Here is a 42,553-nt window from a genome sequence, read left to right on the forward strand (position 1 = left end):
GACAGCTGGAACAGCGCGATCGCCGCCCAGCAGCAGACCAACCTGGCGCTCACCACCGACCTGCGTGCAGCGCTGGAGCACCTCACCGCGCAGCACGACCAACGCGCGCTCGGCCTGGTGGATGCGCTGTCGTCGCGCTTGGCGGCCAACGTGGACCACTGGGCCACCGCGCAGGAGGCGCAGCAGCAGACCCATCAGGCGCTCACCGCCGACCTGCGCCAGACCCTGCAGCAGTTCAGCGCCAGCCACGACCAGCACGCCCTGCGCCTGCTGGATGGGGTCGCACAGCGCCTGGATACCAGCGCCGGCAACTGGACCACCGCGCAGGCTGCACAGCAGCGCAGCAACGAAACACTGGTGGTGGAACTGCGCGACGCACTGGCGCGCTTCACCGACCAGCATCAGCAGCAGGCCGGCAGCCTGGCCGACGCCCTGGCCAGCCGCCTGGACGCCACCGCCGAGCGGTGGAACAGCAGCCAGCAGAGCCAGCAGCAGGCCCATGCCGCGCTGATCGGCGGGCTGGACAGCACGCTGCAGGGCTTCACCCAGACCCACGACGCGCGGGCCGGCGCCCTGCTTGAGGCACTGTCCGATCGTCTAGATGCCAGCACCCGCAACCACGCCGACGCATGGCGCGATGCCTTGGCGCAGCAGGCTGCCACCCACGCCAGCAGCGCCGCGCGCAACGAGCAGGCACTGACCGCCGTGGCCGGTAGTTTCGATACGCACGCCCGCACGCTCGCCGACACGATGCAGCAGGCGCACGCCACCTTGCAGGACGCCTTGGAAGCGCGCGATGGGCAGCGCCTGGCCGCGTGGAGCGATGCGTTCGGCACACTGTCCACCTCGCTGGCCCAGCAATGGGCGCAGACCGGCGAACAGGTCGCGCGCCGCCAGCAGGACATCTGCGAGACGCTGTCGCGGACCGCGCAGGAGATCACCACCCAGACCCAGGCCCACGCCAGCGACACCATCGCCGAGATCTCGCGGCTGGTGCAGGTCGCCTCGGAAGCGCCGAAGGCCGCCGCTGACGTGGTGGCCGAGCTGCGCCAGAAGCTGTCTGACAGCATGGTCCGCGACACCGCCATGCTGGAAGAACGCAGCCGCCTGCTGGCCACGCTGGAAACGCTGCTGGATGCGGTCAACCATGCCTCCACCGAACAGCGCACCGCCGTTGACGCACTGGTGACCACCTCGGCCGACCTGCTTGACCGGGTGGGCACGCGCTTCACCGACCACCTCGCCACCGAAACCGGCAAGCTGGGCGACGTTGCCGCGCAGGTCACCGGCAGCGCGGTGGAAGTGGCGGCACTGGCCGACGCGTTCGGCGGCGCCATGCAGGTGTTCGGCAGCGCCAGCAGCGGGCTGGGCGAGCGCCTCGAGCAGATCAGTGGCGCGCTGGACGCGTCGCTGGCGCGCAGCGATGAACAGCTGGCCTATTACGTGGCCCAGGCGCGCGAGGTCATCGACCTGAGCGTGCTGTCGCAGAAGCAGATCATCGAAGAACTGCAGCAGCTGGGCGCGCGCCGCAGCGCCGACCCGGCTGGGGCCGCCACCGCATGAGCGACGAGATCGAGGTCGACGGCGAATCCGGCGCACCGATCTGGGCTGCCTTCGGTGACCTGATGTCGGTGCTGCTGGGCGCCTTCGTGCTGATCCTGGTGGGCGTGGTGGCGCTGCAGCTGGAGCTGTCCAACCGGCTGGACCACGAGGTCAAGCAGCGCCAGGCCGAAGCCCAGCGTCGCAAGACGCTGGAGCAGGCGCTGGCCGTGCCGCTGGCGGCCGGTCGGGTGACGATCGTGGATGGCCGCATCGGCATCCGCGGCAGCGTGCTGTTCGCCTTGAATTCTGACCAGCTGCAGCCTGAAGGCCGCGAGCTGCTCAAGAGCCTGGCCGGCCCGTTGGCCGAATACCTGTCCTCGCGCGAAGAGATCCTGATGGTCAGCGGCTTCACCGATGATCGTCAGGTGCGCGAAGGCAACCGCCAGTTCGCCGACAATTGGGCACTCTCGGCCGAGCGCGCGCTCACCGTCACCCGCGCCCTGATTGCCGAAGGCGTGCCCGCCTCGGCGGTGTTTGCCGCCGCTTTTGGTGCCGAGCAACCGGTGGACTCCAACGCCGAAGAAGCCGGGCGCGCACGCAATCGCCGCGTTGAAATGGCGCCGATTCCGCGACCGAAAGCCACGGCCGCCGATGCCCCCTAAGGCCAAATCGACGTCGATGCCGGTGAGTGCGCAGCTCGATGCGTGGCGCCAGCAGCAGCTGGACCGCCACGACCCGCTGGGCTTTGCGGTGATCGAGGCGTTGCAGGCGCGTGCGCAGGCACAGCAGGGCGCGGTGCGACAGCTGCTGGATGCGCGGCTGGCCACGCGGGTGGCAGCGTACGCGGCGCGCATTGCCGAACAGACCGTGCACGCACCGCGTCGCGCGCGCGACACGCCGGCCCCGGGGGCCGAACGCGCCAGTCCGCTGTCGGGCCTGCTGGCAACGCTGGCCGCGCATGCCCATACGCAGGCAGCGCCGGTGCCGCGTGATGCCCCCCGCGACACCGCCCCGGCTCCCGCGTTCCCCGCGCTGCCGGCCATCAGCGAATTCCGTGATCTGTGGGCCACGGTGCGCAATGAAAGCCAGAAGCGCATCTCGCTGGCGCAGGGCCCCGGCGATGGCGGCCCGTTGAACTCGGCGGTGCTGGTGCACCGCTCGCTCACCTTGATGAGCGAGCGGTCGCCGGGCTACCTGCAGCACTTCCTGATGTACCTGGACAACCTGGCCTGGCTGGAACAGCTGCAACCGCGCACGGCCACGCCTGCGCGTGACGTGGGACGTATCCCGAAGCCGCGCCGCGCCCGCACCCCGAAGGCCTGATCGCGCCACCGGCACGGCGCGCACTGCGTCGGCCTGGATATACCAAGGTATATCGCCGCTAACCCACGGGCATCTAGGCGGGCGCGCAACCGGCGCGGACAATACGCGCACCGGCCAGGCGCACTGCGTCACGCCGGCATCGCCCTTCCACTACCGGACATTCCCATGGATCCCGACCCCGATCCTGCCGGGTGCCGCGCGCCCCTGCTTTCGCCCCTGCCCTGTTCCACCCCGGCGTCCGGCCGGCGGCGTCCGCACCTCTGAGTGCCGGGTGGCCGGCGGGCGCTGCCTGCCCGGAGGCCTTCCGATGCACTACAAGATTCTCTACATCACCCTGCGTCGCCTGATCCTTGATCGCGACGTGGCCGGCCTGCGCAGCCAACTGCTGCAGCACGGCGCCCCGTTGTTCGCACGCGCCCTGGCCCTGGGCTCCGAGCGCGTCATCGCCGACGCCCTCAGCCTGCTGCCGATCTCCGAACGTCTGCACGTGCTGCGCCACCTGCCCGCCACCCTGCGCAGCGCGCTGCTGCCGCTGTGTTCGCGCGGCAGCCCGCACCCGGCGCGCCCGCGCGGGTCGTTTCCCATCGCCAGCGTCCAGCACGCCTGATCCCCGCGCGGCCACGTCCTGACGGGCCGCGCGCAGCCCTGCATCCCGACCCGTGCCGCCCTGCGCGGTGTCGCCTGTCTTTCAAGGAGTTCCCCATGACCCTGCTCAATGCATGGTTCGATGCCTTCCTGCGCAGCCGCCGCGCCGCCAGCCTGTTCCGTCGCCGCGCCCTGCCCGACGCCGGCATGGGGCGCGGTGCGGCGGGCGCGGTGCCGACCGATTTCAGCGATGCGTTGCGGCGTCTGGCACAGGTGCCGGTGGCGGCCGCGTTGGCGGCGGTAGCGTCGCACCCCGAGGGCCTGGCCAGCGATGAGGCCGATGCCCGGTTGGCCCGCGTGGGCCCCAATGAGATCGACCACGAAAAGCCGCTGCCGTGGTGGCGTCACCTGTGGCAGTGCTACCGCAATCCGTTCAACCTGCTGCTCACCCTGTTGGCGGTGGTGTCCTGGCTGACCGAAGACGTCAAGGCCACGGTGGTGATCGGCACCATGGTGGTGTTGTCCACGCTGATCCGGTTCGTCCAGGAGGGCCGTTCCAACCGCGCGGCCGAGCGGCTCAAGGCGCTGGTGGGCAACAACGCCCGCGTGCTGCGCCGTCCCGACGGCGATGCTGCATCCTTGCAGGACACCGGCGCTGAACCCCGCACGCCGCGGTACGCGCAGCAGCGCTCGCTGCCGATCCGGGCGCTGGTGCCAGGCGACCACATCGTGCTGTCGGCCGGCGACATGATCCCCGCCGACTGCCGCGTATTGAATGCCAAGGACCTGTTCGTGGCGCAGGCGGCGATGACCGGCGAATCGCTGCCGGTGGAGAAGTTCGCCGCCCCCGACACGGCCCAGCCCAACCTGCTCGAGCAGCCCAACCTGCTGTTCATGGGCACCAACGTGGTCTCCGGCTCGGCCACCGCCGTGGTGCTGGCCACCGGCAACCGCACCTGCTTCGGCACCATGGCCCAGCGCAGCACCGCCACCGAACGCGCGCCCACTGCCTTCCAGGCCGGGGTCAACAGTGTCAGCTGGCTGTTGATCCGCTTCGCCCTGGTGATGGTGCCGTTCGTGCTGCTGGTCAACGGCGTGACCAAGGGTGACTGGACCGAAGCCTTCCTGTTCGCGCTGTCGGTGGCGGTCGGCCTCACCCCGGAAATGCTGCCGATGATCGTCACCTCCACCCTGGCCAAGGGTGCGGTGCTGCTGTCGCGTCGCAAGGTGATCGTCAAACGCCTGGATGCGATCCAGAACTTCGGCGCGATGGACGTGTTGTGCACCGACAAGACCGGCACGCTCACCCAGGACCGCATCGCGCTGGAGCGGCACACCGACGTGTACGGCAACGACTCGCAGGATGTGCTGGCATTTGCCTACCTCAACAGCCATTTCCAGACCGGGCTGACCAACCTGCTCGACCGCGCCGTGCTGGAGCACGTGGAACTGCAGACCGAGCTTCGCCTGGCCCAGGACTACCGCAAAGTGGACGAGATTCCGTTCGACTTTGAACGCCGCCGCATGTCGGTGGTGGTGTCCGAGCGCGACGACCACCATGAGCTGGTGTGCAAGGGCGCGGTGGAAGAGATGCTGGCCGTGTGCAGCCGCGTGCGCGAAAACGGCCAGGACCTGCCGCTGGATGCACAGCGGCTGGCGCGGGTGCGCCAGACCACCGAGGAGCTCAACGAACAGGGCCTGCGCGTGGTCGCGGTGGCCATGAAGGAAGTCCCCGCCACGCGCGAGGTGTACTCGCAGGCCGATGAGCAGGATCTCACCCTGCTCGGCTACGTGGCGTTCCTGGATCCGCCGAAGGAATCGACCGCGCAGGCGCTGCAGGCGCTGGCCGGGCTGGGCGTGGAGGTGAAGGTGTTCACCGGCGACAACGAACTGGTCACCGCGCGGGTGTGTGCCCAGGTGGGGCTGCACGCCGACGGCATCGTGACCGGGCCGCAGATCGACCGCATGGACGAGGCCGCGGTGGCCGACGCGCTGGGCCGGCATCGCGTATTTGCCCGGCTCACGCCCCTGCACAAGGAACGCCTGGTACGTGCCCTGCGTGCACAGGGCAAGGTGGTGGGGTTCCTGGGTGACGGCATCAACGATGCCCCGGCACTGCGTGCGGCCGACATCGGCATCAGCGTGGACAGCGCGGTGGACATCGCCAAGGAAGCGGCCGACATCATCCTGCTCGAGAAGAACCTGATGGTGCTCGAGGAAGGCGTGGTGCAGGGCCGGCGCACCTTCAGCAACATGCTCAAGTACATCCGCATGACCGCCAGCTCCAACTTCGGCAACGTGTTCTCGGTGCTGGTGGCCTCGGCGTTCCTGCCGTTCCTGCCGATGCTGCCGCTGCAGCTGCTGGTGCAGAACCTGCTGTACGACATCTCGCAGATCGCCATTCCCTTCGACAACGTCGACGAGGAGCTGGTGCGCAAGCCGTTGAAGTGGAACCCGGCCGACATCGGGCGCTTCATGGTGTTCTTCGGCCCGATCAGTTCGATCTTCGACCTGAGCTGCTTTGCGCTGATGTGGTACGTGTTCGATGCGCGCACGGCGGCCGACCAGAGCCTGTTCCAGTCCGGCTGGTTCGTGGTGGGCCTGCTCACCCAGACCCTGATCGTGCACATGATCCGCACGCCCAAGGTGCCGTTCCTGCAGAGTATCGCCGCCCCGCCGCTGCTGCTGATGACCGGGTTGATCATGGCCATCGGCGTGCTGCTGCCGATGAGCCCGTTGGCCGGCTACTTCAAGCTGCAGGCGTTGCCGCCCGGCTACTGGCCGTTTCTGGTGGCGATCCTGTTCGGCTATGCGGTGCTGACCACGCTGCTCAAGAAGGTCTACATCCGCCGTTACGGGTGGCAGTGATGGACTTCAACCCGCACCTGCCGGCGTTCAACGCCGGGGCCACGATCAGCACCCTGATCAGCCTGGGCACGGCCTTCGTGCTCGGCGCGGCGATCGGCCTGGAGCGTCAGCTGCGCCAGCGCACCGCCGGCCTGCGGACCAACACGCTGGTGGCGGTGGGCGCGGCGGTGTTCGTGGACCTGGCCGTGCGCTTCCACGACCTGTACGGCGGTCCGCCCTCGCCGCTGCATGTGGTGGCGTATGTCATCTCCGGGGTGGGCTTCCTGGGCGCTGGCGCGATCATGAAGGACGGCGCGCAGGTGTCCGGGCTGAACACCGCCGCCACGCTGTGGGGCTCGGCGGCGGTGGGCGCCTGCGCCGGCGTCAAACTGCTGCCCGAAGCGCTGCTGGCCGCGCTGTTCGTGCTGGCCGCCAATACGCTGCTGCGGCCGGTGGTCAACCGTATCCAGCGCCAGCCGGTCGAGGCGTCCTTCAGCGAGGCCACGTACGCGGTCACGGTGGTCTGCCAACGCGAGCACCAGGCCGACGTCCTGGACCGGCTGCTGGTGCTGTTGGAACAGGCGCACTACCCGGTGCGCGCGGTCGATCCGCGCCCGTTCGGCGACCGCGACGTGGAGATCGAAGCGGTGCTGTACGCGACAGCCGTGGATGCCGCCGAACTGGATGCGGTGCTGGCCACGCTGACGGCCCTGCCGGGCGTGCTGCAGGCGTTCTGGAATGCCACATTGGAGGACTGACACCGGCCGGTACGGTGCCGATGCTATGCTCGGCCGCGTCGAATCACGCGGCGTTTGTCCACGTTTTCCACGGAGCCGTCCCGATGCTGTCTTCCTCGTCGCGCCGTACCGTTGCCCTGCTCGTGCTGGGCGTGGTGATGGCCGCGATCTTCGCCGCCGACACGCTCACCGACTATGCGGTGGCGGCCGCCTGCTTCTACGCGGCGGTGATCCTGGCCGCCTCGCGGGTTCTGTCGGCTCGGGGGCTGGTGCGGTTGGCCGCCCTGTGCATCGGCCTGACCGGCCTCAGTTTCTTCCTGACCCGCTTCGGCACCTACCGCATCGGCCTGGTGAACTCGGCGATTGGGATGCTGGTGATCGGCATCACCACCTGGCTGGCCCTGAAAATGGAAGCCGCCAAGGCCGCCGTTCAGGACGCGCAGGCCCGCCTGCTGCGGGTGGCGCGCGCCTCCACCGTGGGCGAGCTGACCACCTCCATCGCGCATGAAGTGAACCAGCCGCTGGCGGCGATCGCCAGCAGCGCCGAAGCCAGCCAGCGCTGGCTGGCCCAGGACCCGCCCAACGTGGACAAGGCGCGGCAGACACTGGCGCGGATCCTGGCCGATGCGCACCGCGCCAGCGACGTGATTGCCCGCGTGCGCGGGTTGACCCGTGGCGCGGTGCCGGAACGCCAGGGCTTCGACCTCAACCAGGCGCTGCTGGAAATGCTGGCGCTGTCGCACAGCGAACTGGAACAGCATGCGGTCACGCTCAGCACCCAACTGGACGACGCACTGCCGCCGGTGTTCGGCGACCGCGTGCAGGTGCAGCAGGTGATCGGCAACCTGATTCTCAATGCGGTCGATGCGATGGCCGAGGTGCCCGCAGGCAGCCGGCGGCTGGTGCTGCGCAGCTGGCGCGCAAGCCCGACGCGGGTGGCCATGAGCGTGCGCGACTACGGTAGCGGGCTGCCGCTGGACGCACCGGAGCGGGTGTTCGATGCCTTCTGGACCACCAAGTCCGGCGGCCTCGGCCTGGGCTTGAGCCTGAGCCGCAGCATCCTGGAGGCCCACGATGGCCAGATCCGCGCCGAGCCGGTGGCCGACGGCGGCGCCTGCTTCGTGTTCGAACTGCCCATCGATGGCGGCGGTCCGCATGGTTAGGTCGACGCCGCCCGAGAGTGCGCCCGCGCCCATCGTGTACGTGGTGGACGACGATCATTCGGTACGGGCCGCACTCGAAGACCTGTTGGCCTCGATGGGCATGCAGGTGCGTGCCTTCGACTCGGTGGCGGCGTTCCTGCAGCACCCGCGCGCGGACGCACCGGCCTGCCTGGTGCTGGACGTGCGCATGCCGGGCCAGAGCGGGCTGGAGTTCCACCGGCAGATGGCCAGCCACGGCCTGCACCTGCCGGTGGTGTTCATCACCGGCCACGGTGACATCGCCATGGGCGTGGCGGCCATGAAGGAAGGCGCCATCGAGTTCCTGACCAAGCCGTTCCGTGACCAGGAGCTGCTGGACGCGATTCACCTGGGTATCGAGCGCGACCGCGAGCGGCGCCGCGATGACGCCGCGGTGGACGTGCTGCGGCAACGCTGGGCCTCGCTCAACGACGGCGAGCGCGACGTGGTGGGCGGCGTGGTACGCGGCCGGCTCAACAAGCAGATCGCCGCCGAGCTGGGGGTCAGCGAAATCACGGTGAAGGTGCGCCGCGCCAACGTGATGCGCAAGATGCAGGCGCGCACGCTGGTGGACCTGGTGCGGTTGTACGACCGCCTGGGCATCGGCTGAGGCCCGGCCGGCCCGCTGCCGCGGGCCTCATCACCCGCGCGACTGGACAGATGAGCAATCGGCATCAGGGCCCATGCGATGCGGGCACCGTCGCTTCCTAGAATGCGCCATGGCCGCTGCTGCGGCACCTCTCCCTGCCGTGGATGCTGACCATGCGTGCTGCCCTGCCCTTCACCCTGCTTGCCCTGTGCGCCGCGCTTGCCGCCTGCCAGCAGGCCCCGTCCGCCAGCCCGGTGGCCAGCGCGCAGGCCGCGCCGGTTGCCGAGGAGATCGCGTGGCGTCACGGCGATGTCGAAGACGCCTTCGCCGATGCGCAGCAGAGCGGCAAGCCGGTGCTGCTGTACTGGGGCGCGGTGTGGTGCCCGCCGTGCAACAAGCTCAAGGCCACCCTGTTCCGTGACCCGGCGTTCATCGCGCTCACCCGGCAGTACGTACCGGTGTACCTGGATGGCGACTCGGAAGGCGCGCAGGCACTGGGCGAGCAGTTCGGCGTGCGCGGCTATCCCACGCTGATCGTGCTGGACCCGCAGCGCCACGAAATCACCCGGCTGGCCGGCGGCAACGACAGCGCCGAGCTGACCCGGGCGCTGCGCCTGGCGGTGAACCGGCGCACGGCCGTGGCCGACGTGCTGCGGGTGGCGGTGGTGTCGCCGCAGCGCGTGTCCGAGGACGACTGGCGGGTGCTGGGCGATTACGGCTGGGAGGTGGACGCCAGCCGCCTGGCGGGCCAGCGCGATCCGGTGGCGCTGTTGCGGCAACTGGCCGCGTCCGCGCCGGACCCGGCCCTGCAGCGTCGTTTCGGGCTGCTTGCGCTGGGTGCCGGCAGTACCGGCAAGGACGCACCTGCGCCCGACGCTGCGGAACGTGAGGCCACCCGCACCCTGCTGACCACCGTCCTGGCCGCGCCGGCCGAAGTGCGTGCCAACCGCGACCTGCTGGGCTACCAGGGCCCCGCGCTGGTGGCGCGGGCCGCCGCCACGCCGGCGGAAGCGCAGCAACTGGGCAGCCAGTTGCTGGCGGCGCTGGAGCGTGCCGATGCCAGCCAGGACAACGCCGCCGATGCGCGCCTGTCCAGCGTGATCACCGAGTTGACGTTGTTCAAACAGCAGCATCCGGACACCGCGGTGCCGCCGGCGCTGCAGGAGAAGGCGCATGAGCGCGTGGCTGCGGCCGATGCCGCGGCAAAGACCCCGCACGAACGCCAGGCCACCATCAGCAGCGCGGTGTATGTGCTGCGCGAGGCCGGCGATGATGCCGCGGCCGAGACGCTGTTGCGTGCGGAACTGGACCGCAGCCAGACGCCGTACTACTACATGCCCGAGCTGGCCGAACTGGCCGAGGCGCGCGGCGACAAGACGGCTGCGGTGGACTGGCTGCGCAAGGCCTACGAAGGTGCGCAGGGACCGGCCACGCGCGTGCAATGGGGCGTGTTGTACGTGGAAGGCCTGGTGCGGCTGACGCCGGACGATGGCCAGGCGATCGAGCAGGCCACGGCCCAGGTGATTGCCGAACTGGACGCGCAACCGGCCGGCTACCACCAGCGCACCCGGCAGCGCTTCGAGCGCCTGGCGACCACGCTGCAGGCGTGGGGGCGTGCGCACCATGGCGCGCAAACGCTGGTCCGCTTGCAGGCCCGCATGGGCGAATCCTGCGCCAAGGCCGCACCGGGCGCCGACGCCGGCGCGGCGTGCAGCCGATGGCTGAAGAGCTGACAGGTAGAGCCGACCGTTGGTCGGCTGCGGAGCTCCGGTAGAGCCGACCGTTGGTCGGCTGCACACATCTGGTAGAGCCGACCGTTGGTCGGCTGCAGATCATCCGGTAGAGCCGACCGTTGGTCGGCTGCACATCATCCGAAGCCGTCCGCGAAGAGCAGCCGGGCAGAGCCCGGCTCTACGCGGTGTCGCGCCACCGCGGTGTCGTGCGACCGTCGAGACGTCGCACGACACCTCCGGCCACCCCGGGCATGGCATGTCGGGCATGTCGGGCGGCCCCGGCCCTATCGTGGCACCCGGACATGTCGGGCGTGCCCGGCCCGGTAGAGCCGACCGTTGGTCGGCTGCAGAGCATCCGAAGCCGTGCGCGAAGAGCAGCCGGGCAGAGCCCGGCTCTACGCGGCGCGGCATTACCCGGCGCCCTCAACCGCGCAACGTGGCGCCCCCGTCCACATACAGATCGCTCATCGCGATATGGCCGGCCTGGTCGGACAGCAGGAACATCACCGCCTGGGCGACGTCGTCGGGGCTGGCCAGCTTGCGCAGCGGAATGCCGGCCTTGTAGGTCGCCGGGCTGCCCTCGATCACCCGCTGCGCGCCATCGGCGTCCTCCCACATGCCGGTCTGCATCGGGGTCAGGGTCGAGCCCGGTGCGACGATGTTGCAGCGAATGCCATGGGGAGCCAGTTCCAGCCCGAGGCACCGCGTGAACATCGTGGCGGCCGCTTTCGATGCCGCATAGGCGGCCATGCCATGCCGCGGAACACCGGCAGCATTGGAACTGACGGTAACGATGGCCCCCTTGCCACGCGGAGTCATCACCCGCGCCAACGCGCGCGACAGGTGGAACACGCCGTCGGCGTTGACCGCGAACACCCGGCGCCATTGCGCGTCGTCGATCTGGTCGACCGTACCTACCTGCAGCACACCGGCCACGCTGATGCCGAAGCCCACTGGCCCCAGCGTGGTCTCGGCCCAGCCGACCAGCGCATCCACTGCACCGGCATCGCTGACGTCCAGCGCCCTGGCATGCAGGTTCGGGTGCGCCGGCAGCGCGGGCGCAGCCAGGTCGGTGGCGACCACCACGCACCCGCTGTCCAGCAGGTGCTGCACCAGCGCCGCGCCGATGCCGCCGGCAGCGCCAGTGACCACGGCCAGCGTGCCGTCGAATCCAGTGAGTTTCATGAAGATTGTTCCTGTGGGGGCGTACGGATATCGAGGGCGTCGCTGCGCTGCAGCCGCGCCGACAGCCAGGGCGCGATCTGTGCGACAGCATCACGGCCGGTCAGCTCGGCATGCACGAACGGGAGTTCGATTGCCTCGATCGTTGCCGCGTGCGGGGCCCAGAGGGATGCCTGCAGATACGGGCGCGCAGCGTGGTCGCGGCCGGCACGCACGTGGCTGAGCACGCCGCGATACGGTGCGTGATGGTGTGCGCGGATCAACCGGTTGGTGCCGGTGACCGCGCGGACCACGCCGTCCAGCACCGGTTCGGGCAGGTTGCCCAGCGCGCTGTCGCCACGGCGCAGGAACGCCATGATGCGCGCGCGACTGTCCAGTTCGGGGTGGGCGTCGGGGTCATGCCCGGCGATGGCCAACAACGCACGCAGCGCCGCGATCGGGTCCGGCTCGGGTTCGGCCCGCCAGCATTCGCTGGGATACGCATCCAGCAGCACCAGCTCGCCGACACGGCGACCCAGCGCCTGCAGGCGCACGGCCATGGCCTGGGCGATGATGCCGCCCACCGACCAGCCCAGCAGGTGCACCGGCCCGTTCGGCTGCAGTGCCAGCACGCGCGCCACATAGTCCGCGGCCAGGGCGTCGATGCTGTCGGGCAGCGGCTGCGTGGCATCCAGCGCGGGCGACTGCAGACCATGGACATCGCGTGCCGGCTGCAGCGCACGGGCCAGGTCGCGGTAGTTCCAGGCGATGCCGCCAGCGGGATGGACGACGAACAGCGGTGCCCTGCCCGGCTCACCGCGCGCCAGCCCGATCATCGGCGACAGGCCGTGGTCCGTGCCGTGCTCCGGGGCGTCCAGCACGCGGGCCAGTGCCGCCACCGTGGGGTGGGCGAACACCGCGCCCAGGCCCGGATCACGCCGCCAGTGCTGCTGGATCGCCAGCAGCAGGTGCACCGCCGACAGCGAATCACCGCCCAGGCTGAAGAAGTCCGCATCGGCGGAGGGCGCGTCATCGAGGCCCAACGCCTGCGCAAACAACGCGGCCAGCTGGCGCTCGCTGTCCGTGCTAGGCGCGCGGCCCGGCACCGCGCCCAGCGTCGGCACCGGCAATGCGGCGCGGTCCAGCTTGCCGTTTGCCGTCACCGGCCACTGCGCCACCACCATCAGCGCTGCGGGCACCATGTAGTCCGGCACGCGTGCGGCCAGGCCGGCGCGCAGCGCCACCGGGTCCAACGCCGCGCCGGAGACATAGGAAACCAGCCGCCGTTCGCCGGGCCGGTCTTCGCGCAGCAGCGTTTCAGCGCGTTCCACACCCGGCTGCAGGCGCAGCGCGGCATCAATCTCGCCGAGCTCGATGCGCAGTCCGCGCAGCTTGACCTGGTGGTCGCTGCGCCCGAGATACTCCACGGCACCGTCGACGCGCCAGCGCGCCACGTCGCCGCTGCGGTAGATCCGCTCACCGGGCAGATGCGGGTCGGCGAGGAAGCGTTCGGCGGTCAGGTCGTCGCGGCCCAGGTAGCCGCGGGCCAGCTGCACGCCGCCCAGGTACAGGTCACCCGGCACGCCCGGCGGCACCGCCCGCATGTGCGCGTCCAGCACGTACAGGCGGGTGTTCCAGACCGGGTAGCCGATCGGCACCGGGCTGCTGCGGTCGTCGCGGTCGGCCGGCCACCAACTCACATCGACGGCCGCTTCGGTGGGACCATAAAGATTGTGCAGTTCGGCGTCGACGGTGGCATGGAACCGGTCGCGCAATGCCGGCTCCAGCGCTTCGCCACTGGTGAATACCTGGCGTAGCTGCAGGCCGCGCGCCGCTGGCACGGCCAGGAACGCATCCAGCATCGACGGAACGAAATGCACGACGCTGATGTTGGCGCGGCGGATGAGTCCGGCCAGCGCCACCGGGTCACGGTGCAGGTCGGGCGGCGCAATCACCAGCGTGGCCCCGCACAGCAGCGGCAGGAAGAATTCCCAGACCGAGACGTCGAAGGTGGCGGGCGTCTTCTGCAGGATCCGCGCATCGGCGCCGATGCCGTAATGGCTGCGCATCCACTGCAACCGGTTGACGATGGCGCGATGCTCCACCAGCACGCCCTTGGGCTCGCCGGTGGAGCCGGAGGTATAGATGACGTAGGCGGCGTCCTGCGGCTGCACGGTGTCGGGCAGTTCGCGCGCATCGCCCGTGCTCCACTGCGCCGGTGCCAGCACGCGATAGCCGGCAAACCGCGCCGCCGCCGTGTCGTCGGCCAGCACGCAGCAGGGCTGGGCCGAGGCCAGGATGCGGGCGAGTCGCTGGTCCGGATGGGCCAGGTCCACCGGCAGGTAGGCCGCGCCGGCGCGCAGGATGGCCACTAGCCCCACCACCAGTTCCAGCGAGCGCGGCAATGCCACCACCACGCGGGATTCGCGGCCCACGCCCATCGCCTGCAACTGCAGCGCCACTGCGCGGCTGCGCTGTTCCAGCTGGGCATGGGTGAGGCGCTGCCCGTCGAACTCCAGCGCGGTGGCGTCGGGGTTGGCCTGCATGCCGTCCGACAGCAGCGCCACCAGTGACACGTCGGGCAGCGGCATGGTCGTGGCATTCACCTCGAACAGGTAGCGCTGCGCTTCGGCCGGCGTGGCCAACGCGATGTCGTCCATGCGCAAGCCACGATCATGCGCGTCCAGTGCGGCGTCGATGAAGTGCAGCAGCCGCGCGGCATGCGCCTGGACCTCGGCGGGCGCGTACACGCCAGGATTCGCTTCGATCTCCAGGTCGAGGTGGTGCGTGCCATCGCCACGGAAACCGAAGGTGATGTCGTCCACCGGGCCGGTGCCCAGCACGTCCAGCCGCACCTGCACGCCCGCCAGCGGCAGTGCCCGGTAGAACGGCTGCACGTTGATCATCGGGCCGTGCAGACGGTGCTGGCTGCCGACCAGGCCCAAGTCGCGGCGCAGCTGTTCGCCGCGGTAGCGGCCGTGGCGGCGGGCACGCAGCAGGTCGCGTGCGGTGGCCTGCACGGTCTCGCCCAGACTGGCGTCGCGGGCGGCCACGCGCAGCGGCAACACGTTCATCACCATTGCCGGCACGCGCGCGGACGCATTGCCGAGCCGGCCCATGAACGGGATACCCAGCACCACTTCATCGAGCGCACTGAAGCGGCGGCAGTACGCGGCGCCCAGCGTGGTCAGCAGGTCCGGCCACGGCTGGCCGATCTGCGTGGCCACCGCCAGCAGCCTGCGGCGCAGCGCCGCAGGCAGGTCGCAGACGTGGCGCAGGGCATCGGCGGCGGCCGGCGCACTGGCGCCCGCCAGGCCTTCCGCCGCCGGGGCACCGGCCATGTACTGCTGCCAGTAGGCCGCATCGGCGGCGCGGCGTTCGCCGTGGCGGTAGTCCCGATCATCGGCCAGCACCGGGGCCAACGGGGCAAGCGCTGCCGCCTCGGCATCCGCGTCCGCATACAACGCGCAGACCCGCTCGGTGAACAGCGCCATGCCGTAGCCGTCCGTGGCCAGGTGATGCACGCGCAGGTACCAGAGATGCCGCGCGCCACCCAGCACGAACAGGCGCTGCTGCGCGAGCCTGTCGCGCGCCGGATCCACCGCACGCAGGCGGTCCTGGTCCATGGCGCTGCGTGCAGCGGCCACCGGGTCCGGCAGCGCGGACAGGTCCACCACCTCCAGCAGTGGCACATGCGCGGGCACGTGCCATTGCTGCGGTGTGCCGTCGGCACCGTCGGCAATACGCAGTGCGAGCGCCTCGGCTTCATGCGCGGCGACGTTGGCAGCGGCCGCAAAGCGCGGGACATCCAACGCACCGTCGATCCACAGTGCATGCGCGGTGTTGAACGCCGCCGGTGCCGCCGCCAGTCGCTGCGCATACCACAGCCCGGTCTGCGCTTCGCTCAGGGCCTGCGGGCGCGGCTGTGCCTGTGCCCCGGGTGCGTCCGCGCCCTGCCCGGCCTTCATGCGCGCGCAGCGCTGCCCTGCAGCCGCTGCACCACGCCCCACCAGCCGGCCAGCGTGGCGTGCTCGGCCAGGTGGCTGAATTCCAGTGCGATCCCGGTGTTGCCCCACGCCAGCACCAGGCCCAGCACCCGCATCGAGTCCAGGCCCAGGTCGATCAGGTTGTCGTCGTCGCCGATTGTCTCGGGTGCTTCGCCCAGCATGCCAGCCACGTCGGCACGCATGCGCTCCAGGTCGAGCGGGAGGTCGTGTGCGGGGGTGTTCATGCCAGGGCCTTCAACAGCTGGTCGGTGGTCAGGGGCACGCCACAGGTGCGCGCGATCAGGTGCAGGGCCAGGTCATGGTCGGCGCGCGAGAAGTCGGCCACTGCATCGGCGGCGATGAACGCCTCGATGTCGCGCTGGAAGGCTTCGGTCACGGTCGCCGCGCAGCCGATGTGCGCATACACGCCGGTCACCAGCAGCTGATCGCGGCCACGGGCGCGCAGCATCGTGTCCAGGTTGCTGCGCTGGAACGCGCTGTAGCGGTGCTTGACCAGCACGTGGTCGCCGGGGGCTGGTGCCAGTGCGGCAAGAATGGTTTCGTGCTCGGCGGTGGCGCTCATGCCCGGGCCCCACAGGTCGGCCTGCAAGCCGCGGTCACGGCGGTCCTGGTTGCCACGCTGGGCGGTGTAGAACACCGGGATGTCGCGCCCACGGCAGTGCGCCAGCAGGCGGGCGATGTTGGCCACGGCCGGCGCAAGCGGCGCAGCGTCGGCGGCAAACGCGGCCAGGAAGTACTGCTGCATGTCATGCACCAGCAGCGCCATGCGTTCGGTGCGCGGCACCCAGGGGCCGCGCGGCGGCGGCAGTTCACCGGCCAGCGGCAACGGATACGGGGCAATCTTGGGCAGCGCCATCAGCGCGGTTCTCCTGTCTGGTCAAGGTAACGTTCGCGCAGCTGCGCGCGCAGTTCGCGGCGGCTGATCTTGCCGACCGCCGTGGTGCCGAAGGCCTCCACGAACACCACCTGGTCGGGCACTTTGAACGCGGCCAGGCCACGCCCGCGCACCCAGCCCTTGAGGCTGGCGGCGGTGGGCGGGGTGCCGTGTGCAATGACGAACGCGCAGCTGCGTTCCCCCAGGAAGGCATCGGGCATCGACACCACGGCGGCATCGAATACCTCGGCATGGGCCAGCAGATGGTCTTCGATCTCCTCGGCGGAGATCTTCTCGCCGGCCCGGTTGATATGGTCGCCGGCCCTGCCCTGCACCACCAGGTAGCCACCGGGCAACTGCTGCACCATGTCGCCGGTGCGGTAGTAGCCATCCTCGGTGAACGAACGCGCGTTGGCGGCCGGGTCGTTGTGGTACGCGCGGATGGTGTACGGGCCCCGCGTGAGCAGGTGGCCGATGCCGCCTTCCGCGACCGGGTGGCCGTGGTCGTCCACCACCAGTACCTCGTCGTCGGGCGAGATCGGCCGGCCCTGGGTGCCCACCACCACGTCCAGCGGATCGTGCAGGCGGGTGTAGTTGACCAGGCCTTCGGCCATGCCGAACACCTGCTGCAGGCGGCAGCCCAGGCTGTCGATCACCCGGCGCGCCGCTTCCGGCACCAGCTTGGCGCCCCCTACCTGCAGCACCTGCAGGCTGCCCAGGTCGTGCGCGGTGGTGGCCGCGGCCTGCGCCCACAGCAAGGCCAGCGGCGGCACCAGCCCCACGCAGGTCACGCGCTCGCGCGCGATCAGCGGGAAGGCCGCGTCAGGCCCGGGGCCCGGGCTCATCACCACGCGTGCGCCGGCGTACAGCGCGCCCAGGAACCCGGGCGAGCTCATCGGGAAATTGTGCGCCGCGGGCAGCGCGACCATGTACACGCTGTCGCGCGCGATGCCGCAGATCTCGTTGCTGGCGCGGAACGAATAGATGTAATCGTCGTGGGTGCGCGGAATCAACTTGGACAAGCCGGTGCTGCCGCCCGACAACTGCAGGAACGCCACCGACTGCGGGTCCGGATCGGGCGGCAGCAGCGCCGCGTCGCCCTGCAGACTGTCCACCGCGCCGAACTCGCCGGCGTCGCCGACGATCAGCACGTGCTGCAGCGCTGGCAGCAGCGCCTGCAGTTCGCGCGCCAGCACGCGGTAGTCGAAGCCGTCCTGCCTGTCTGCCGCGATGTACCCACGTGCCTGCGCCTTGTCCAGCACATGGCGCACCTCGGTGATGCGGTGCGCCGGCAATGCGTACACCGGAATCAATCCGGCCCGGAACAGCCCGCAGACCACCGTCACGAATGCCGGCGTATTGCCCAGCTGCACCACCACCCGGTCGCCCGGCACCAGACCGCGCGCCAGCAACCCCGCACCGATCCGGCCGGCCTCCTGCCAGAGCGCCGCGTAGCTCAGCCGCACCTCGCCCCCGACCACGGCGATGTCGTCGGCAAACCGGGTGGCCCGCTCGCGCAGCACGCCCGGCAGGGTTTCGCCACGCCAGTAGCCGGCGGCGCGATAGCGCGCCACCAGGGCCGGTGGCCAGCTCTGGCGTAGCGGCACCAGCGCGGGGGAAGCACTCTCGTTCATCAGGAACCAACTCCGTTAACGCGTATGGAAGGCAGCGCATCGACGCCCAGGGCGTTCAACACAGCACCGAATTTGGCGTCGGTTTCGGCTACTTCCAGCGCGGGCTGTGAGCCGGCAACAATGCCTGCGCCGGCGTACACACGCACCTGCGGGCCCTGCACGCGGGCGCAGCGGATCGCCACGTACCAGTCGCCATCGCCGTCGGCATCGGTCCAGCCAACCGCGCCGGCATAGAAGCCGCGCGGTACCGGTTCCAGCTGGCGAATGGTGCGCAGCGCAAGCGCGCGCGGCGTACCGCACACGGCCGGGGTGGGATGCAGCGCGGCCACCAGCGCGGCAACCGGCGTGCGCGCGTCGGCCAGCGTGGCCTCGATCCGCGTGCCCAGGTGCCACATAGTGGCGGTGGCATGCAGCGAAGGCCGCGGCTCGGCCTCGATGTGGCTGCACCACGGCGCCAGTGCCGCCACGATGGCCTCCACCACATGGCGGTGTTCGTCGTGGTCCTTGGCCGAGGCCAGCAGCGCCTGCGCCACCCGTGCATCTTCGGCCGGGTCGGGATGGCGCCGGGCCGAACCGGCCAGTGGATGCGACAGCACCCGCGCACCGCGACGCGACACCAGCAGTTCGGGGGTTGCGCCCACCAGCCACGCCGGGGGTTCCTGCCGTCCGCCGGGCAGCGTCACCAGATAGGTGGCCACGCTGGGGTCGTGGCCCAGGCGCGCGGCCAGGGCGTGCGGATCGACGTCCTGCGCGCCCTGCAGCAGCAGGCTGCGGGCCAACACCACCTTGTGCAGCGCCGGTGCCGGCTGCTGCAGGTCATGCAACGCCGCGCCCACCGCGCCTGCGTACTGCGCGGCACTGGGTTCTGCGGCGATACCACCGTTGAACGTCGCTGCCGGCGGCGCGGATGGCAGCGCCGCGGTCGAGAGGGCCTGCGGCTGGTGCAGCGCGTCGTCAGCGTCAGGATCGAACGGCAGCGCGCCAACCAGCAGCGGCAGGCCGGCGCGCGGCGTAGCGAAGAAGGCCGCTACGCGCGCGGCCAGGGTGGCGGTGCCACCGGCCGGCAGCCGCGCACGGCACCCCTGCGTGTGCAGCGAGCGCAACGGCGCACGCAGCAGGAAGGGCGTGGTCACGGCGGCATCGCCCACCACGGCACTGTCGTCGTCGCGCACTGGGCGTGCCTGCGCGCTGTCGTTCATGCCGGTGCTCCGGCGCGGTGGCGTGCCGCGGCCACCGACAACACCAGCAGCAGCGCGCCCACCAACAGGTATGGCGCGCTGGGCCGCCACTGGTACAGCAGTGTGCCGAGCATCGGCCCGATCACCATGCCCAGGCCCTGCACCGAGGCCACGGTGCCTGCGGCAGCGCCCTGCTCATGGGCCTGCACCGAATCGGCCGCCAGCGCCTGGAACGACGGAAACACGAAGCCCATCCCGAACGCCGCCACCGCGTAGGCCAGCAGCAGTTCCCAGCGTGCGTCCACCAGCGCCACCGAGGCGAACCCGATGCCCGATACCAGGGCGCCCAGGGCGATCCAGCGCCGCGGCGGCACGCCGACCAGTTTCATCACCAGCACCTGCGCCAGGATCAGCCCGACGCCCACGGCAGTGAGCGCCAGGCCGGCCGCACGCGCGCCGTCGGCCGGCGACAGGTGCAGGCGGTCGATCGCGAAGAAGCCCACGGTGACCTGCGCGATGGTCACCGACACCATGGCGGCAAACACCGCCAGGATTGGCAGGCGCAGCCGTGCATCGGTCCAGCCCAGCCGCGCGCGCGGACCCGGGGTAGCCGTGCGCAGCGGCGCGTCCGCCGGCAGGCGCCAGGCAATGGCGGCCAGCGACAGCAACGGCAGGAACGCCGCGATGTAGAGGGTGAGCGACAACTGGTGGAAGGCGATCCACCCGGCGGCGGCCGGCCCGACCACCATGCCCAGCGCGTTGGCGGTGCCGAGCTTGGCCATGGCCGAGGCGCGTTGGCCCGGCGCGGCACCGTCGGCTACCAGCGCGGCAGCGGTGGGCGGCACGGCGGCATAGAACAGCCCCACCAGCGCCCGCGTGCCTACCAGCACCAGCACCGACACCCACAGCGCCGGCGGGCGCGCCAACGCGGCATCGACGAAGATCGCCATCGCCACGTAGATCAGCACGTAGGCCGCCAGTGCGATCAGCAGCACGCGCTTGCGCCCGATGCGGTCGCTCAGGCTGCCCCAGCGGCGCGCGGACAGCATCCACAGCACCCCGGCAGCGGTGACCGACAGGCCGGCATGCCACTCGGCCAGGCCCAGCAGGCGCACCACCGGCCCCACCACCGCCACGAAGGCCATCATCGCCATGGTGCCGGTCAAGGCCGCGAACACCAGGGCCGGCAAGCCGGGTACTACCGAACGCTCATGCATGGAACACCACTGCCAATCAGGGAATAGGGCGCGCAACGCTGCAAGGCGGCGCGTCGGATCGATCGGCTTCGACGATGCGAGGATCGCCGTGGCTATCCCGTCAAATGATAACAGGTCGCATTCGCGGATTCCCGGTCGTGGTGGCGTGTCATTCATCGGCGCGCGGCGGCCAGGACGCGCGGCTCCCCTGCACGCGGGGCATTGATGTCGATCAACCCGTGCACACACCGACCCGACTAAGCTGGGTCCACTCCCACCGCGGCCTTTGCAATGGCGTTACTTCCTCCCGCAGCAGCCCTTCCCGGCATCGTCGCCGACATCGCGCACGGCCTGCCGGTGCAGATCATCAGCCTCACCGGCGAGATCTGGAGCGGCGACGTGCGCGAGATCAGCCTGCCGGGCAGTGAAGGGCGTTTCGGCGTGTTGGCGCAGCATGCGCCGCTGCTGGCGACCTTGCGCGAGGGCATGGTGTCGGTATTTCCGGTCGGGGCGGAGCCGCCGCTGCATGTGTATGTATCGGGCGGGCATGTGGAAGTGCAACCGGGCAAGGTGATCGTGCTGGCCGACCTGGGCCTGCGCAGCGAGAACCTGGACGACGCCCGCGCCCGTGCCGCGCGTGAGGCGGCTGCATCGCCGATGGCCACCGAGATGACCGACCCCGACAACGCCAAGGTGCACGCCGAACTGGCGCTGCAGCGCCTGCAGCAGCTGCGCTCGCTGCCTTTCAAGTAATCCCGCACCCGCCGCAAGGACTCCGCGATGCTCAAGCGACTGCAGGACCTGTTCCGCTACTTCAACGGGGCGGTGCCGTTCCGGCTGGTGCCGGCCCTGATCGCCACGGCGGTGCTGGTCACCCTGTTGCTGCTGCCCTGCCCGGCCGGGCTCACGCCCAAGGCCTGGGGGCTGGTGGCGATCTTCCTGACCACCATCGTGGCGATCATCCTCAAGGTGATGCCGATCGGGCGTCCAAGGGCGCCATCACCGACGCCCTCAGCAGTTTTGCCAGCCCGCTGATCTGGCTGATCGTGGTGGCGATCCTGATCTCGCGCGGCCTGAAGAAGACCGGGTTGGGCAGCCGCATCGGGCTGATGTTCATCGCCCTGCTCGGCAAGCGCACGCTGGGCGTTGGCTATGGCCTGGCGGTGTGCGAGCTGGTGCTGGCGCCGTTCACGCCCAGCAACACCGCCCGCGGCGGCGGCATCGTGCACCCGGTGATGCGCTCGATCGCCAACGCGTTCGATTCGGACCCGGCCAAGGGCACCGAAGGCAAGGTCGGCACCTACCTGGCCCTGGTGAACTACCACGCCAACCCGATCACCTCGGCGATGTTCCTTACCGCCACCGCGCCCAACCCGCTGGTGGTGGACTACGTGGCCAAGGCGACCGGCCAGCAGTTCCACCTGACCTGGACCACCTGGGCGCTGTGCATGCTGGTGCCGGGGCTGGTCTGCCTGCTGCTGATGCCGCTGGTGATCTACCTGTTGTCGCCACCGCAACTGAAGGCCACGCCGAACGCGGTGGACTACGCGCGCGCCGAACTGGCGCGGATGGGCCCGCTGGCGCCGAAGGAGAAGGTGATGATGGGCACCTTCGGCCTGCTGCTGGTGTTGTGGGCGAACGTGCCGGCCATGCTGTTCGGGCCGGCGTGGACGCTGGACCCCACCGTGGTCGCCTTCCTGGGCCTGTTCGTGCTGATCATCACCGGCACCATCGACTGGGACGACGTGCTGTCGGAAAAGAGTGCGTGGGACACGCTGGTGTGGTTTGGCGCGCTGGTGATGATGGCCGAACAGCTCAACAAACTCGGCGTGATCGGCTGGTTCTCCGAGGGCATGAAGGGCGCCATCGTGGCCAGCGGCATGGGCTGGGAAGCCATCGCCGCGGTGCTGGTGCTGGCGTTCGTGTTCTCGCACTACCTGTTCGCCAGTACCACCGCGCACATCAGCGCGATGCTGCTGGCCTTCCTCGGCGTGGGCGCCCTGCTGATTCCGGCCGAGTACGTGGTGCCCTTCATGCTGATGATGACCGCCGGCTCGGCGATCATGATGACGCTCACCCATTACGCCACCGGCACCTCGCCGATCATCTTCGGCAGTGGCTACGTCAGCCTGGGAACGTGGTGGCGCGTCGGGTTCGTGATGTGCGTGTTCGAGCTGGTGGTGTTCGCCGTGGTCGGCGGTGCGTGGTGGAAGGTGCTGGGATACTGGTAGAGCCGACCGTTGGTCGACTGCCGTTCGCCTGATCGTAGATAGACACACGGCGGCAACACGCCGCACGCCGCACACCGCACACCGACGCAGCCGACCAACGGTCGGCTCTACCGGGGAGCAATCGGCTGCGGCGTTTGGTCACGCCGGTGACCGCCTCAACCCAACATATGATGTTGACGATGAGGAAGACCCACACTATGTTGTGTTCATCGGCTCCCCGCTTCCGCCAGGCCCGGTTCCCCGTCATGCCCCCGCAGGCCACCCCGGCCGCCCGGCATGACCGCCCGAACAGCGCCTGGAAGCGAGTGTATTACCCGGACCCTTCCGGGGATGATCCCCCTGCCTCCATGACGCCCGCCCGTTCGTCGCGATGCTCGCATCGCGACGCGACTCCTGCGTACCGCATGGACTGACAATGATCACCGAAGACAGCACCCTTACCCACGCCGCCGCCGCACTGGAATCCACCGTTGCCAGCAGTGGCGATGGCCTGTGGATCAGCAAGGAAGGCGGCAACCGGCGCATGCCGTTCGAGCAGGCCCGCCTGCTGCGCTCGATCCAGGCCGTGCACGCCGAGTTTCCGCAGCTGGACCTGGCCGATTACCAGCGCGCCGTGCTGGCGCTGGTGCATCGGCGCGAACAGCTGAGCGCCAACGAACTGGTGGACCTGCTGATCCGCGAAGCCGAATCGCGTATCGATCTGGTGGCGCCGGACTGGGAGCACTTCGCCGCGCGGCTGTACCTGCGCCGTCTGTACAAGCGCGCCAGCAAGAACCGCTTCTACGACGCCAGCCTCAGATACGGCTCGTACGTGGGGCTGCAGGAAAGCCTGGCCGATCGCAACGTCTACTCGATCGACATCCTGAAGGCGTATTCCAAGGAAGAGCTGGAGGAGGCCGGGGCGATGATCGACCCCGAACGCGACCTGCTGTTTGCGTACAACGGCCTGTACCTGCTGGCCACGCGCTACCTGGCCACCGACCCGTCGCGGGCGGTGTACGAACTGCCGCAGGAGCGCTGGCTCACCATCGCGCTGTACCTGATGCAGAACGAACACCTCAGCGGCGACCGTACCCGCGCGCGGCGCATGCGCCTGGTGCGCGAGGCCTACTGGGCCCTGTCCAACCTGTACATGACCGTGGCCACGCCCACCCTGGCCAATGCCGGCAAGACCGGCGGGCAGCTGTCGTCGTGCTTCATCGACACCGTGGACGACAGCCTGCAGGGCATCTACGACTCCAATACCGACGTGGCCCGCGTGTCCAAGCACGGGGGCGGCGTGGGCGCGTACCTGGGCTACGTGCGCTCGGCCGGGTCGGCGATCCGCGGCGTGGCCAATTCATCCGGCGGCGTGGTGCCGTGGATCAAGCAGCTCAACAACACCGCCGTCAGCGTGGACCAGCTTGGCCAGCGCAAGGGCGCCATCGCGGTGTACCTGGATGTGTGGCACCGCGACATCGAGAGCTTCCTGGACCTGCGCCTGAACAATGGCGACCAGCGCCTGCGCGCGCACGATGTGTTCACCTCGGTGTGCCTGCCCGACCTGTTCATGGAGGCGGTGGAGCGGCGCGGTGACTGGTACCTGTTCGACCCGTACGAAGTGAAGCGGATCAAGGGCTGGTACCTGCAGGACTTCCATGACGAACAACGCGGCCAGGGCAGCTTCCGCGACCGCTACGCCGAGGTGGTGGCCGACGAACGCATCAGCCGCCGCACGATCAAGGCCATCGACCTGTTCAAGCGGATCATGGTCAGCCAGCTGGAGACCGGCAACCCCTTCATGTTCTACCGGGACGAAGTGAACCGGATGAACCCGAACAAGCACGCCGGCAAGGTGTATTCCAGCAACCTGTGCACCGAGATCCTGCAGAACATGAGCCCCACCCGGCTGATGCAGGAGATGATCAGTGGCGACCAGATCGTCACCACCCGCCAGGCCGGCGATTTCGTGGTGTGCAACCTGTCCTCGATCAACCTGGGGCGTGCGGTCACTGCGGCGCCGGACCTGCTGTCCAGCGATGTGCTGGAGCGGCTGGTGCCGATCCAGGTGCGCATGCTCGACAACGTGATCGACCTCAACCAGCTGCCGGTGCCGCAGGCCACCATCACCAACCGCAAGTACCGCGCGATCGGGCTGGGTACGTTCGGCTGGCACCACCTGCTGGCGCTGAAACAGATCGACTGGAACGACACCCAGGCCGAAGACTATGCCGACAGCCTGTACGAGCGCATCAACTACCTGGCCATCCAGGCCAGCATGCGCCTGGCCGAGGAAAAGGGCCGCTACAGCACTTTCGTGGGCAGCGACTGGCAGACCGGCGAGTACTTCCGCGCGCGCCACTACGACAGCCCGGCCTGGCAGGAACTGGCCGCGCAGGTCAGCGTGCACGGGCTGCGCAACGGCTGGCTGCTGGCGGTAGCGCCCAACATGAGCACCGCGCAGATCGCCGGCTCCAGCGCCTCCATCGACCCGGTGTACGGGGCGTTCTACTACGAGGAAAAGAAGGACTTCCGCCGCCCCGTGGCCGCGCCCGGGCTGTCGCTGGACACCTACCCGTACTACGAAAAGGGCGCCTACCGGCTGGACCAGTTCGCCAGCATCCGCCAGAACGCGCGCCGCCAGCGCCACGTGGACCAGTCGATCAGCTTCAACCTGTACGTGCCCAGCACCATCCGCGCCAGCACCCTGCTCGCGCTGCACATGAGCGCCTGGCGTGAAGGCCTGAAAACCACCTACTACGTGCGCTCCAACGACATCGACATCGACGAATGCGAATGGTGTGGTAGCTGACGACCGTTGGTCGTCAACCATGCATACATGCGCAACCCGACAACCAGGACACCCCATGGCAACACCGCTGGAACGCATCAAGATCCTCGAACCGCGCCACCCCAACCGCTCCACCGGCATCATCAACGGCCGCACCAGCGGCATCCTGAACTGGAATGACATCCCCTACCCGTCCTTCTACCGGGCCTACAAGGAGCTCTCGACCAACTTCTGGATCCCCGACGAAGTGGACATGAAGGGCGACGCGCGGGGCTACGGCGAGCTCAATGCGAGCGAAAAGAATGCCTACGATTCGATCATCGGCCTGCTGGCCACGCTCGACTCGCCGCAGACCCGCTTCATCTACAACGTGGCCGAGTACATCACCGACCCAGCCGCGCACGCCAACGCCGCGATCATCGGCCAGCAGGAGGTGATCCACAACGAGAGCTACAGCTACGTACTGGCCTCCATCGCCGGGCTGGCCGACCAGAACCGCGTGTTCGAAATCGCCCGCACGCATCCCACCATCCTGGCGCGCAACCAGCCGATCATGCAGTCCTACGACGACTTCATGCGCGAGAAGACCGCCGAGACCCTGATCCGGTCGCTGATCCAGTCGTCGATCCTGGAAGGCATCAACTTCTATTCCGGCTTCGCGTTTTTCTACAACCTGGTCCGCCAGAACCGCATGACCGGCACCGGCAAGATCATCAGTTTCATCAACCGCGACGAACTGGCCCACACCAAGTTCATCAGCGAACTGATCCGCGCCATCATCGGCGAGAACCAGCAGCTTCAGGGCGACCAGCTCACCGCTTACGTGCACGACGCGTTCGAGCATGCCATCGCGCTGGAAACGCGCTGGACCGGCGAGGTGCTGGACGGCATCGACGGCATCGACGTGGACGAAATGATCCGCTATGTGAAGTATCGCGCCAACAAGATGGCCGGCATGCTCGGCATCGAGAAGCTGTACAGCGACACCAACGTCAACGTGATGCCGTGGATCAAGGCCTACGCCGACAATTTCACCGAGACCAAGACCGACTTCTTCGAAATGCGCAACGCCAGTTACAAGAAGACCAATTCGGACAACGGCTTCGACGACCTGTGAACCGCCCATGCGCATCCTGCTTGCCTATGCATCGCTGAGCGGCAACACGCGCGAGGTGGCGCAGCTGGTCGCGGCGCGCTGCCAGGCCCTGGGCCACCCGCTGCAGCTGCTGGACGTGGACGGCGATACCGCCGCCGCGCTGGCACAGCCACGCGATGCGCTGCTGCTGGGCTGCTGGACCGACAACGCCGGCCGCACCCCGGAGGAGATGAAGGCCTTCGTGGCCACGCTGCGCGACACCGCCGGGCTGCCGCCCGGTGTTGGCGTGGCCGTGTTCGGCACCGGCGAAACGCAATGGGGCCCGGAGTACTACTGCGGCGCCGCGCATCGCCTGGCACGCTTCTTCGGCTCGCCGCACCCGGTGCTGGAGATCGAGCAGATGCCGCACGGGCAGGCCGATACCCACGCCATCCACCAGTGGACCGACACCGTGTTGGCCCGCATCGAGACCTCTCCCCATGCAGATCCTGCACTCCGCCACGCCTGACGCCTATCACGCCGCCCTTCGCGACCATCCCACCGTGCTGGTGGATTTCCACAAGGACAACTGCCCCGGCTGCCGCATGCTGGACATGTCGCTGGCCAGCATCGCCGATTCACCGCGCGCCGCCGGCATCGTGCTGCTCAAAGTCCACCTGGAAACCATCGGCGAAGTGTTCTTCCGCAGCCTGGGCCTGCGTCAGACACCCACCCTGCTGCTGGTCCGTGACGGACACGAAGTGGCGCGGCTGCCCGGTTACCAATCGCCGAAGCAGATCGGCGACGCAATCGCGGCTGCCATGGCAACGTAACCCCCTTGGTAGGGTCGGTTCCCAAACGACCGCCGATAACCGCGCCGCGCACATTGCACGCATGACCCCGGAGCGAGGCCGCGCCTGCAATCACGCAACCGAACCGCATTACAAAAAACAGCCTACGTTCGACGGTCATGTCGCCACCGAACGGAGACCCGCCACGTGCAGTCGACCAAGGTTCGACCCTACCAGCACACGATACCGCGCAAAGTTTCAATGTCAGCCCGGCCATCCCCGGTAGGGTCGGTTCCCAAACGACCGCCGATAACCGCGCCGCGCACATTGCACGCATCACCCAAAAACGAAGCCGCGCCCGCGATCACGCAACCGAACCGCGTGCAAACACCGGCCTGCGTTCGAACGTCATGTCGCCGTTGAACGGTGACCCACCACGTGCAGTCGACCAAGGTTCGACCCTACCAGCCGCCGGGTTCAACAATCTCGCCGGTAGGGTCGGTTCCCAAACGACCGCCGATAACCGTGCCACGCACATTGCACGCATGACCCAAAAACGGAGCCAGCGCCCGCAATCACCCCACCCGACGGCCCAGCAACCCCCGCCGCTTGAACCACCATTCCAACGGCAACGTCACCAGCGGCGGAACCGCAGCCAGCAACGCCAGCCCTGCCGCCCACCACGGCCAGCGCAGCCGCACCGCGGCCAGCACCGTCACCACCACGTACGCCATGAAGGCGAACCCGTGCACCGGTCCGAACACGCGCACGCCGATCGGGGTGGGATCGGCGGCGTGGTACTTGAAGTACATGCCGATCAACAGGCCGGCCCAAGTGAGCGCTTCAATGAAGGCAACAGTGGCGAAGACACGACCCATGGGGGTTGTCGGGGGAGTGGCGTTCAAATCAGGCTCGGCACGCAGGCATCAGGAGCGCCATGATAGCCGCGAACTGCGAATGCGACCCGTTTGCAGCCGTTCATCACACACAAAAGGGGTGCGCACGACCGCGCACGCCTCCCGGATTCAGACGAACATACCGCCCGACGCTTCCACCCGCTGCGCATTGATCCAGGCCGTCGACGGCGACAACAGTGCCGCGGCCACCGGTCCGATGTCATCGGGCTGACCGGCGCGCCCCAGTGCAGTGATCGAGGCCACCATGCCGTTGACGTGCTCGTCGTCGCGCACGCGGCCGCCGCCGAAATCGGTGGCGATCGCGCCCGGCGCCAGCGTGTTGGCGCTGATCCCGCGCGCGCCCAGTTCCTTGGCCAGGTACCGGGTGAACACTTCGATACCGCCCTTCATCATCGCGTAGGCCGAACTGCCCGGCAGCGAGAAGCGCGCCAGCCCGCTGGACACGTTGAGGATGCGCCCGCCATCGGCGATCAGTGGCAGCAGCGCCTGGGTGAGGAAGTACGGCCCCTTCAGGTGCACCGCTACGGCGTGGTCGAACTGCGCGGGCGTGGTCTCGGCGATGCTGGCGTACAGGCCTTCGCCGGCGTTGTTGAGCAGGCCCTGCAGCTGCGTGGCGCCCCAGCCCTGCAGGGTGTCGCGCAACTGGTCGGCGAACGCGGCGAAGCTGCCACTGTCGGCGACATCCAGCGGCAATGCCGCGGCGCGGCGGCCGAGCGCTTCGATCTGGGCGACCACCTGCCGGGCGGCGTCGGCCTGGCTGCGGTAGGTGATCACGATATCGGCGCCATCGGCGGCCAGCGCGAGCGCGGCGTTGCGGCCCAGCCCGCGGCTGCCGCCAGTGACCAGGACGATACGGGGGGAGCTGCTCATGTCGTTTCTCCAGCGGTAGGGTGTGGACACAGACTATTGATCTTGCGTGAGCGCATAAACCGCGCGATCCTGATTTGACTGTTCACCAATGACGAACAATCCATGGATCGCCTGGACCAACTGCGCAGCTTCCTGCGCGTCGCCGAACTCGGCTCGTTCACCGGCGCTGCCGACAGCCTGGGCCTGCCCAAGGCCAGCGTGTCGCTGGCCGTGCAGCGGTTGGAGGCGGAGGTGGGCGTGCAGCTGCTGCACCGGACCACCCGCCGGGTGCGGCTGAGCGCCGACGGCCTGCAGTTCCAGCAGCGCGCCCGCGACCTGCTGGACGACATGGAAGAGCTGCAGGGCATGTTCCGCCGCGACACCAGCCAGCTCAAGGGCCGGCTGCGGGTGGACATGTCCAGCGGACTGGCCCGCCAGCTGGTGATCCCGCACCTGCCCGGCTTTCTGGCCCGGCACCCAGGACTGGAGATGGAGCTGAGCGGCACCGACCGCCGCGTGGATCTGGTGCGCGAAGGCTTCGACTGCGTGCTGCGGGTGGGCAGCCTGGACGACAACACGCTGGTGGCACGCCCGCTGGGTGCCATGCAGATCGTCAACTGCGCCAGCCCGGCCTACCTGGCCACGCGCGGCACGCCGCGTACGCTGGCCGACCTGCACGCGCATGCCTTGATCCATTACGTGGGCACGCTGGGTCAGCGTTCGCCGGGCTTCGAATACCCCGATGACGCGGGCGGCTATCGCAGCCTGCCGATGCGCGGCGCGATCACCGTCAACAGTGGCGAGGGGTACACCGCGGCCGCCCTTGCCGGGCTGGGCATCATCCAGGTGCCGCGGCTGGGGGTGCGCCAGGCATTGGCCGCCGGCACCCTGGTGGAAGTGCTGCCCACGCTTGCCGCCGAACCGATGCCGGTGACGTTGTTGTACGCGCAACGCCGCCACCTGCCCCACCGGGTGACCGCGTTCATGGACTGGGTGGCCGGGGTGATCCAGCCGGAACTGCTGCGGGCGGACTGACGCCACCGGAAACACCGTGCACAATCACGCCGCCATATGTGCATGATCCTGCAACGCAAGTGCATGGTGATGTATATTCACCCTTCCGGCTGGGTGATTTCCTGCGTGATCTTGCGTGGTTTCTCCCATTTTCTCCCGAACGCCCAGAGCACCGTGCCATGCACCCCGAAGCCCTCCCCGGCGAACGCCAACAGACCATCCTGCAGCTGCTGCGCGAGCAGGGGCGCGTGTTCTCCGCCCAGCTTGCGTTGCAGATGGGCGTCTCCGAAGACTCGATCCGGCGCGACCTGCGCGATCTGGCCAGCCAGGGCCTGTGCCGCAAGGTGTACGGCGGCGCGCTGCCGGCGGCCCCGGAATTTCCGCCACTGGCCGACCGCCACGCCCTGCAGCGCGAACAGAAGCAGGCACTCGCCCGTGCAGCGGCCCTGCATGTGCGCCCGGGTGAGCAGGTGCTGCTGGATGCCGGTTCCACCAATAGTGCGATCGCCGCCTGCCTGCCCGACAACCAGGGCCTGCGGGTGATCACCAACGCCCCGGACATCGCGCTGCTGCTGATGGCGCGCAGCGGGTTCGATGTCACGCTGATCGGCGGCCGGCTGGATCCGCGGATCGGTGCGGCCGTCGGCGCGCAGGCGCTGGAAGCCATCGCCGCGTTGCGGGTGGATGTGTGCTTCATCGGCACCTGCGCGGTGGATGCCGAGGCCGGGCTGTGGGCCGTGGATGGCGAGGAGGCCGCGCTCAAGCGGGCGATGCTCGCCGCCAGCAGCCGCTGCGTGGTGGTGGCCAGCAACGAAAAGCTGGGCGCGCAGGCATCGCACCGGATCGGCACGGTTGAACGGATCGACGTGCTGGTACTGGAGGCCGATGCCCCGCCGGCGCAGGCCGAGGCGTTCGCGCGCCGTGGCGTCGACATCCACCACGCCGATGCGGAGTGAGCCCGATATGTCCACGCTGACCCACACGTCCCTGGCCGGTACCCGCGTCGAACAACACGCCACCCGCGCCGCCTTCTTCCTGCCCGGCTTCGCCACCGCGGCCTGGGCGCCGCTGGTGCCGTTCGCCAAGACCCGCACCGGGCTGGATGAGGGCTCGCTGGGCCTGGTGCTGCTGTGCCTGGGCGCCGGTTCCCTGCTGGCGATGCCGCTGGCCGGCATCTTCGCCGCCCGCCACGGGTGCCGCGCGGTAATGATCGGCACGCTGCTGCTGGTGATCGCCAGCCTGCCTCTGCTGGCCATCGCGCCATCGCCGTGGACGCTGGGCCTGGCCCTGTTCGTGTTCGGCGCCGGGGTGGGCGCGTGCGACTGCACGATGAACATCCAGGCGGTCATGGTCGAGCGTGACAGCGGGCGGCCGATGATGTCCGGTTTCCACGCCTTCTACAGCATCGGTGGCGCGGTGGGTGCCGCGGCGATGACCGCCCTGTTGGCGCTGCACCTGCCGCCGTGGCTGGTCTGCCTGCTGGCGGCGGCGGTGATGGCCGCGCTGTTGGCCTTCTCGCTGCCGTACTGGCGGCGCGACAAGGCGCCCGCTGGTGCGCCGGTGTTCGCCGTGCCGCACGGCGTGGTGCTGGGCATCGGCGTGCTGTGTTTCGTGGCCTTCCTGGCCGAGGGCGCCATGCTCGACTGGAGCGCGGTGTTCCTGCACGAGGTCCAGCACGTGCCGCCGTCGCATGCTGGCCTGGGCTTCATGACCGTTGCCATCGCCATGACGGTGACCCGTCTGGTCGGTGACGGTGTGGTGGCCGCGCTGGGGCGGCACCGGGCGATCCTGCTTGGCAGCCTGGTGGCGGCCGGCGGTTTCGCACTGGTCACCTTTGCCACGTTGCTGCCCCTGGCCTTGCTGGGTTACGCGCTGATCGGGCTGGGCTGCGCCAACACGGTGCCGGCGTTGTTCTCGATGGCCGGCAACCAGAAGGCGATGCCGGAGAGCCTGGCAATTCCGGCGATCACCACGCTGGGCTACGCCGGCGTGCTGGCCGGCCCGGCGTTCATCGGGTTCGTGGCGCAGGCCAGCAGCCTGGTGTTCGCCTTCTGCCTGGTGGCCATTGCACTGGCGGGCATCGGGGTGGCGGCACGCTGGGTGCGGGCCTGAGTCGCGCCTGCAGCACGACCGGCGCAGCGCGGGCGGTACCATCGTGGTACCGCCTACCGGGTCCGCGCCATGAGCACCCTGCCCTTCGATCCCCGCCCGCGCCGCGCCGCCTTCCGCGCCCTGCATGAGGACGGCTGTTTCGTGTTGCCCAACCCCTGGGACGTGGGCAGTGCGCGCTACCTGCACGGGCTCGGGTTTGCCGCGCTGGCCAGCACCAGTTCCGGTGTGGCATGGAGCCAGGGCAAGCCGGACGGCCAGCTCTCACTGGATGAGACGCTGGTCCACCTGCGCGACCTGGCCGCTGCCACGCCGCTGCCGGTGAATGCGGATTTCGGCGATGGCTTCGGCACGGATCCCACCGCGGTGGAGCGCGCCGTGGAGCAGGCCATCGCCACCGGCGTGGCCGGACTATCCATTGAAGACGCCCGTGGCGATGCCGCCGCGCCGCTGCGACCACTCGACGAGGCGGTGGCGCGGATGCGCGCTGCACGGGCCGCCATCGACCGCAGTGGCGAAGACGTGCTGCTGATTGGCCGGGCCGAGAACTTCTTTGTCGGCCGCCCGGACCTGGACGATGCCATTGCCCGGCTGCGCGCCTACGCCGCAGCCGGCGCCGACTGCCTGTACGCGCCGGGCATCAGCACGCGCGCGCAGATCGAGGCGGTGGTTGCCGCCGTCGCCCCCAAACCGGTGAACCTGCTGGTGGGCAGCGCCGTGCCGTTCACCCTGCAGGATATCGCCGCCATGGGCGTGCGCCGGGTCAGCGTGGGTGGCGCCATGGCGCGCAGTGCGTGGGGCGGGATGATGCGGGCCTCGACGCTGCTGGCCAACGAAGGCCGTTTCGATGGCTTCGCCGATGCCGCGTCGGGTGCGGCACTGAACGAGCTGTTCCGTTGAGCACCCTCAGTGGCTGGACAGTACCACCACCGCGCCGGTGACCAGCGCGATGCCGACCCAGCCGATCGGACGCAGGCGGTTGCCGAACAGCACCCGGCCGCAGAGCGCCGTGCCGATCACGCCGATCGCGCCCCACATCGCATAGGCGGTGGCCAGGTCCATGCTCTTGACGGCCTGGCCGAGCAGCGCGAACGCCACCCACACCATCAGGATGGCCGCGATGCCCCAGCCCGGCTTACGGAAGCCGTCGGACTTGGCGACCATCATGTTGGCGGCGATGTCGATCAGCGCCGAGCAGGTCACGAATAGGAAGGCGGTGAGGTTCATGCCGTGTGCTCCTCGCCCAGGGTGACGCAGACGATGCCGGCCGCCGCCATCAGCAGGCCGATCACCTGCTGCACCGACAGGCTGTCCTTGAACACGAACAGGCCGACCAGGGTCAGCAGGGTCAGGCCCAGGCCTTCCCACACCGCATAGGCGACACCGACCGCGATGCCCCGCACCGACAGCGCGAGGAAGTAATACGAGATGGCCAATGCCACGGCCATGACCGCATACCCGAGGTAGCCGCCGTGGCGGGCGGCGTCGGCCATGAACGCGGTGCCGACCACTTCGGCGACGATCGCCACGGTCAGGCAGGCCCAGGCGATCAGGCCGCCACGGGCACGGGGTTGGGAATGCACCTGTGTGTGCATGGGAAACTCCTTGAGGGTGATCCGGCGGGGCGTAGGCACCGACCGTCGGTCGGTACGGGCAATTGAGACGCTCGCACTCCGCCGATGTCTTCATTATCATCGACGTTTCCATCACACCAAAGATGGAATCCATCGACAAAGGCGATACATCCATGCGCTACGGCCCGGAATCCCTGCACGCCTTTGTTGAAGCGGCCGCGCTCGGCTCGTTCTCCGCCGCGGCTCGCCGCCTGAAAAAGACCCAATCGACCATCAGCACGGCCGTTGCCACGCTGGAGGCCGATCTGGGCCTCACCCTGTTCGACCGCAGCGGCCGCTACCCGGTGCTCACCGACGACGGGCGCAAGGTGCTCGGTCACGTGCAGGAGATTCTTGCCGCCGCCGAACGCCTGGAACAGCTGAGCATCCGCCTGGGCGACGCGGTGGAGCCGCGGCTGACCGTGGTGTTTTCCGACATCTACCAGCTCAACCCCGACCACCACCTTCTGCAGCGTTTCGAACAGCGCTTTCCGGACATTGAACTGGAATGGCTGGATGCCGAAGGCAGCGACGTGCTCGATGTGGTGCAACGGGGTCGCGCGCATCTGGGACTGGTGCCGCAGCAGGCGCAGTACCCGCCCGACCTGACTGTCCGTGCGCTGCCGCTGCGCGCGGAAATGGCGGTGTTCGTGGCGCGGCAGCATGCGCTGGCGCAGATCGATGCCGCGGACGAGTCCCACCTGGCGGGCCATCGCCGGATCTGCCTGAGCGGTGACGATCAGCGCAGCGGCCCGGCCCGGGGGCGCAGCTGGTCGGCGTCGGATTACCTGATGGTGCTGGAGATGGCCGAAGACGGCTTCGGCTGGGCCGAACTGCCGCGCACCCTGGTAGCGCGGTACGGACGCGGGCAGCTGGTGGAACTGGCCCTGCCCGGCTGGCCGAAGCTGGTGGCGTGCGACGCGGTGTGGCGCAAGGGCGAGACCCTGGGCCCAGCCGCACTGTGGCTGCTCGACGAATTCCTGCACCGCACCCCGTAGAGCGGGGCTCTGCCCCGCTGCGCTTCGCGCTGAAAGGCAGCCGGGCAGAGCCCGGCGCTACGGCAATTCGTTCAACGCATCCCGCGTAGAGCGGGGCTCTGCCCCGCTGCTCTTGGCGCTGAAAGGCAGCCGGGCAGAGCCCGGCGCTACGGGGCAATTCTTCAACGCATCCCGCGTAGAGCGGGGCTGTGCCCCGCTGCCTTTCCGCCGGATTCTGCGCTTGCCGGGCAGAGCCCGGCACTACGTGGCGCTGGGATCGCCTGGAGCCGGCCAGCGGCCGGCACTACCTGTGGGCGAGCGCGTAGTCGATGGCGGCGCAGATCGCGGCTACCTGCGCATCGTTGCACTGCTGCGGGGTGGCGCGCGGGCTGTCCGGGTAGACCTCGGTGGTGGTGGTGTAGGTCGCGCCGGTGATGCTGGCGCACAGGCCCAGCTTCTTCAGCGGGTACTCGATCACGCCCGGGGCCACCACCGGCGAGCCGATGATCTCGCCCTTGTCATCGGCCGGGGCGATGTGGGTCACCTGCTCCACCGCTGCGTTCACCGCCGTCTGGAACGCGGGCTGCGGATTCTCGCTGTCGTCCACCAGGTAGAAGCCGTCGGGAATCAGCCCCGGTTCGAACGGCTTGCCATCGCGCGCGGCCAGCGCGGGACGGAACTCGGTTTCGTCGCTGTCGGTGGTTTCATGCAGGTCGATGTGCATCACCATGCCGGCGCGCAGCGGTGCCACCAGCGCCATCAGCGCCGCCGATTCCTGCGCCGGGCTGTTGGCCACGAAGGAGCGGTTGGGGTCGATCGCATCGGCGTTCCAGCGCTGCACGCGCTCGTAGCCCCACGGGCTCACACACGGCGCCACCAGCACGTTCGCGCGGCCGGCATAGTCCTTGGCACGCGTGGCCAGGAACTGCAGTGCGCCCTGCACGCCACTGGTTTCGTAGCCGTGCACGCCGCCGGTGACCAGCACGCTGGGAAGCGCCGGATTCCAGTTGCGGCTGCGCACGGCAAACAACGGGTACGCGTCCGGGGCGTAGTCCAGCGTGCCGTACTGCTCCACGTCGAAGTCCGCGCGCAAGGCGTCCACCGCCGGCACCACGTCGTCGGCATAGCGACGCTGCGGCACTTGCAGGGCACGCCACTGCGCCTTTTCCGCCGCGCCCCAGGGCTGGCCAGGGGTGCCGATGGGATGGAAGCGGGCGTCGGTCATGGCGTACTCGTCTGTGCAGTGGATCGGGACGCCGATTTTACCATCGCGGCCCGGGCCGCCTGTGCCACATCAGGCGGGCAGCTGCTGCAGTGCCGCGTCGATGGGCTGCTCACCTTCGGTGAGTTCGATGATGCGGTGCGTGAGCTGCGGGCGTTCGACCAATGCCACCAGCGTCGCGGCGACATCCGCCCGCGGCACCTCACCGTAGGTAATGGCCAGCCCGGCCTGGACGCGTCCACGGCCGGCCGCATCGGTGAGCGTACCGGGGCGCAGGATCACCCAATCCAGGTCGCTGGCGGCCAGGTACACGTCGGCGCGCTTCTTGACCGCCATGTAGTTCTCGAAGCCATCGCCCATCGCCTTGCCTCGCCCGGCCTCGGGAAATGCCGAGACCAGCAGGAAGCGTTTGATGCCCGCGTGCCGGGCGGCCTGCACGGCCAGCTCCAGCCCGGCACCGTCGATGGCGTTGGTCAGTTCGATGCTTGCCCCGCCCGCCCCTGCACTGAACACAACCACCTCGCTGCCGGCCATCTGTGCCGCCAGCGCCTGCGCATCGGTGTGGGTCAGATCGCCCTGCACCGGTGTGCCGCCCAGCGCGGCCAACGCGTCGGCCTGCTCCGGGCGACGATGCAGCGCCACCGCGCGGTGGCCGCGCGTGGCCAGTTGTTCGACCAGATGGCGGCCGACCTTGCCGGCAGCGCCGATGATGAAAACCTGGGCCATGCTGTTCTCCTGATACGTACCAGCACCCAGCGTAGCCACCGCGGCGTGACCATGCCGTGGCGCTTATGCCAGCGCAATCCAGCCGCGGAATCCCAGACCCTGGTAGAAGCTCTCGACGCGGCTGAAACCGGCCTCGCGCAGCAGTGCCTCGTCCTGCGCCGGCGACAGGATATGCACGTGCTCGGCCACGGCGGCACGCCCGTGTTCGGCCTGCTCCGGCGCGATGCCGGAGGACACCGCGAAGTCGGCGTAGCGTTGCAGCCAGCGCGCACGCGCGCCGTCGTGCTGGTCGAAGCTCATGTGCGCTACCACCAGCGGCGCGCCCGGGCGCAACCGCCGATGCAGCGCCGCCAGGGTCGGCACGCGTTCGTGCAGCGGCACGAAATGCAGGGTGAGCAGGCAGGCGGCGGCATCGAACGGCCCGTCAGGCGCCACGTCGATGTAGCCGTGGTGCAGGTGCGCGCGATGCGCATCCTCGCCCATCGTGCGCGCCGCCAGCGCCAACATCGCGTCCGACGGATCCACACCGTCGAAACGCCAGTGCGGCTGCGCCTGCGCGAAGGTGCGCAGCTCCAGGCCGCCGCCGGCGCCCAACACCAGCACGCGTGCATCGGCCGGCGCGGATTCGGCCAGCAGCTGCGTGCACATCCGCTGCAGATCGGCGAACCCCGGCACCAGCCGGGGTGGGCGTTCTGCGTAGCGGGCCACGGCATCGGGGTCGGCGTAGGCATCCATCGGGCGCACCTTATTTCATGTAACTGGTGTAGTTACATTAATGCCCGTGGCGTGCGATGTCACCCGCCGTTGTACTGGGCCTCACTGACCTGCTCCAGCCAGGTCACCGGCGAGCCATCGACCGCTTCGGCGATGGCGATATGGGTCATGGCCACCGTCGCCTTGGCGCCGTGCCAGTGCTTCACCCCCGGCGCGATCCAGACAACGTCGCCGGGGCGGATTTCCTGCACCGGCTTGCCCCACTCCTGCACGCTGCCCACCCCGGCGGTCACGATCAGGGTCTGGCCGAGCGGATGGGTGTGCCAGGCCGTGCGCGCGCCGGGCTCGAAGGTCACAGTGGCACCGCCCACCCGGGCCGGTGCGGCGCGCTGGAACGGCGCATCGATGCGCACCGTGCCGGTGAAATAGTCGGCCGGACCGGCCGCCGATGGGGTGCTGCCGGCGCGGGCGATCTGGATCGGGGCCGGGTCGGCCGGTGCGGTGGCGGCCACCATCGACAGCAGCGTGCTGCTCAACAGGTTCATGCGGAACTCCTCGACGTGGAAAACGGACCGCCCCACTCTAGTCCCTACCGCCCCCGCTACTGCCTGCCCCATCCCGCATGCAGCGATGAACATCGCTCATCAATCACCACCCGATGACGTCTTGTGCTCACCAGTGACCCGGACGCATCATGCCCAGGCATGAATCGCATGCGTGCCGGACGCCGCCGATGGCCCGCGAGAATTTCAACGACCTGCAGGTGTTCGTCGCCGTGGCCCGCGAGCGCAGCTTCACCCGCGCCGCCGCGCAGCTCGGCGTCTCGCAGTCCGCGCTGAGCCACACCGTGCGGGGCCTGGAGGAGCGCCTCGGGGTGCGCCTGCTCACCCGCACCACCCGCAGCGTGTCGATGACCGAGGCCGGTGAACGCCTGTACGACACCGTGGCCCCGCGCATGCAGGAGATCGAGGCCGAGCTGGTGGCCATCAGCGACTACCGCGACCATCCCGCCGGTACCATCCGCATCACCACCGCCGAACACGCGGCCAACAGCATCGTCTGGCCACGCCTGAGCGCGATACTGCCGGCCTACCCCGACCTGCGCGTGGAGCTCACCGTCGACTACGGCCTGGCCGACATCGTGGCGCAGCGGTATGACATCGGCATCCGCCTGGGCGGACGCGTGGCCAACGACATGATCGCCGTACCGATCAGCGGCCCGCAGCGCATGGCGATCGTGGCCAGCCCGGCCTATTTCGTCCATCACGTCGCGCCCCAAGCACCGGCGGATCTGGCCGCGCACAACTGCATCGGGCTGCGCCTGCCTACCCACGGCGGACTGATGGTGTGGGACCTGCAGAAAGACGGCCAGGAGGCCAACGTGCGCGTGGACGGGCAATGGACGTTCAACGGCAGCAGCGCCATGTTGCGCGCCACCCTGGCCGGCGCCGGCCTGGCCTACCTGCCCGAAGACATGGTGCTGGAACACGTCCAGGCGGGTCGCCTGCGCCGCGTCATGGACGACTGGTGCGACGTGTTCGACGGTTATTACGCCTACTACCCCAGCCGCCGCCAATCCTCCAGCGCGATGCGCGTGGTGATAGAAGCGTTACGCGCAGCCCGGTAGAGCCGACCGTTGGTCGGCTGCCGCAATGCGGGTATGAGCGACCGTTGGTCGGCTGTCGCAATCCCGGTAGAGCCGACCGTTGGTCGGCTGTCGCGGTGCCCGATCTGGAGCAGCCGACCAACGGTCGGCTCTACCTCAGGGGCGCAGCAGCACCTTGCCATTGCGGCCCGGTTCCAGGCTCGCAGCGGCAGCAGCCGCCACCTCGTCCAGCCCGAACACACCATCCACCGGCAGGCTCAGCCCACCGCGTGCGGCCAGCTGCAGCAGCTCACCCACCAGCCGGCGCTTGTCGTCCGGAGCCATGGCCTGGCTCACCTTGCTACCCCAGAACCCCTTCACCGTGGCCTGCTTGAAGATCACGTCGCCCGAGTTGAGCTGCATCGGTTCGCCGGTCATCGAGCCGAACGACACCAGCGTGCCGCCGTCACCCAACAGGGTCATCAGCTCGCTGCTGGCGCGCCCGCCCACCGAGTCGACCGCCGCAGCGATCGAGCCGCCGGCCAGCCGCGTCTGCACCTGCGCCATCCAATCCGACTGCGCGGTGGAAATCGTGTTGTCGATGCCCAGCGCCTCCATTTCCGCCACGCCGGCATCGCGCCGCACCAGGTTCACGCAGTGCACGCCGCGGGCCTTGGACAGCATCGCCAGCGCCTTGCCGACCGCGCCATTGGCCGCGTTCTGCAGGATCCACTGACCCTCGCGCACCTGCAGGAACTCCAGCAGCATCAGCGCGCTCAGCGGCATCGCGATCAGCTGCGCCGCGGTTTCATCGTCGATCGCATCCGGCATCGGAATGACCATCTTCGCCGGTGCGATGAAGTGCTCGGCCCAGGTGCCATGCACCGACGCGGCGCTCACCCGCTGACCCACCGCCAGGCCTTGAACGCCCTCGCCCAGCGCGTCGATCACGCCGGTTGCTTCACTGCCGCCAACCGCCGGCAGCGTGGGCTTGTAGCCGTACTTGCCGCGCACGGTCCACAGGTCATGGTTGTGGATGGGGGCCAGCACGGTGCGGATACGCACCTCGCCCGCGCCCGGCTGCGGGGTGGGTACGTCACCCCCGTGCAGCACGATGGTGGGATCGCCAAAGGTGTCATGCAATGCAGCGCGCATGGAAGTCTCCTGTTGCCAGTTCAATGGGGGATTGCCGGGCAGCACCCGGCCTTGCACGGGCACACACGGTGCCCGGAGACGCGTGACCTCAACGTCGATGGCGGTGCGCGGCCACGACCGGCACGGTCGGATGGCGCCACGCCCGCGTGCGCAGCAGCAACGTCTGCAGCACCAGCAGCGCGGCAACCGCCAGCGCCAGCACCGACACGGTATCGGCACCGGGCAGGCGCCAGCCCGACTGCTTCACGTACACACCGACCAGCGCCCAGACCACGGCCGCCGGATAGGCGAAATGCCCGCGCAGGCGCTGGTTCATCGCCCAGGCCAGCACCGTGGCCAGGGCCAGCAGCACCACGCTCCAGCCGAACATGTCGGCGGTCGGCAGCCACTGGTAGGCCACGATCACCTGGGCCGTGTTGAGGAAGGCGGCCATCGTCAGCCAGCCGGCATGCAGCGCCAGCGGATACGCCGCCCAGGCGCGCTGGCCGCCGGTGGCATCGGTGGGGGCAGCGCGCACGGCGGCCACCAACAGGCACACTAGCGCGGCCCAGATGATCGCCAGCGCGGGCAGGAACCACTCATTGGAAAACACCGGCATCCACGCGGCCGTCAGCGCGAAGCCCGCCGCCGCCCAGCCGCGCACGCCGGGCAGGTCCGGGCGGCGCCGGCGCAGCTGCCACAGCCCGAAGATCACGTCCCACAGGAAGATCACGCCCCAGATCGCAAACGCGTAGCCCGCGGCCACCAACAGGGTCGGATAGCGGTCGGAAATCGCGCCATTGGTCGGGCCGAATGCGCCGGATTGCGAGAACCACGACACCACCGGCATGGCCAATGCGGCCAACAACACGATCCAACGCATGCATCCACTCCAACTCAAAGAGCGCTGACGATACGCGGTTACCGGTTAAGGCGGTGGCATGGCCCCGATGATCGGGCACACCGGTGCAATCGCGAGGGGGCGTGCCAGCGCTTTACTGGCGCCGCCCGGCGTTTCGCCGCGGCCCCCACTGGACCGATCCGATGTCGTCATTTCTTCCCGATCGCCCTGGCGATCCCACCCGGCGGCAGTTCCTAGCCACCGGCATGGCCGTGTCGGCCGCGTTGATGCTGCCTGCGTTGCCAAGCCAGGCGTTTGCCTCGGGGCCTGCTGTGTCCCACCCCTACCCCCACCCCACCGGAGATACCCAGATGAGCAGCTACCACACCGTCAAAGACGGTACCCGCATCTTCTACAAGGACTGGGGCCACGGCCAGCCGGTCGTGTTCGCCCATGGTTGGCCGCTCAGCAGCGACGCCTGGGACCCGCAGATGCTGTTCATGGGCCAGCACGGTTACCGCGTGATCGCGCATGACCGTCGCAGCCATGGTCGTTCCACGCAGACGTGGGACGGCAACACCATGGACACCTACGCTGACGACCTGGCCTCGCTGATCGAGGCGCTGGACCTGAAAGAGGTCATTCTGGTGGGCCACTCCACCGGCGGCGGCGAGATCGCCCATTATATCGGCCGCCACGGCAGCAAGCGCGTGGCCAAGGCCGTGCTGGTGGGTGCGGTGCCGCCGCAGATGGTGGTGAGCGCCACCAATCCGGGCGGCCTGCCGATGAGCGTGTTCGATGGCATCCGCGCCGGGGTGGCCGCCGACCGCTCGCAGTTCTACCAGGACCTGACCACGCCGTTCTTCGGTGCCAACCGTGACGGCCACAAGGTCAGCCAGGGGATGCGCGACGCGTTCTGGCTGCAGGGCATGCAGGGCGGGCACAAGGGGCAGTACGACTGCATCCGCGAGTTCTCCGAGGTGGACTACACGCAGGATCTGAAGAAGATCGACGTGCCGACGCTGGTGGTGCATGGCGATGACGACCAGATCGTGCCGATCGATGCGTCGGGCCGGCTGTCGGCGAAGATCGTGGCCAATGCCACGTTGAAGGTGTACCCGGGCGCGCCGCATGGCCTGACCGTGACCCATGCCGATCAGTTCAACCAGGACCTGCTGGCCTTCGCCAAGGCCTGACCCAACGCCGCGATCGCCACGCGGGGCGCCGGGTTCTGCCCGGCGCCTTTTTTTGTTTTCCTCCCAAGCAGAAACGTGCCACGACGCTTTCCAGGCGCAGCCGGCGGCGGGTCGAGCGCTGGGCCCCCATGCCCTTTCCGGCGAATGTCGCCCGGCGTCGGCCTGCGGCCGCCACCTCCTCCTTTATTTCGCCTCCAAGGGC

40 protein-coding genes (1 of these 40 cut by a window edge) are annotated in these 42,553 nt (G+C 69.2%); 23 read left to right on the forward strand and 17 right to left on the reverse strand.

The window, feature by feature from the left end:
• From AC1DCJ_RS06840 to AC1DCJ_RS06880, 9 genes are all read left to right on the forward strand, one after another.
• On the forward strand, nt 1-1,563 hold the 3' portion of the coding sequence (locus AC1DCJ_RS06840) for a DUF802 domain-containing protein (RefSeq protein WP_478070495.1). The gene continues 999 nt to the left of window position 1, outside the view; the window shows 1,563 of its 2,562 coding nt (coding positions 1,000-2,562); the start codon falls outside the window, past its left edge; its stop codon occupies nt 1,561-1,563.
• The gene (locus tag AC1DCJ_RS06845; protein ID WP_038688212.1) at nt 1,560-2,204 is read left to right on the forward strand and encodes an OmpA family protein; all 645 of its coding nucleotides are present in this window, start codon (nt 1,560-1,562) and stop codon (nt 2,202-2,204) included. The genes AC1DCJ_RS06840 and AC1DCJ_RS06845 overlap by 4 nt, the downstream gene beginning before the upstream one ends.
• Nucleotides 2,205-2,226: 22 nt before the next feature.
• The gene (locus tag AC1DCJ_RS06850) at nt 2,227-2,865 is read left to right on the forward strand and encodes a DUF2894 domain-containing protein (protein ID WP_478070496.1); all 639 of its coding nucleotides are present in this window, start codon (nt 2,227-2,229) and stop codon (nt 2,863-2,865) included.
• A 307-nt stretch (nt 2,866-3,172) separates the two neighbouring features.
• The gene (locus AC1DCJ_RS06855; protein ID WP_478070497.1) at nt 3,173-3,472 is read left to right on the forward strand and encodes a hypothetical protein; all 300 of its coding nucleotides are present in this window, start codon (nt 3,173-3,175) and stop codon (nt 3,470-3,472) included.
• 95 nt (nt 3,473-3,567) lie between these two features.
• Nucleotides 3,568-6,318, forward strand: a complete 2,751-nt coding sequence (gene mgtA, locus AC1DCJ_RS06860; protein WP_478070498.1) for a magnesium-translocating P-type ATPase — start codon at nt 3,568-3,570, stop codon at nt 6,316-6,318.
• A complete protein-coding gene (locus AC1DCJ_RS06865) occupies nt 6,318-7,055 on the forward strand; it encodes an MgtC/SapB family protein (protein WP_137189541.1) in 738 nt (245 codons plus the stop codon). The genes mgtA and AC1DCJ_RS06865 overlap by 1 nt, the downstream gene beginning before the upstream one ends.
• A gap of 83 nt (nt 7,056-7,138) precedes the next feature.
• A complete protein-coding gene (locus AC1DCJ_RS06870) occupies nt 7,139-8,197 on the forward strand; it encodes a sensor histidine kinase (RefSeq protein ID WP_478070499.1) in 1,059 nt (352 codons plus the stop codon).
• Nucleotides 8,190-8,825, forward strand: a complete 636-nt coding sequence (locus AC1DCJ_RS06875) for a response regulator transcription factor (RefSeq protein ID WP_141057990.1) — start codon at nt 8,190-8,192, stop codon at nt 8,823-8,825. The genes AC1DCJ_RS06870 and AC1DCJ_RS06875 overlap by 8 nt, the downstream gene beginning before the upstream one ends.
• Before the next feature lie 143 nt (nt 8,826-8,968).
• Nucleotides 8,969-10,537, forward strand: coding sequence for a thioredoxin family protein (locus AC1DCJ_RS06880; protein ID WP_478070500.1), 1,569 nt, complete (start codon nt 8,969-8,971; stop codon nt 10,535-10,537).
• A 423-nt stretch (nt 10,538-10,960) separates the two neighbouring features.
• On the opposite strand, the gene AC1DCJ_RS06885 is transcribed toward AC1DCJ_RS06880, so the two are convergent.
• From AC1DCJ_RS06885 to AC1DCJ_RS06915, 7 genes are read right to left on the reverse strand one after another with little or no spacing between them, the layout of a single operon-like run.
• Nucleotides 10,961-11,722, reverse strand: a complete 762-nt coding sequence (locus AC1DCJ_RS06885) for a 2,3-dihydro-2,3-dihydroxybenzoate dehydrogenase (protein WP_478070501.1) — start codon at nt 11,720-11,722, stop codon at nt 10,961-10,963.
• Complete coding sequence (locus AC1DCJ_RS06890) at nt 11,719-15,666, reverse strand: amino acid adenylation domain-containing protein (RefSeq protein WP_478070502.1); 3,948 nt, start codon at nt 15,664-15,666, stop codon at nt 11,719-11,721. The genes AC1DCJ_RS06885 and AC1DCJ_RS06890 overlap by 4 nt, the downstream gene beginning before the upstream one ends.
• On the reverse strand, nt 15,663-15,929 hold the full coding sequence (locus tag AC1DCJ_RS06895; RefSeq protein ID WP_141057986.1) for a phosphopantetheine-binding protein: 267 nt from the start codon (nt 15,927-15,929) through the stop codon (nt 15,663-15,665). Before AC1DCJ_RS06895 ends, AC1DCJ_RS06890 begins: the two co-directional genes overlap by 4 nt.
• Entirely contained in the window at nt 15,926-16,561 is a 636-nt protein-coding gene (locus AC1DCJ_RS06900; RefSeq protein WP_478070503.1) for an isochorismatase family protein, read from the reverse strand. The genes AC1DCJ_RS06895 and AC1DCJ_RS06900 overlap by 4 nt, the downstream gene beginning before the upstream one ends.
• The gene (locus AC1DCJ_RS06905; protein WP_478070504.1) at nt 16,561-18,213 is read right to left on the reverse strand and encodes a (2,3-dihydroxybenzoyl)adenylate synthase; all 1,653 of its coding nucleotides are present in this window, start codon (nt 18,211-18,213) and stop codon (nt 16,561-16,563) included. Before AC1DCJ_RS06905 ends, AC1DCJ_RS06900 begins: the two co-directional genes overlap by 1 nt.
• A complete protein-coding gene (locus AC1DCJ_RS06910) occupies nt 18,213-19,412 on the reverse strand; it encodes an isochorismate synthase (protein ID WP_478070505.1) in 1,200 nt (399 codons plus the stop codon). Before AC1DCJ_RS06910 ends, AC1DCJ_RS06905 begins: the two co-directional genes overlap by 1 nt.
• Nucleotides 19,409-20,608: an MFS transporter gene (locus tag AC1DCJ_RS06915; protein ID WP_448135883.1), complete on the reverse strand. Its 1,200-nt coding sequence runs from the start codon at nt 20,606-20,608 to the stop codon at nt 19,409-19,411. The genes AC1DCJ_RS06910 and AC1DCJ_RS06915 overlap by 4 nt, the downstream gene beginning before the upstream one ends.
• A 270-nt stretch (nt 20,609-20,878) precedes the next feature.
• On the opposite strand from AC1DCJ_RS06915, the gene atpC reads away from it, so the two are divergent.
• The 7 genes from atpC to AC1DCJ_RS06950 all read left to right on the forward strand — a co-directional run bounded on the left by atpC (nt 20,879) and on the right by AC1DCJ_RS06950 (nt 27,496).
• Nucleotides 20,879-21,340: an ATP synthase F1 subunit epsilon gene (gene atpC / locus AC1DCJ_RS06920; RefSeq protein ID WP_137189552.1), complete on the forward strand. Its 462-nt coding sequence runs from the start codon at nt 20,879-20,881 to the stop codon at nt 21,338-21,340.
• Between the two features lie 27 nt (nt 21,341-21,367).
• A complete protein-coding gene (locus tag AC1DCJ_RS06925; protein WP_478070506.1) occupies nt 21,368-21,622 on the forward strand; it encodes an anion permease in 255 nt (84 codons plus the stop codon).
• Nucleotides 21,623-21,636: 14 nt separating this feature from the next.
• Nucleotides 21,637-22,818 (forward strand): DASS family sodium-coupled anion symporter, encoded by a 1,182-nt coding sequence (locus AC1DCJ_RS06930; RefSeq protein ID WP_478070507.1) that lies wholly within the window; start codon nt 21,637-21,639, stop codon nt 22,816-22,818.
• A gap of 415 nt (nt 22,819-23,233) precedes the next feature.
• Entirely contained in the window at nt 23,234-25,609 is a 2,376-nt protein-coding gene (locus tag AC1DCJ_RS06935) for a ribonucleoside-diphosphate reductase subunit alpha (RefSeq protein ID WP_478070508.1), read from the forward strand.
• A gap of 55 nt (nt 25,610-25,664) precedes the next feature.
• Nucleotides 25,665-26,705, forward strand: coding sequence for a ribonucleotide-diphosphate reductase subunit beta (locus AC1DCJ_RS06940; protein WP_478070509.1), 1,041 nt, complete (start codon nt 25,665-25,667; stop codon nt 26,703-26,705).
• A 7-nt stretch (nt 26,706-26,712) separates the two neighbouring features.
• Nucleotides 26,713-27,192 (forward strand): flavodoxin, encoded by a 480-nt coding sequence (locus AC1DCJ_RS06945; RefSeq protein WP_478070510.1) that lies wholly within the window; start codon nt 26,713-26,715, stop codon nt 27,190-27,192.
• A complete protein-coding gene (locus AC1DCJ_RS06950) occupies nt 27,164-27,496 on the forward strand; it encodes a thioredoxin family protein (RefSeq protein ID WP_478070511.1) in 333 nt (110 codons plus the stop codon). Before AC1DCJ_RS06945 ends, AC1DCJ_RS06950 begins: the two co-directional genes overlap by 29 nt.
• Before the next feature lie 533 nt (nt 27,497-28,029).
• Here the strand turns inward: AC1DCJ_RS06950 and AC1DCJ_RS06955 are convergent.
• Both AC1DCJ_RS06955 and AC1DCJ_RS06960 read right to left on the reverse strand, forming a co-directional pair.
• The gene (locus AC1DCJ_RS06955; protein ID WP_478070512.1) at nt 28,030-28,332 is read right to left on the reverse strand and encodes a DUF3817 domain-containing protein; all 303 of its coding nucleotides are present in this window, start codon (nt 28,330-28,332) and stop codon (nt 28,030-28,032) included.
• Between the two features lie 147 nt (nt 28,333-28,479).
• On the reverse strand, nt 28,480-29,241 hold the full coding sequence (locus AC1DCJ_RS06960; protein WP_478070513.1) for an SDR family NAD(P)-dependent oxidoreductase: 762 nt from the start codon (nt 29,239-29,241) through the stop codon (nt 28,480-28,482).
• Nucleotides 29,242-29,343: 102 nt separating this feature from the next.
• Between AC1DCJ_RS06960 and AC1DCJ_RS06965 the strand changes: the two genes are divergently transcribed.
• The 4 genes from AC1DCJ_RS06965 (at nt 29,344) to AC1DCJ_RS06980 (ending at nt 33,243) form a co-directional block, all read left to right on the forward strand.
• Nucleotides 29,344-30,255: a LysR family transcriptional regulator gene (locus tag AC1DCJ_RS06965; RefSeq protein ID WP_478070514.1), complete on the forward strand. Its 912-nt coding sequence runs from the start codon at nt 29,344-29,346 to the stop codon at nt 30,253-30,255.
• Between the two features lie 158 nt (nt 30,256-30,413).
• The gene (locus tag AC1DCJ_RS06970; RefSeq protein ID WP_448135889.1) at nt 30,414-31,190 is read left to right on the forward strand and encodes a DeoR/GlpR family DNA-binding transcription regulator; all 777 of its coding nucleotides are present in this window, start codon (nt 30,414-30,416) and stop codon (nt 31,188-31,190) included.
• A gap of 7 nt (nt 31,191-31,197) precedes the next feature.
• A complete protein-coding gene (locus tag AC1DCJ_RS06975) occupies nt 31,198-32,346 on the forward strand; it encodes an MFS transporter (RefSeq protein ID WP_478070515.1) in 1,149 nt (382 codons plus the stop codon).
• Nucleotides 32,347-32,415: 69 nt separating this feature from the next.
• Nucleotides 32,416-33,243, forward strand: coding sequence for an isocitrate lyase/PEP mutase family protein (locus AC1DCJ_RS06980; protein WP_478070516.1), 828 nt, complete (start codon nt 32,416-32,418; stop codon nt 33,241-33,243).
• 6 nt (nt 33,244-33,249) lie between these two features.
• Here the strand turns inward: AC1DCJ_RS06980 and AC1DCJ_RS06985 are convergent, their stop codons facing one another.
• Nucleotides 33,250-33,570, reverse strand: a complete 321-nt coding sequence (locus AC1DCJ_RS06985) for an SMR family transporter (protein WP_137189562.1) — start codon at nt 33,568-33,570, stop codon at nt 33,250-33,252.
• Nucleotides 33,567-33,938, reverse strand: a complete 372-nt coding sequence (locus AC1DCJ_RS06990) for a DMT family transporter (protein WP_478070517.1) — start codon at nt 33,936-33,938, stop codon at nt 33,567-33,569. The genes AC1DCJ_RS06985 and AC1DCJ_RS06990 overlap by 4 nt, the downstream gene beginning before the upstream one ends.
• A 152-nt stretch (nt 33,939-34,090) precedes the next feature.
• Here AC1DCJ_RS06990 and AC1DCJ_RS06995 point away from each other — a divergent pair, with 152 nt between their 5' ends.
• Complete coding sequence (locus AC1DCJ_RS06995; protein WP_313422680.1) at nt 34,091-34,954, forward strand: LysR family transcriptional regulator; 864 nt, start codon at nt 34,091-34,093, stop codon at nt 34,952-34,954.
• A gap of 283 nt (nt 34,955-35,237) precedes the next feature.
• Here AC1DCJ_RS06995 and AC1DCJ_RS07000 read toward each other — a convergent pair whose 3' ends face one another.
• From AC1DCJ_RS07000 to AC1DCJ_RS07015, 4 genes are all read right to left on the reverse strand, one after another.
• The gene (locus AC1DCJ_RS07000; protein WP_478070518.1) at nt 35,238-36,158 is read right to left on the reverse strand and encodes a M14 family metallopeptidase; all 921 of its coding nucleotides are present in this window, start codon (nt 36,156-36,158) and stop codon (nt 35,238-35,240) included.
• Between the two features lie 69 nt (nt 36,159-36,227).
• Nucleotides 36,228-36,881, reverse strand: coding sequence for an SDR family oxidoreductase (locus AC1DCJ_RS07005; protein ID WP_478070519.1), 654 nt, complete (start codon nt 36,879-36,881; stop codon nt 36,228-36,230).
• Between the two features lie 63 nt (nt 36,882-36,944).
• Entirely contained in the window at nt 36,945-37,616 is a 672-nt protein-coding gene (locus tag AC1DCJ_RS07010) for a class I SAM-dependent methyltransferase (protein ID WP_448135896.1), read from the reverse strand.
• 59 nt (nt 37,617-37,675) lie between these two features.
• A complete protein-coding gene (locus AC1DCJ_RS07015) occupies nt 37,676-38,140 on the reverse strand; it encodes a (R)-mandelonitrile lyase (protein ID WP_478070520.1) in 465 nt (154 codons plus the stop codon).
• Nucleotides 38,141-38,328: 188 nt separating this feature from the next.
• On the opposite strand from AC1DCJ_RS07015, the gene AC1DCJ_RS07020 reads away from it, so the two are divergent.
• Nucleotides 38,329-39,222, forward strand: a complete 894-nt coding sequence (locus AC1DCJ_RS07020) for a LysR family transcriptional regulator (RefSeq protein ID WP_038688158.1) — start codon at nt 38,329-38,331, stop codon at nt 39,220-39,222.
• Between the two features lie 135 nt (nt 39,223-39,357).
• Here AC1DCJ_RS07020 and AC1DCJ_RS07025 read toward each other — a convergent pair whose 3' ends face one another.
• Together AC1DCJ_RS07025 and AC1DCJ_RS07030 are read right to left on the reverse strand one after the other, a co-directional pair.
• Nucleotides 39,358-40,335 (reverse strand): zinc-binding dehydrogenase, encoded by a 978-nt coding sequence (locus AC1DCJ_RS07025; RefSeq protein ID WP_428711392.1) that lies wholly within the window; start codon nt 40,333-40,335, stop codon nt 39,358-39,360.
• 88 nt (nt 40,336-40,423) lie between these two features.
• On the reverse strand, nt 40,424-41,197 hold the full coding sequence (locus AC1DCJ_RS07030; protein WP_478070521.1) for a hypothetical protein: 774 nt from the start codon (nt 41,195-41,197) through the stop codon (nt 40,424-40,426).
• Between the two features lie 329 nt (nt 41,198-41,526).
• On the opposite strand from AC1DCJ_RS07030, the gene AC1DCJ_RS07035 reads away from it, so the two are divergent.
• The gene (locus AC1DCJ_RS07035) at nt 41,527-42,351 is read left to right on the forward strand and encodes an alpha/beta fold hydrolase (RefSeq protein ID WP_314405415.1); all 825 of its coding nucleotides are present in this window, start codon (nt 41,527-41,529) and stop codon (nt 42,349-42,351) included.
• Nucleotides 42,352-42,553 lie beyond the last annotated feature (202 nt).

Source organism: Stenotrophomonas sp. 10N36 (genome assembly GCF_056395005.1).

Excerpts from the sequence above, each read along its gene's own strand:
- AC1DCJ_RS06960 (WP_478070513.1), bottom strand. The coding sequence starts at position 29,241 with ATGAGCAGCTCCCCCCGTATCGTCCTGGTCACTGGCGGCAGCCGCGGG.
- AC1DCJ_RS06895 (WP_141057986.1), bottom strand. The coding sequence starts at position 15,929 with ATGAACACCCCCGCACACGACCTCCCGCTCGACCTGGAGCGCATGCGT.
- AC1DCJ_RS06995 (WP_313422680.1), top strand. The coding sequence starts at position 34,091 with ATGCGCTACGGCCCGGAATCCCTGCACGCCTTTGTTGAAGCGGCCGCG.
- AC1DCJ_RS06855 (WP_478070497.1), top strand. The coding sequence starts at position 3,173 with ATGCACTACAAGATTCTCTACATCACCCTGCGTCGCCTGATCCTTGAT.
- AC1DCJ_RS07010 (WP_448135896.1), bottom strand. The coding sequence starts at position 37,616 with ATGGATGCCTACGCCGACCCCGATGCCGTGGCCCGCTACGCAGAACGC.
- AC1DCJ_RS06900 (WP_478070503.1), bottom strand. The coding sequence starts at position 16,561 with ATGGCGCTGCCCAAGATTGCCCCGTATCCGTTGCCGCTGGCCGGTGAA.
- AC1DCJ_RS07025 (WP_428711392.1), bottom strand. The coding sequence starts at position 40,335 with ATGCGCGCTGCATTGCATGACACCTTTGGCGATCCCACCATCGTGCTG.
- AC1DCJ_RS06845 (WP_038688212.1), top strand. The coding sequence starts at position 1,560 with ATGAGCGACGAGATCGAGGTCGACGGCGAATCCGGCGCACCGATCTGG.
- AC1DCJ_RS07020 (WP_038688158.1), top strand. The coding sequence starts at position 38,329 with ATGGCCCGCGAGAATTTCAACGACCTGCAGGTGTTCGTCGCCGTGGCC.
- AC1DCJ_RS06965 (WP_478070514.1), top strand. The coding sequence starts at position 29,344 with ATGGATCGCCTGGACCAACTGCGCAGCTTCCTGCGCGTCGCCGAACTC.
- AC1DCJ_RS06885 (WP_478070501.1), bottom strand. The coding sequence starts at position 11,722 with ATGAAACTCACTGGATTCGACGGCACGCTGGCCGTGGTCACTGGCGCT.
- AC1DCJ_RS06990 (WP_478070517.1), bottom strand. The coding sequence starts at position 33,938 with ATGCACACACAGGTGCATTCCCAACCCCGTGCCCGTGGCGGCCTGATC.
- AC1DCJ_RS06950 (WP_478070511.1), top strand. The coding sequence starts at position 27,164 with ATGCAGATCCTGCACTCCGCCACGCCTGACGCCTATCACGCCGCCCTT.
- AC1DCJ_RS06875 (WP_141057990.1), top strand. The coding sequence starts at position 8,190 with ATGGTTAGGTCGACGCCGCCCGAGAGTGCGCCCGCGCCCATCGTGTAC.
- AC1DCJ_RS06980 (WP_478070516.1), top strand. The coding sequence starts at position 32,416 with ATGAGCACCCTGCCCTTCGATCCCCGCCCGCGCCGCGCCGCCTTCCGC.
- AC1DCJ_RS07030 (WP_478070521.1), bottom strand. The coding sequence starts at position 41,197 with ATGCGTTGGATCGTGTTGTTGGCCGCATTGGCCATGCCGGTGGTGTCG.
- mgtA (WP_478070498.1), top strand. The coding sequence starts at position 3,568 with ATGACCCTGCTCAATGCATGGTTCGATGCCTTCCTGCGCAGCCGCCGC.
- AC1DCJ_RS06935 (WP_478070508.1), top strand. The coding sequence starts at position 23,234 with ATGATCACCGAAGACAGCACCCTTACCCACGCCGCCGCCGCACTGGAA.
- AC1DCJ_RS06915 (WP_448135883.1), bottom strand. The coding sequence starts at position 20,608 with ATGCATGAGCGTTCGGTAGTACCCGGCTTGCCGGCCCTGGTGTTCGCG.
- AC1DCJ_RS07000 (WP_478070518.1), bottom strand. The coding sequence starts at position 36,158 with ATGACCGACGCCCGCTTCCATCCCATCGGCACCCCTGGCCAGCCCTGG.
- AC1DCJ_RS07005 (WP_478070519.1), bottom strand. The coding sequence starts at position 36,881 with ATGGCCCAGGTTTTCATCATCGGCGCTGCCGGCAAGGTCGGCCGCCAT.
- AC1DCJ_RS06975 (WP_478070515.1), top strand. The coding sequence starts at position 31,198 with ATGTCCACGCTGACCCACACGTCCCTGGCCGGTACCCGCGTCGAACAA.
- AC1DCJ_RS06945 (WP_478070510.1), top strand. The coding sequence starts at position 26,713 with ATGCGCATCCTGCTTGCCTATGCATCGCTGAGCGGCAACACGCGCGAG.
- AC1DCJ_RS06890 (WP_478070502.1), bottom strand. The coding sequence starts at position 15,666 with ATGAAGGCCGGGCAGGGCGCGGACGCACCCGGGGCACAGGCACAGCCG.
- AC1DCJ_RS06870 (WP_478070499.1), top strand. The coding sequence starts at position 7,139 with ATGCTGTCTTCCTCGTCGCGCCGTACCGTTGCCCTGCTCGTGCTGGGC.
- AC1DCJ_RS06865 (WP_137189541.1), top strand. The coding sequence starts at position 6,318 with ATGGACTTCAACCCGCACCTGCCGGCGTTCAACGCCGGGGCCACGATC.
- atpC (WP_137189552.1), top strand. The coding sequence starts at position 20,879 with ATGGCGTTACTTCCTCCCGCAGCAGCCCTTCCCGGCATCGTCGCCGAC.
- AC1DCJ_RS06905 (WP_478070504.1), bottom strand. The coding sequence starts at position 18,213 with ATGAACGAGAGTGCTTCCCCCGCGCTGGTGCCGCTACGCCAGAGCTGG.
- AC1DCJ_RS07015 (WP_478070520.1), bottom strand. The coding sequence starts at position 38,140 with ATGAACCTGTTGAGCAGCACGCTGCTGTCGATGGTGGCCGCCACCGCA.
- AC1DCJ_RS06970 (WP_448135889.1), top strand. The coding sequence starts at position 30,414 with ATGCACCCCGAAGCCCTCCCCGGCGAACGCCAACAGACCATCCTGCAG.
- AC1DCJ_RS06985 (WP_137189562.1), bottom strand. The coding sequence starts at position 33,570 with ATGAACCTCACCGCCTTCCTATTCGTGACCTGCTCGGCGCTGATCGAC.
- AC1DCJ_RS06910 (WP_478070505.1), bottom strand. The coding sequence starts at position 19,412 with ATGAACGACAGCGCGCAGGCACGCCCAGTGCGCGACGACGACAGTGCC.
- AC1DCJ_RS06955 (WP_478070512.1), bottom strand. The coding sequence starts at position 28,332 with ATGGGTCGTGTCTTCGCCACTGTTGCCTTCATTGAAGCGCTCACTTGG.
- AC1DCJ_RS06940 (WP_478070509.1), top strand. The coding sequence starts at position 25,665 with ATGGCAACACCGCTGGAACGCATCAAGATCCTCGAACCGCGCCACCCC.
- AC1DCJ_RS06925 (WP_478070506.1), top strand. The coding sequence starts at position 21,368 with ATGCTCAAGCGACTGCAGGACCTGTTCCGCTACTTCAACGGGGCGGTG.
- AC1DCJ_RS06880 (WP_478070500.1), top strand. The coding sequence starts at position 8,969 with ATGCTGACCATGCGTGCTGCCCTGCCCTTCACCCTGCTTGCCCTGTGC.
- AC1DCJ_RS07035 (WP_314405415.1), top strand. The coding sequence starts at position 41,527 with ATGAGCAGCTACCACACCGTCAAAGACGGTACCCGCATCTTCTACAAG.